This is a genomic window from Pseudomonas sp. RA_35y_Pfl2_P32, from assembly GCF_963970735.1.
In the GTDB taxonomy this organism is placed as follows: Bacteria; Pseudomonadota; Gammaproteobacteria; order Pseudomonadales; family Pseudomonadaceae; genus Aquipseudomonas.
The window spans coordinates 1-57,671 of the sequence record NZ_CAXAQF010000014.1; the positions used below are offsets into that span (position 1 = coordinate 1).

A 57,671-nucleotide genomic window follows, 5' to 3' on the forward strand; every position below is an offset into this window, starting at 1 on the left:
TCCCGAACTCAGCAGTGAAACGATGCATCGCCGATGGTAGTGTGGGGTTTCCCCATGTGAGAGTAGGTCATCGTCAAGATTAAATTCCGAAACCCCTATCTGCGTATGCAGGTAGGGGTTTTGTTTTTGCGCGCGAAAAAGTACGTACGTTACTGCGCTCGTTCCGGGCGGCACCAGGCTGCCACAATCACCTGACAATGCTAAGGTTCGGCCCTGGCTCAGGCACTTATCCAAGGAAGCACACATGGCGGACGGCTCGCTACTCAGTACTGGTTTCATGGTGGTTCACGGCAACCGCCTGGATGAACTGCGTAGCCTGGTGGTCAGTTGGATGCGGCGCTATCCGTTAGCGCCCCTGGAAAACGAAATCGCCCTGGTCCAGAGCAACGGCATTGCCCAATGGCTGAAGCTGGCATTGGCCGAAGACCCGGAGGAAGACGACATGGGCGGTTGCGGCATTGCCGCCGCCATTGATGTGCAATTGCCCGGCAGCTTCATGTGGCAGCTGTACCGCCTGGTCCTGGGACGCGCCGAGATTCCCGCCAAGTCTTTGCTGGACAAGGCCCCGCTGACCTGGCGACTGATGCGCCTGCTGCCCGAACTGATCGATCAGCCGCATTTCGAACCGCTGCAGCGCTTCCTGACCCACGACACCGACCTGCGTAAACGCTACCAACTGGCCGAGCGGCTCGCCGACCTGTTCGACCAGTACCAGGTGTACCGCGCCGACTGGCTGGAAGACTGGGCCGCCGCGCGCCATCAACTGCGCAACGGCAGAGGTGAGAGCAAGCCGCTGACCCCCGCCAACTGCTGGCAGGCGGAGTTATGGCGCGCGCTATTGCTCGACGTCGGAGAGCAAGGCATGGCGCAGAGCCGCGCCGGGGTTCACCAACGCTTCATTGAAACCATCACCCGGCTCGACACCGCGCCTGCCGGTTTGCCCGCCAGGGTGATCGTTTTTGGTATTTCCTCGCTGCCCGCTCAGGCCTTGGAAGCACTCGCCGGGCTGGCCCGTTTCAGCCAGGTCCTGCTCTGTGTGCACAACCCTTGTCGGCACCATTGGGCGGACATCGTCGCCGATAAAGACCTGTTACGGCACCAATACAAGCGCCAGGCGCGCAAGACCGGGATGCCGGTGGTGCTCGATCCGCAAACCCTGCACCAACACGCACACCCGCTGCTGGCGGCGTGGGGCAAGCAAGGCCGGGACTACATCAACCTGCTCGACAGCTATGACGATCCCAACAGCTATCGCTCGGCCTTTCGTGATGGGCGCATCGACCTGTTCAGCGAAAGCCAGCCAAAGACCCTGCTCAACCAACTGCAGGACGACATCCTCGAATTACGCCCCCTGAGTGAAACCCGCGAGCGGTGGCCAGCCGTGGACTTGGCGCAGGATGAGTCGATCCGTTTTCACATCGCCCACAGCGCGCAACGGGAAGTCGAGATCCTCCACGACCAGTTGCTCGCGCGCTTCAGTGCCGACCCCCAGTTGCGCCCGCGGGACGTGATCGTGATGGTGCCGGACGTCGACAGCTACGCGCCGCACATCAGCGCGGTGTTCGGGCAACTGGAGCGCAGTGATCCGCGCTTCATACCCTTTACCCTCACCGACCAGGGCCAGCGTGGCCGTGATCCGCTGCTGATTGCCGTGGAACACCTGCTTAAGTTGCCCGATAGCCGTTTCCCGGTCAGCGAAATCCTCGACCTGCTGGACGTGCCTGCCTTGCGCGCGCGATTCGGGGTGCAGGAGCGCGACCTGCCGACCTTGCATCGCTGGATCGAAGGCGCCGGGATTCGCTGGGGCATGAGCGCCGAGCAACGCGCCGGCCTGGGCCTGCCCGACGCACTGGAGCAGAACAGCTGGCGCTTCGGCTTGCGGCGCATGCTGCTCGGTTACGCGGTGGGCAGTGGCCTGGCCTGCGACGGCATCGAACCCTACGATGAAATCGGTGGCCTGGATGCGGCGTTGATCGGCCCCCTGGTGGCCTTGCTCGATGCCTTGCAGATCGCCCACGATGAACTCAGCCAGGCCGCGTCCCCCGAGCAATGGGGCAGCCGCTTGCAAGCCCTGATGCAGCTGTTTTTCCTGGCCAGCAACGAACACGATGACTACCTGCTGGCCCAGTTGGAGTTGCTGCGCGAAACCTGGCTGGAGACCTGTGAGTCGGTCGGCCTGCACGACCCGCTACCCCTCACGGTGGTGCGCGAAGCCTGGTTGGCCGGCCTCGACCAGGGCCGGCTGTCCCAGCGTTTCCTGGCCGGCGCGGTGAATTTCTGCACCCTGATGCCGATGCGCGCCATCCCCTTCAAGCTGGTGTGCCTGCTGGGCATGAACGACGGTGACTACCCGCGCGCCCAGCCACCCCTGGACTTCGACCTGATGGGCAGCGACTACCGCCCCGGCGATCGTTCACGGCGCGAAGATGACCGCTACCTGCTGCTCGAGGCCTTGCTCTCCGCGCGGGACCAGCTCTACATCAGTTGGGTCGGGCGCAGCATCCGCGACAACAGCGAGCGTCCTGCCTCGGTGCTGATCGGACAGTTGCGTGATCACCTGGCCAATGGCTGGTCGCTGGCCGGCGAACCCGACGCACTGCTCCACGCGCTGACCCAGGAGCACCCGCTGCAACCCTTCAGCGCCCGCTATTTCCATGAAGGCGATGGGCTGTTCAGCTACGCCCGGGAGTGGCAAATGCTGCACGAACAGCACGCGACCCAACCCACGTCGGCACGGCTGGACCCCTACGTGCAGGAAGAGCCGTTGTCCCTGGGCCAGCTCCAGGACTTCCTGCGCAACCCGGTCCGGCACTTTTTCAGCCAGCGCCTGAAGGTGTTTTTCGAAGCCGCCGAAGCGCCCCTGGCCGATGAAGAACCCTTCGTCCTCGATGCCCTGCAGCGCTACAGCCTGAGCGACAGTCTGCTGACCGCCGCCCTCGGCCATCTGGATCAACCCGAACCGGCGTTGCTGGCCCAGGCCAAGCGCTTGCAGGACAGCGGCTTGCTGCCCATGGCCGGTTTTGGCGAGTGCCTACAGCGTGAATTGATCGAGCCGCTGCCGGACCTGTTGCAGCGTTATCAACACCTGCTGCAGTTGTGGCCAACGCCCCTGACCAGCGCCTTGCCCGTGTCGCTCAACCTGCAGGGCGTGAGCCTGGAAGGCTGGCTGGGTGGCCTGCATCAGCGCAGCGATGGCGGATTGCTGACGGTCACCAGCATTCCCAACAGCATCGGCTCGCTCAAGACACGTAAATGGCATCGCCTGATCCGGCCCTGGGTCAATCACCTGGTGGCCTGTGCCAGCGGCCTGTCGATGACCACCGGGTTGGTGGCCAGTGATGACAGCCTACTGCTGGACCCACTGGATCAGCCCCACGCCGAGCAGCTCCTCGGTGAACTGATGCAAGCCTGGCAAGCGGGCATGCGCCAGCCCCTGCCCATCGCGGTCAAGACCGCTTTCGCCTGGCTCGGGCAGACCGACCCGCTCAAGGCGGATGCCGCTGCCCGCAAGGCCTACGAGGGCGATGGCCAGACCACAGAGGGCGAGCGCCGCGAGAGCCCGGCCCTGGCTCGCCAATTCCCTGACTACAACGCCCTGCTGGCCGACGAGACCTTTGATGGCTGGTGCCACGCGCTCTACCGGCCGCTGCTCGTGGCCCCCTGGCGCTCACTGACCGGCGAGGAATCCAATTGATGACCGCGACATTGCCCCTGGCCCTGGCGTTTCCCCTGCGCGGCAGCCAATTGATCGAAGCCAGCGCCGGCACCGGCAAGACCTTCACCATTTCCGCGCTGTACCTGCGCCTGGTGCTCGGCCACGGTGATGCGGCCAGCGGCTTTGGCCGCGAACTGTTGCCGCCGCAAATTCTCGTCGTGACCTTTACCGACGCGGCCACCAAGGAACTGCGCGAGCGTATCCGCACACGCCTGGCCGAAGCCGCACGGTTTTTCCGCGACGAGACCCCCGCCCCCGACAGCCTGATTGCCGACTTGCGCGACCAATACAGCGCCGAGCAATGGCCCGCGTGTGCCAACCGCCTCGACATCGCCGCGCAGTGGATGGACGAGGCGGCCGTATCGACCATCCACAGTTGGTGCCAGCGCATGCTGCGCGAACATGCCTTCGACAGCGGCAGCCTGTTTACCCAATCCCTGGAAACCGACCACAGCGACCTGCTCGGCGAAGTGGTACGCGACTACTGGCGCCTGTATTGCTATCCCATGCAAGGTGACGCGCTGAACTGGGTCCGTGCCAATTGGGGCGGACCGGCCGCGTTGCTCGCGCGGGTGCGCGGCCTGTTCGACAGTGAGCGCGACAGCGTCGAGGGCGAGTCGCCGGCGCAGTTGATCGCCGCCTGCCTTGAGCTGCGGCGTGAAGCCCTGGTCACGCTCAAGGCACCCTGGCGAGTCTGGGCCCAGGAACTGCGGGACATCTGCCTGCAAGGCGTCGCCAGCAAGGCCGTCGACGGACGCAAGATGCAAGCCCGCTACTTCGAGCCCTGGTTCGAAAAAATCAGCGCCTGGGCCGAGGATCAATCCCTCGAGCAACTGGACATCGGCACCGGCTTCACCCGCCTGACACCCGAGGGCATGGCCGAGGCCTGGAAAGGCCAGGCGCCGGACCATCCCGGGTTGGACGCCATGGCCGGCTTGAAAGCCCGGCTCGATGCGCTGCCGACCCCGGACGCCGCCGTGTTGAAACATGCAGCGCAGTGGGTGGGCGCGCGTTTTGAGGAAGAGAAACGCCGGCGCGCCGAAATGGGCTTCGACGACATGCTGCTGCGCCTGCGTGCGGCGTTGCAGGCCGAGGGCGGCGAGCGCCTGGCGACCCTGATCCGCGAGCAGTTCCCGGTCGCGTTGATCGATGAATTCCAGGACACCGACCCGGTGCAGTACCGCATCTTCGAGCGCATCTACCGCATCGAAGACAACGACCCGGAGAGCGGGCTGTTTCTGATCGGCGACCCGAAGCAGGCGATCTACGCCTTCCGTGGCGCCGACATCTACACCTACCTGCGAGCCCGCCAGGCCACCACGGGCCGCCTGCATACCCTGGGCACCAACTTCCGTTCCAGCCATGGCATGGTCGCGGCGGTGAACCACGTGTTCCAGACCGCCGAACGGCGAGAGCAGGGCCGGGGGGCATTTCTGTTCCGCGAGCCCAACGGTGACAACCCGGTGCCCTTCGCTCCGGTCGAGTCCCAGGGGCGCAAGGAGTCGTTGCAGATCGACGGCCAGGCCGTGCCGGCGCTGAACCTCTGGCATCTGCCCAGCGAACAGGCGCTTTCCGGGGTGGTCTATCGCCAGCAACTGGCCGCCGCCTGCGCCAGTCAAATCACCGCCTTGCTCAATGGCGGCCAACAGGGGCGGGCCGGTTTTGTCCGCGACAATCAGCCCCTCAAAGGCTTGTTACCGGCCGACATCGCGATCCTGGTGCGCGACGGCAAGGAAGCCCAGGCGGTACGCCATGAGTTATCGGCGCGCGGCGTACGCAGCGTCTACCTCTCGGACAAGGACTCGGTGTTCGCTGCCCAGGAGGCCCATGACCTGCTGAGCTGGCTCAAGGCGTGCGCCGAACCGGATGTCGAGCGCCCGCTGCGGGCGGCCCTGGCCAGCACCACCTTGAACCTGTCGCTGGGCGAGCTGGAGCGCCTGAACCAGGATGAGCTGGCCTGGGAGGCACGGGTCATGCAGTTTCGCCAATATCGCGAGGACTGGCGCAAGCAGGGCGTACTGCCGATGCTGCGGCGCCTGCTCCACGATTTCCACTTGCCGCAAGTGCTGATCGCGCGCAGCGATGGCGAGCGGGTGCTGACCAACCTGCTGCACCTTTCGGAACTGCTGCAACAGGCCGCCGCCGAACTCGACGGCGAGCAGGCGCTGATCCGCCACCTGTCCGAGCACCTGGCGTTGTCCGGGCAGGCGGGTGAAGAGCAGATTCTGCGCCTGGAAAGCGACGAGCAACTGGTCAAGGTGGTGACCATCCACAAGTCCAAGGGCCTGGAATACCCGCTGGTGTTCCTGCCCTTCATCTGCTCGGCCAAGCCGGTGGATGGCAGCCGTTTGCCCTTGCACTACCACGATGAGCGCGGCAAACCCCAGGTCACCCTGAACCCGACACCCGAGCTGATCGCCCTGGCCGACCATGAACGCCTCGCCGAAGACCTGCGCCTGCTCTACGTGGCCCTGACCCGCGCCCAGCATGCCTGCTGGCTGGGTGTCGCCGACCTCAAGCGGGGCAACAGCAACAGTTCGGTGTTGCACCTGTCGGCCCTGGGCTATGTGCTGGGTGGCGGTGCCGCGCTGGCGCAGTCCACTGGCCTGTCAGCTTGGCTGCAGGCGCTGGAGCAAGGGTGTGCGGCGTTACAGCATCAGCCGATGCCCGCCACCAGCGACGAACAGTACCAGCCGCCGCGCAACGCAGCACGGTTGCTGGCAGCGCTCAGCCCCAAGCGCAAGGCTGCGGAAAACTGGTGGATTGCCTCCTACAGTGGGCTGCGCATTGGCGACAGCCTTTCGGCCGCCAGCGAGGAGGCCCCGGAAAGTGCCCAGGCGCAAAAACTGTTCGATGACGAACGCCTCGACCCCGATGCCCCCCGTGAAGTCCAGGCCAGTGGTGGCGATATCCATCGCTTCCCGCGTGGACCCAACCCGGGCACCTTCCTCCACGGCCTGCTGGAGTGGGCCGGCGATGAGGGTTTCAGTGCCGACCCGCAGGCGATCGACGACGCCATTGCCCGGCGCTGCAACCGTCGTGGCTGGCAGGGCTGGATCGTCACGCTGAGCGATTGGCTGCAGCACCTGCTGCAGGTTCCGCTGCGCGTGGCGACCGAGCAACCACCGGTGATCCTCGCAGACTTGCGTGAGTACCGGGTCGAGATGGAATTCTGGTTCGCCAGTCACAAAGTCGATGTGCTCAAGCTCGACGAACTGGTGCGCCAATACACCCACGGCAGCGTCGCCCGGGTGGCGGCCGAGTCGATGCTGCTCAACGGTATGTTCAAGGGCTTTATCGACCTGACCTTCGAGCACGCCGGGCGCTATTACGTGGCCGACTACAAATCCAACTGGCTGGGCAGCGACGACTCGGCCTACACCGAGCAGGCAATGGAGGAGTCCATTCTCGACCATCGCTACGACCTGCAATACGTGCTGTACCTGCTGGCCCTGCATCGCCAACTCAAGGCCCGCCTCGCCGACTACGACTACGACCGGCACATGGGGGGAGCCCTGTACCTGTTTTTGCGCGGTACCCGGGCGGCGAGCCAGGGCGCGTATTTCGCTCGCCCGCCGCGCGAGCTGATCGAACGCCTGGACCGCTTGTTCCAGGGCAAACCAGAACCCAAGGCTGAACCGGCCTGGGAACAGGGTGTATTGCTATGAACCGTTGCTTTGCCGACCTGTTACCCACGCCCCTGACGGCCGAGAGCCTGGCGCAACTCAAGCCCCTGAGCAGTGCCGGCGACTTGTTGCTGCTGCTGGAACGCTGGGTCGAGCGCGGCTGGTTGCGCGCGCTGGACAAGGCCTTCGTCGCCTTCCTCCACGAGCGGGCACCGCAAGACGATCCGCTGGTGTTGCTGGCAGCGGCCTTGACCAGCCACCAACTGGGCCACGGTCACGTCTGCCTCGACCTGTTCGAAACCCTCAAGGCGCCGGACTTCGCCCTGTCCTTGCCGCCGGAAGGCGATGTGCAGACCGGCACCCAGCTGTTGCCCTCGCAATTGCTCGAAGCCCTGGACGGTGCGCACTGGTGCAAGGTGCTGGCCTCCAGCCCGTTGGTGGCGCTGGCCGCCGATGGACGTGAAGAAGCCCAGCAGCGCCCGCTGGTGCTGTCCGGCAAGCGCTTGTACTTGCGCCGCTACTGGGCCTACGAGCGGCGGATCGACCAGGCGCTGCGCCAGCGCCTGGTGGCCGCCGAACCGACCCCGGACGACCTGCCCGAGCGCCTGGGCGGGCTGTTCGGCCAGGCCCGCGCCGGTGCGCCGATTGACTGGCAGAAACTCGCCTGCGCCCTGGCCACCCGCAGCGCCTTCAGCATCATCACCGGCGGGCCGGGCACCGGCAAGACCACCACCGTGGTGCGCTTGCTGGCGTTGCTCCAGGCCCCTGCCGTGGAGGCGGGCAAGCCACTGCGCATTCGCCTTGCAGCCCCGACGGGCAAGGCGGCCGCGCGCCTGACCGAGTCCATCAGCCAGCAGGTCCGCAGCCTGCAAGTCGCCGACGCCGTGCGGGACAAGATCCCCGCTGACGTGACCACCGTCCACCGCCTGCTGGGCAGCCGTCCGGGCACCCGGCACTTCCGCCATCACGCCGGCAATCGCCTGCCGCTGGACGTGCTGGTGGTGGATGAGGCGTCAATGATCGACCTGGAAATGATGGCCAATCTGCTCGACGCCCTGCCGCTCCACGCCCGCCTGGTGCTGCTGGGCGACAAGGACCAACTGGCATCGGTGGAAGCCGGTGCCGTGCTGGGCGACCTGTGCCGGGATGCCGAAGCCGGTTTTTACAGCCCGCAGACCCGGGCCTGGCTGGAAGCGGTCAGCGCGCAAGACCTGGGCAACAGTGGCCTGCAGGAAGACCTCGACGCCCGCCACCCGCTGGCGCAACAAGTGGTCATGCTGCGCCACTCCCGGCGCTTCGGCGAAGGCAGTGGCATCGGCCAGTTGGCGCGCTGGGTCAACCAGCAGCAGGCCGAGGAGGCGCGCAAGTTGCTGGCGGCCCGCAGTCACGCCGACCTGTTTGTCCTGGCGCTCAAGGGCGAGCAGGACCGGGCCCTGGAACGCCTGTTGCTGGAAGGTCACGGCGATGGGCCGCAGGGTTACCGGCATTACCTGAGCCTGCTGCGCAACCAGCGCCCGAGCCCGGATACCGCGCCTGAGGATCAGGCGTGGACGGATTGGGCCCGGCAGGTGTTGCAGGCCTTCGACACGTTCCAGCTGCTGTGCGCAGTGCGCAAGGGCCCCTGGGGCGTCGAGGGGCTCAATCAGCGGATCACCGCGGCGCTGCTCAAGGCCCGCCTGATCGACAGCGATCAGCAGTGGTACGAGGGTCGCCCGGTGCTGATGACGCGTAACGATTACGGTCTGGGCCTGATGAATGGCGACATTGGCATCGCCCTCAAATTGCCTGAGCGCGATGCCCTGCCTGGCGGCAAACAGGTGCTGCGCGTAGCCTTTGCCCGCAACGACGGGCAGGGCGGGGTGCGGTTTGTGCTGCCCAGTCGGCTCAACGATGTGGAGACCGTCTACGCCATGACGGTGCACAAGTCCCAGGGTTCCGAATTCGCCCACACCGCGCTGATCCTGCCTGACGCCCTCAACCCGGTGTTGACCAAGGAACTGATCTACACCGGCATCACCCGGGCCAAGGATTGGTTCAGCCTGATCGAGTCGCGCGGCGGAGTGTTCGAGGAAGCGGTCAAGCGCAAGGTCAAGCGTTTGAGCGGTCTGATGCTGGAGTGGGCGGACGACCGCGATAGGTGACCGATTGGTCAGCTTCCTGAGCGTCCCGCCAGTGCTGCACCATTCGGCAAAGCCCCGCGGGCTGGCAGGCGGAGTGGCCTCGCCGGGGTATCGGCGCTGTGCTATCGTTGCGGCATCATTTTGTCGCAATCACCGAGAATCCCCGCATGAAGCTGGCTGTCTGGACGACAGAATTCATGATGAGCTGCAAGCGCTTAGTGCTGGCCGGGATTCTCTGTTTGTTCAGCATGCAACTGTTCGCCGAGACGCCCTTGCCCGCCAGCATGGCCGACCAGCGCGCCCGCTCAGTGACCCAGGTGGTCCTGGGGATTCTCAGCTACGCCCGCTGGCCGGTCGAGCCCGAGCAATTGCACCTGTGCCTCCTCGGCCCCACCCAATACACCGACGACCTGGTCAAAGGCACCACCCAGGCCACCGGGCGTCCGGTGGTCGTGCGGCGGCTGCTGGCCAGCTACCCGGCTATCGCCAGTGAATGTCATGCCGTCTACATCGGCGAACTGAGCGCCGATGAGCGCAGTCAGTTGTTCACCTCGTTAAACGGGCGCCCGGTACTGAGCATCAGCGAGGCCGACCAACACTGCGCGGTAGGCAGCCTGTTCTGCCTGCGGGTCAGCGACCAGCAGGTGTCGTTCGAGGTCAACCTCGATTCGGTGGCGCGCAGCGGCGTGCGCATTCACCCCAGCGTGTTGCAACTCTCGCGTCGCAAGACGGTAACGCCATGAACCTGTTCAACCGAGGCCCTCGTCCGACCCTGCGTTCAGTCATAGGCCGTGGCAACCTGATCGTTGCGCTCGTTGGCGTGGCCATGACCAGCTTGTCCCTGACCGTACTCGGGCTGCTGGCGTTGCGGGTGTATGCCGATCACAACCTGCACCTGATCGCCCGCTCCATCAACTACACCGTGGAGGCGGCGGTGGTGTTCAACGACAAGGCCGCCGCCAACGAAGCGCTGGCCTTGATCGCCTCCACCGAAGAGGTCGCCGATGCGCAGGTGTTCGATGCCAAGGGCCAGTTGCTGGCCCGCTGGCAGCGTGCGGAAAACGGCCTGGTTTCGGCACTGGAACTGCAGATCGCCCGCAGCGTGCTGGAAGAGCCGATTCGCCTGCCCATCGTCCACCAGGACCGGGAAGTCGGCAGTATCCTGATCATTGGCCATGGCGGCAGCCTGATGCGCTTCCTGCTCAGCGGCCTGGCGGGGATTATCCTGTGTACCGCCCTCAGCGCCTGGGTGGCGTTGTTCCTGGCGCGGCGCCAACTCAAGGGCATTACCGGGCCGTTGCGCAGCCTGGCGCAGGTGGCGCACGCGGCCCGCAGCGAACGGGCCTTTGACCAGCGCGTACCGCCGGCGCGTATCGCCGAACTGGACAGCCTGGGCAACGACTTCAATGCCTTGCTCGACGAACTGGAGTCCTGGCAGACCCACCTGCAGAGCGAAAACGAAAGCCTGGCGCACCAGGCCAACCACGACAGCCTCACCGGTCTGCCCAACCGGGCCTTCTTCGAAGGACGGCTGGCGCGGGCCGTGCGCAGTGCCAGCAAGTACAACGAGCGAGTGGCCGTGCTGTTTCTCGACAGCGACCGGTTCAAGGGCATCAACGACAACTACGGCCACGCAGCCGGCGATGCGGTGCTGGTGGCGGTGGCCACCCGGGTGCGCGCGCAATTGCGCGAAGAAGACCTGGTGGCGCGCCTGGGAGGCGATGAGTTTGCCGTGCTGCTGACCCCCCTGCACAAGGTCGAAGATGCCGAGCGCATTGCCAGCAAGATCATCGCCAGCATGGCACTGCCGGTGCAGTTGCCTGATGGCTCCTCGGTCCAGACCTCGCTGAGTGTCGGGATCGCGCTGTACCCGGATCATGGTGCCACCCCCGGCACCTTGTTGCATGCCGCCGACGCGGCCATGTACCAGGCCAAACGCCTCTCCCGAGGCGGGCAATACACGGCACGGTCGGAGCACCTTGCCGCCCATCTTAAAACCAGGAGCTAACCCCGTGTTCTCAGTGACCCAGCGTTCCCTTCGATTCTTCACCCTGACCCTGTTCATGGCCATGTTGGCCTTGACCGGGTGCCAGACGGCGCCGCAAAAGGGCCTGAGCCCCGCGCAGATCGCCGTGCTCAAACAGCAGGGGTTCGAACTGACTGACGAAGGCTGGGCGTTTGGCCTGTCGGGCAAGGTGCTGTTCGGCAGCGACGTGGAAAGCCTCAACGCCCAGAGCACGGAAATCGTCGAACGCATCGGCAAGGCGCTGCTGGGGGTTGGCATCGACCGCGTGCGAGTCGACGGCCACACCGACGCCTCTGGCAAAGAAGCCTACAACCAGCAACTGTCCATGCGCCGCGCCAAGAGCGTGCGCAACGTGCTGACCCGCGTTGGCATGCGTGAAGAAAACATCCAACTGCGCGGCCTGGGCAGCAGCGCCCCGGTGGCGTCGAACAAAACCGCCAGCGGTCGCACCGAAAACCGCCGCGTGGCCATCGTGGTCAGCGCCGACTAATCGGCAAAGTGCACCTGGCGGGTCTCACCCATCAACAACCCCTGATTCTGCTCGTCACGTTACGGATGTAATCCCAGAGCAGGGTGATCCGCTTGAGCGTGCGCAGGTTCTTGAAGCACTCATGAGTGCCGTGGCTAATCGAATCAGACGCCCTGGCGGGCAGTCAGGCCAATAGCACCCTTGAGCTGTTGTACGGGTTCAATCACGAGTTTCAGCACAGCTTGACTGACGATGAATATCAGTATCCCGCCGAAGATGGTGAGAAGGAATTGTAGCCATTGAAACGCAACGCTTGAGGGCATAGGGCTCGGCCATGACTTTGATGAACTGGAAGACTACCCGGTAGCTTCGCACCGTGCCATCGTCACACGTTGGGCCAAGTACTGGAAATCAATTGTCCTTGAATCCCGGCAAGCCCTCAGCAGCACGCCATTCCTTCACCGTCTTGGTGACACCTTCGGCAGAGTTGTCCGCACCGGGTTCTGGGTGGAAAATCAAATCGTAGCCGTCGGGATGGCCTGCAAGCTGACTGAATTTCTCAAGCAACTCGCCAAGCTCTTCATCCGTGCCGCCTTTGTTGACGACACGTATGTTTTTGATGAAAGCGATGAATTCGGCTTCGGTGAAATCAGAAATGTTTTCCATGCTGTGCCTACTTTTTCTTGTGAAGGTCAATGTGGTTTCGAGGGGTATTCACCCTTAGGTTGTCCGCGTCGTACACCGCCCCCCCATCTTTAATTAGCTCGACGTGGTGTATTTCATAGGTGACCCGTTTGCCTACCGAGTCTCTGAATCGAACAGTAGGGGCGTTCCCAGTTAGCACACGCGCCTGATCGTCCTCACTCAGTTGGCTAAATAGCTCAGGATCGTTGCTTACTGCCTTCCAGAATGCCGCCCTGAAAGTATCGAAGCTCTTAAACTCTCGCCCCCGTAATACGTCCGCTATCCGGGTAGGGATTGGCGCACCTAACCCTGTGCCAGCTCCGGCAAGCCAGATGCCGAACACATCTTCACCCCGTCCTGTTGCGATTCCCGGTGAATACCGGGCGCTGATAACGATGTACAACGGCTGCACACCAGAATCAGCCGGGAACACCAAAATGAAATCTTTGTAAGCGTCCGGGTAGATCGGGCTGACGATGATGTTATCAGCCTGTTCGGTGGGCGGATAAATCCAAACCTGTGGCGCCTGTGGTGCGCCTTCTAACGCTGGAATTCCTAACGTGCTGGACGGGTCAGCGGCTGGTGTCCATATCAGGGTTACGCCATCACCAACGTCAGCCACTTGCTGGGAGCCTTGAGCAACGAACTGCACTACGGGAATCATTTCCCAGTCACGGCGCTTTTGGGTGTTGTACCCGTACCCCTTCAAGGTGCCATCGGCCTGCTGCTCAACGGTTAATCGGACACGTGTACGTCCTTCTTTAAGCGACTGGAGCTGCTCTTCTGTATAAAGGCTACTGTCGCCCAAGCTGGATGGCCACAGCAACGCAACCACTCCCGTCAACGCACCAGCAACAACACCAGACGTAACCCCAGAAGCCACAGCGCCAGCCGTACACAAACCACCACAAGACACACCGCCAGCGGTGGCAGTAGCAGCGCCGCCCAATAGAAGTGTTCCCAGTGACGAGGGTACGGAGCCGCTGATTTTCTTAAGGGGAATGTTTCCTTGTGCATCCGTTTCACGACCACCCAGCAAGGCAAACTCGCCATATTGGCTAATCAGGTCAGTAGGAATGTATCCACCAGAGTTGTGGTGGATCACACCGTCAGGAAGGTTGCAGCTCTTGGCGAAGACGCATCCACGTGGGGCCTCTTCATCCTGCTTCTTAATCGCATTTCTGCGTGCGTCGAGTTCCCGCTCGTTCCTTGCATTCGCCGCCAGTGTTCTGTCCCAAGCCGCCTGTGCTTCCTCTACCGCCTCGGCGTGCAGTCTGCTGCCGTCAATTCCGTTACATCCCAGAGTACTTGGGAAGAGATTTTGAACCGCCATAACACCCCCTGTGCAAATTGGCGATCCATGTTCGTCATTCAATGCGACAGGACGCTACATCACAGGTGTTTGGTATGTCTGTAGGACGATTCTCAAAAGTTATGAAACGTCGTCAGTGGATGCTTGAATGGGGAGGCTCCATTGAGTGGGGCGGAATGCAAACGTCGGCGTGTGACAAGTTACGTACCAATTCCTGTTACAAATCGTTGGAAAAGGCTTGCTAACACCGTTCCGATTCCGCCACCTGATTCCTTGAAGAACAGTTAGTCGGCGAACAACATTTCCCTGCTTTCCCCCATCAACAGTCGCTGATTCTGTTCAGTGACCGAGCGAATGTAATCCCACAACAACGTGATCCGCTTGAGCTTCCTCAAATCCTCCCGGCAGTACATCCAGAACTGTCGGGTGATGTTGATTTCTGCCGGTAGCACCGGCAGCAGCCGGGCATCCTGGGCCGCCAGGAAGCACGGCAGGATTGCCAGCGAGCGCCCTTGCTGCGCGGCGACGAATTGGGCGATCACGCTGGTGCTGCGCAGGTTGGCGCTGGCGCCGGGCAGGACGTTGGCCAGGTACAGCAGCTCCGAGCTGAAGGCCAGGTCGTCGACATAACTGATGAATTGATGCTGGGCCAGGTCCGCCGGGCGGCGGATGGGCGGGTGTTGGTCGAGGTAATCCTGGGTCGCGTACAGCTGCAGGCGGTAGTCGCAGAGTTTGCAGCAGACATAGGGCCCGTGTTCCGGGCGCTCAAGGGCGATGACGATGTCCGCTTCGCGCTTGGACAGGCTGATGAAGTGCGGCAGCGGCAGGATGTCCACCGAGATTGCCGGGTAGGCGTCGACGAAGTGGCTCAACTGCGGCGTGATGAAAAAGCTGCCGAAGCCTTCGGTGCAGCCCATGCGCACATGGCCGGACAACGCCACCCCGGAGCCTGAGACCTGCTCGCACGCCATGTGCAGGGTGCTTTCTATCGACTCGGCATAGCCCAGCAGGCGTTGGCCCTCGGCGGTGAGGACAAAGCCGTTGGTCCGCGACTTCTCGAACAGCAGGGTGCCCAGGGCCCCTTCCAGCGAACTGATGCGCCGCGACACCGTGGTGTAATCCACGGCCAGGCGTTTGGCGGCCGTGCTGGCCTTGCGGGTGCGGGCGACCTCAAGGAAAAACTTCAAGTCATCCCAGTTCAGGGAGCCCAGTGATGTGATGTTTTTTTGCATGATGGACCGGCTTTTATGTGCGTTCTTATTAGAAGTTTGCACATCTATACTCCAAAAACAGTCCGCCCACCACGTCGCGGTCCACGCCTCATCTCAAGGCGGCTTGTTCGCCTTGGCTCCCAGCATAACTATAAGTTCCGGAGACCAGCATGAACGCATCCCTCACGCCCAACGAAACCACCGTGCAAACGGCCAAGCTGTTGATCGATGGTCAATGGGTCGAGTCCAAGACCACCGAATGGCACGACATCGTCAACCCGGCGACCCAGCAAGTGCTGGCCAAGGTGCCGTTTGCCACCGCTGAAGAAGTCAACGCTGCCATCGACGCCGCCCATCGTGCGTTCCAGACCTGGAAGCTGACCCCGATCGGCGCGCGGATGCGCATCATGCTCAAGCTCCAGGCCTTGATCCGCGAACACTCCAAGCGCATCGCCGTGGTCCTCAGTGCCGAGCAGGGCAAAACCATCGCCGACGCTGAAGGCGACATTTTCCGTGGCCTGGAAGTGGTCGAGCACGCCTGCTCCATCGGCACCCTGCAAATGGGCGAGTTTGCCGAAAACGTCGCCGGTGGCGTCGACACCTACACCCTGCGCCAGCCCATCGGCGTGTGCGCAGGCATCACCCCGTTCAACTTCCCGGCGATGATTCCACTGTGGATGTTCCCGATGGCCATCGCCTGCGGCAACACCTTCGTGCTCAAGCCGTCCGAACAGGACCCGTTGTCGACCTTGCTGCTGGTGGAACTGGCGATCGAAGCCGGCGTACCGGCCGGCGTGCTCAACGTGGTGCACGGCGGCAAGGATGTGGTGGATGCACTGTGCACCCACAAGGACATCAAGGCGGTTTCCTTCGTCGGTTCGACTGCGGTCGGCACCCACGTCTACGACCTGGCCGGCAAACACGGCAAGCGCGTGCAATCGATGATGGGCGCCAAGAACCACGCGGTGGTGCTGCCGGATGCCAACCGTGAGCAAGCTCTCAACGCCTTGGTCGGTGCCGGTTTCGGTGCGGCCGGGCAACGCTGCATGGCCACCTCGGTGGTGGTGCTGGTGGGGGCGGCCAAGCAATGGCTGCCGGACCTCAAGGCGCTGGCGCAAAAACTCAAGGTCAATGCCGGCAGTGAGCCAGGCACCGACGTCGGCCCGGTGATCTCCAAGCGCGCCAAGGCGCGGATTCTCGACCTGATCGAAAGCGGTATCAAAGAAGGCGCCAAGCTGGAACTCGATGGTCGCGACATCAGCGTCCCGGGCTTCGAGCAAGGCAACTTTGTCGGCCCGACCCTGTTCTCCGGGGTAACCACCGACATGCAGATCTACACCCAGGAAATCTTCGGCCCGGTGCTGGTGGTGCTCGAAGTCGACACCCTCGACCAGGCGATTGCCCTGGTCAACGCCAACCCGTTCGGCAACGGCACCGGCCTGTTCACCCAGAGCGGGGCGGCGGCGCGCAAGTTCCAGAGCGAAATCGACGTCGGCCAGGTGGGCATCAACATCCCGATCCCGGTGCCCGTGCCGTTCTTCAGCTTCACCGGTTCCCGTGGCTCCAAGCTCGGTGACCTGGGCCCGTATGGCAAGCAAGTGGTGCAGTTCTACACTCAGACCAAGACCGTCACCAGCCGCTGGTTTGACGACAACAGCGTCAACGACGGTGTGAACACCACCATCAACCTGCGCTAAGGAGCCCCACATCATGAAGATTGCGTTTATTGGTCTGGGCAACATGGGCGCGCCAATGGCGCGCAACCTGATCAAGGCCGGTCACTCGTTGAACCTGGTCGACCTGAACAAGGCCGTGCTGGCGGAGCTGGAGCAACTGGGCGGGCACATCAGCGCCACGGCCCGTGAAGCCGCGCAGAACGCCGAACTGGTGATCACCATGCTGCCGGCCGCGGTGCATGTGCGCAGCGTCTGGCTGGGCGAAGACGGTGTACTGGCGGGGATCGGCAAAGGGGTCCCGGCAGTGGACTGCAGCACCATCGACCCGCAGACCGCCCGCGATGTCGCCGCGGCGGCAGCCAGGCAGGGCGTGACCATGGCCGATGCACCGGTGTCCGGCGGCACCGGCGGCGCGGCAGCCGGCACCCTGACCTTCATGGTCGGCGCGACGGCAGAGCTGTTCGCCACCCTGCAACCGGTGCTGGCGCAGATGGGCCGCAACATCGTGCATTGCGGTGAAGTCGGCACCGGGCAAATCGCCAAGATCTGCAACAACCTGCTACTGGGCATTTCCATGGTCGGCGTCAGTGAAGCCATGGCCCTGGGCGACGCGCTGGGGATCGACACCGGCGTGCTGGCGGGGATCATCAACAGCTCGACCGGCCGTTGCTGGAGTTCGGAGATGTACAACCCCTGGCCTGGGGTGGTGGAAACCGCACCGGCCTCGCGCGGCTACACCGGCGGGTTTGGTGCCGAGCTGATGCTCAAGGACCTGGGCCTGGCCACCGAGGCGGCCCGCCAGGCGCACCAACCCGTGGTATTGGGCGCGGTGGCCCAGCAGTTGTACCAGGCCATGAGCCTGCGCGGTGAAGGGGGCCAGGACTTCTCGGCCATCATCAACAGCTACCGCAAGCCGCAGTAAAACAGGCACTGCCACACACAAGAACCTGTGGGAGCCTGCTCGCGTTTCGCGAGCAGGCTCCCACACCAGGCTCAATAAAACCAACCCTCCTCGTATTCCGATCAGCACGCGTTAGATTTTTTTTCTCTTGCCCGCCTTTTTTAATAACGAATCAAGCTTGGCCACTGTCATTTCTGACAGTAGTCACTCCCGCTTTACCCTTCCAGACTGGTCCCTCCTATCCACGTAAAGGAGTACACCATGAGCCTCAAAAAACTCGCGATGAGTGCTGTCATGCTCTTGGTCCTGGCGGGCAACGCCTTCGCCGATATCGCGACCTGTCCGTACACGGCCAACATCAAGCAAAAGAAAGAAGACCAAGGGTTCAGCTACAGCGCCCCCGGGCCCCATGGCTATCTCTGGGTAGGGGAAAACCCTTACGCCGAAGAAGAAGACATCAAGACCTTCAAGTTCACTGGCGCGCTGTATAGAGACGTCAGCTCAGAAGGAAACACCGAGGTGGTCTCCTGTGACTATGAAGGTGATGCCTTGGATGCGTTTGCCAGGCTGACGTTGTACTCCTTCAAAGGTTGGGCGCCCGTCCCGGGTAAAAAATGGACACCTCAACCCGACAAGGAAAAAGGGGGGGCATACAAAAAAGCCAAGAACCTTTTAACCTGCGACGCACTGGCCCCGGAAGACTGTGCATTCAACTACCGCCTCTTGTTCAAACCACCCAGCAAGACCGCTCAAGCGGACTAACGGACCAGCCACAAAAAAGGGCGACCTCACGTCGCCCTTCTCTTTCAGCTACCTGGCTTACGCCCCACTGAACAGTTTGTGCGGGTGGATCACAAACTTCTTCGGCACGCCCGCATCGAGCTCGCCATAGCCCCGTGGTGCGTCATCCAGGCTGATGACCTCGACCCCGACGATGTCGGCGATGTGGATACGGTCCCACATGATCGCCTGCATCAGTTGGCGGTTGTACTTCATCACCGGGGTTTGTCCGGTGTGGACGCTGTGGGACTTGGCCCAGCCCAGGCCGAAGCGAAGATCACCATAGAGGCCTTGAGCGATTTGGTGCTTGAGGGCCTCCCCTAAACCATGGAATCTCCGACAGTAGTTTTTGCACCCTTTACCGGATGCAATCCTCAGGCAAACACGAAGTACTTGCGCACCGTCTCCACCACTTCCCAGGTGCCTTTCATCCCCGGTTCGACCACAAAGATGTCACCCGCGCGCAGATGGATCGGCGCCATGCCGTCCGGCGTGATCACGCAGTAGCCTTCCTGGAAATGGCAGTACTCCCACTTCACGTACTCGACCCGCCATTTGCCTGGCGTGCAGATCCAGGTGCCCATGATCTTGCTGCCATCTTCGCTGGTATAGGCGTTGAGGTTGACGGTGTGCGGGTCGCCTTCGAGCTTTTCCCATTTGCAGGCATCGAGCACTGGCAGCGGGTGGGTATCGCGAAGGACGGTAATGGGTTGGGACATGCTGACTCCGAGCGTTGGGCAGGAATGAACTCGCACCCTATAGCGCCCGGCGAAGGCTCAGTTGTCTGTAGTCGACACTCAACTGCCCAGAAACGCGCCGGGCGTCAGACCCGCTCCAGCGTGCACTGGTCCTGCACCTGGGCCAGGCTGGCCTGCAACGCGCTCAACTGCTGGTGTTGGCGGGTCAGTTGCTTGATGGTGTCGGTCAGTTGCCGCTTCTTGTCCGTGATCGCCTGGTGTGCCAGGTTCCAGGGCGGCGTCTGGCCACGGTACGGCTCGAACATCGCCTGCATTTCCTTGAGCTTGAACCCCAGTTGCTGGGCGCACTTGATGAAGCTCAACAACTCGACGCTCTGCTGGTCGTAGATGCGGTACTTGCCCTGGCGCTGGGCGGGAGGCAGCAGGCCGATGTCTTCGTAGTGGCGAATGCTCTTGATGGTGGTGCCGGACAGTTTCGCCGCTTTACCGATGTACATGAAAAGTCCCTTTTTCGTGGATGTCCCGGATAACGCGGCGGATTATCCCTGAGACTTACCCCTGAGCGATAGCCTTGGCGCGTGCCAGCCAGGTCTGCCGCTGACGTGCGGTCGAGTCCAGCAGCGGGCCGAAGGTCAGGGTGGTGCGCGGGCGGATGCCGCAGAACGCCAGGGTGGTCTTGCGCACCTGGTGCAGCCCGGGCATGCGATACACCCAGCGGTAGTACCAGGGCGGGGTGTCCATGGTCACCAACAGATCGGCGGTGCGCCCCTGCAGCAGTTTTTCCGGAAAGGCTTTGCCCGGGCGGTACTTGAAGGCAAAGCCTGGGAGCAGCACCCGGTCGAAAAAGCCCTTGAGCAACGCAGGAATGGCCCCCCACCAGATCGGGTAGACCAGCGTCAGGTGCTCGGCCCAGGTGATGTCCGCCTGGGCCTTGAGCAGGTCGGCTTCCAGTGGCTGGACCTGCTGGTAGCCTTCGCGCAGGATCGGGTCGAAACTCAAGGTGCCCAGGCGCAGCTCGCGCACTTCATGCCCGGCTTCCCGGGCCGCCTGCACGTAGTGATCGGCGAGGGCGCCGCAGAAACTCTGGCTCGAAGGATGGCCGAGAATCACCAGTATCCGTTTGCTCATGTGCTTACCCCGCGGTGGTCGAGGCGCGAGGATAAAGTCGGCCCCATGGGGGAGAGTCAAGGGGCGCGGCGAATGCCGCTGGCGCGGTGTGAAATTTCTATCGGCTAAACGGCGGTTTTTTAGCAGTAAGTGCGAAACATTTGCCGATTGCCGAAGTTTTTCGCAAGAAAGTTCAGGGGTTTCGCTCGTATCATTCACGCGTGAGCAAGCCGAGATTTGAACAATGAAAAAAACACCATCCTGGTGGGACATCAGCCCACCCTTGAGCACCGCGACACCCACCTGGCCGGGTGATACACCCTTTCAGGAAGAGCGGGTCTGGACGTTCGGGCCCGAGTGCCCGGTCAACGTCGGGCGCATTACCCTGTCGCCGCACACCGGCGCCCACGTCGACGCGCCCCTGCATTACAGCCCGGACGGCGCGCCCATCGGCGAGGTGTCGCTGGAGGTCTACATGGGCCCGTGCCGCGTCCTGCATTGCCTGGACAGCGGCGCCCTGGTGCAGCCCGAGCAGCTAACCGGGCGCCTGGAACAGTTGCCTGAGCGGGTGCTGTTGCGCACCTACCGCCAAGTGCCACTGGCCGCCTGGGACCCGGACTTCTGCGCCGTGGCCAAGGACACCGTGGACTTGCTGGCCGGCCTCGGCGTGCGCCTGATCGGTATCGATACGCCGTCCCTCGACCCGCAACAATCCAAGACCATGGACGCGCACAACGCGGTCGCGCGCCATGGCATGGCGATCCTCGAAGGGATCGTCCTCGATGACGTGCCGGAGGGTGACTACGAGCTGATCGCCTTGCCGCTGCGCTTTGCCAATCTTGACGCCAGCCCGGTCCGGGCGATTTTGCGTCCCCTGAATACATCGCCACTTGAGGAGCCTGCGCAATGAGCCAATGTCCCTATTCCCCGGGCAACCAGACAGACGAATGGCATAACGCCGAGCTGAATTTTTCCGACTCCATGAGCTACGGCGACTACCTGGACCTGGGGCGGATTCTCAGCGCCCAGCACCCGTTGTCGCCGGACCATAACGAAATGCTGTTCATCATCCAGCACCAGACATCCGAGCTGTGGATGAAACTGATGCTGCACGAACTCAAGGCCGCCCGTGAACACGTGCGCCTGGGCGAGCTGCCGCCAGCGTTCAAGATGCTGGCGCGGGTGTCGCGGATCTTCGACCAACTGGTGCATGCCTGGACCGTGCTGGCGACCATGACCCCCACCGAATACCACGCGATCCGGCCATTTCTCGGGCAGTCGTCGGGCTTCCAGTCGTTCCAGTACCGCGAGATCGAATTCATCCTCGGCAACAAGAGCGCCACCCTGTTGCGCCCCCATGCCCACCGTCCGGAACTGCTGGCCGAACTGCAGCAGTCGCTGGCCACGCCATCGCTGTACGACGAGGCGATTCGCCTGATGGTCAGCGCCGGCCTGGCGATCGACCCGCAGCGCCTGACCTGCGACCCGACCCAGCCCACCGCCCATGACGCCTCGGTCGAAGCCGCCTGGCGAGTGGTCTACAAGAACCCGACGCAGTACTGGGACCTGTACCAGTTGGCCGAGAAGTTCATCGACCTCGAAGACTCGTTCCGTCAGTGGCGCTTCCGCCATGTGACCACGGTCGAGCGGATCATCGGCTTCCAGCCGGGCACCGGCGGCACCGAGGGCGTGGGTTACCTGCGCAAGATGCTCGACACCGTGCTGTTTCCCGAGCTGTGGCGCGTGCGCTCCACCCTCTAAACACAGGGATTGTGGTGTACGCAGACAGCAAAAAGCCCCGGCATTCGATGAACGCCGGGGCTTTTTTAGTGGCTGGCGGTTATCGCGCGACCGACAGCGCTCGCGTGCGGGCAACCCGCAGACGGTAGGCCACGTACAGGATCGCGACCCAGACCGGAATCGCGAACACCGACGCCCGTATGCCCGGGATCGCCAGCATCACGCAGATGATCACGAACATGAAGGCCAGGCACAGGTAGTTGGTGTAGGGCGACCAGAAGGCCTTGAAGCCCGGGACGATGCCTTTGAGGTGCATGGCCTTGCGGAACTTCAGGTGCGTCAGGCTGATCAGCGCCCAGTTGATCATCAACGAAGCAACCACCAGGGCCATCAACAGCTCCAGCGCACCGTGGGGGGCGACGTAGTTGACCACCACGCAGAGCAGGGTGATCAGCGCCGAAACGCTCAACGCCAGCAGGGGCACGCCTTGCTTGGTCAGCTTCATCAACTGCTTGGGTGCATCGCCCTGTTCGGCCAGGCCGTAGAGCATGCGGCTGTTGCAGTAGACGCCGCTGTTATAGACCGAGAGCGCCGCGGTCAGGACCACGAAGTTGAGGATCTGCGCCGCCGTGTCGCTGCCGATCAAGGCAAAGATCTGCACGAACGGGCTGCCGCTGTAGGCATCGCCGGAAGCGCCGAGGGTCTGCAGCAGTTGGTCCCAGGGGTACAGCGAGAGCAGTACGGTGAGTGCGCCGACGTAGAAGATCAGCACCCGGTAAACCACCTGGTTGATCGCCTTGGGAATCACTTTGCGCGGCTCGCTGGCCTCGGCGGCGGTGATGCCCACCAGTTCCAGGCCACCGAAGGAGAACATGATGAACGCCATCGCCATCAGCAGGCCGGTAGTGCCATTGGGGAAGAATCCGCCGTGCTCCCACAGGTTGCTCACCGAGGCTTGCGGGCCGCCGGTACCACTGAACAGCATGTAGCAGCCCAGGGCGATCATGCCGATGATGGCCACGACCTTGATGATCGCGAACCAGAACTCCATCTCGCCGAACACCTTGACGTTCATGGTGTTGATCAGGTTGACCAGCACAAAGAACACCGCCGCGCTGACCCAGGTCGGCACCTGCGGCCACCAGAACTGGATGTACTTGCCGACGGCGGTCAGCTCCGCCATGCCCACCAGCACGTACAGCACCCAGTAGTTCCAGCCGGACAGGAAACCGGCAAATCCACCCCAGTAATTGTGGGCGAAGTGGCTGAAAGAACCGGCGACCGGTTCCTCGACAATCATCTCGCCCAACTGGCGCATGATCAGGAAGGCGATGAACCCGGCAATCGCATAGCCGAGAATCATCGAGGGGCCCGCTGACTTGAGTACGCCTGCGGAGCCGAGGAACAACCCTGTGCCAATGGCACCACCCAAGGCGATCAGCTGGATATGTCTGTTCTTCAGCCCTCGCTTGAGTGTGCCCTGTTGCTGTATTTCATCCGCCATCTGGTTACCTTCTAGTTGTTTTGGTCCGGCTGTGTTGCACCCCGACAGCTTATTCAATTACCGCCCGTTTGTGAGCGTCAGACGTTGCTTTCGGTGAACTTTTCGTAATAAAGCTGCACCTTTTCCAGGCTTTGCGCCGCCAGCCAGGTCTTGATCGACTCGACCATCGGCGGTGGTCCGCAGACGTACATGTCGGCGGCGCTGTCGCGCCATTGGCTGGCATCGAAGTGCTCGGCGATGTAGCCGCGCTTGCCGGTCCAGGCCGGCGAGGGTTCGCTGACCACCTCGGTGTAGCGAAACCCCGGCAGGCGCTGGGCGTAGGCCTGGATGCGCGCGGCCTCGCACAGGTCGGCCGCATCGCGCACGCCGTAATACAGGTGCACAGGCTGATCACAACCGCGTTCGGCCATTTCGTCGAGCATCCCCAGCAACGCCGACAAGCCAGTACCGCCGGCCACCAGCACCAGCGGCCGGGTGATGTGGCGCAGGTAAAACGCCCCCAGTGGCGCTTCCAGCTCGATCCGGTCGCCGACCTGGCAACGCTGGCGAATGTAGTTGCTCATGGCGCCGTCGGGCAGCAGGCGAATCAGGAACTGCAACTGATTGCTGGCGCTGGGGCGGTTGGCGAACGAATAGGAGCGCTTGCTGCGGGTGCCGGGAATCAGCAGCCGCGCGTATTGCCCCGGGAGGAAATCCAGCAGCGGTGCGCCGGGCTCCAGCGTCAGGTGCAGGATCGCGGTGCTGGCCGAGACCTGGGTCACCTGGCTGACGGTGCCGCTGAGCTGGCCCGGCCCGGGCGCGTTGCACAGGCTGGACGCGAAGTCGAAGTAGAAGGCGGCATCGGACTTCACCCGGGTCTGGCAGGTGAGCATCTTGCGCTGTTGCAGGTCCAGGCTGGAGAGCGCTTCCTCGTCCACATAGTCCTGGCTGTAATCGCCGGATTCACAGCGGCCCTGGCACGTGCCACAGACCCCTTCGCGGCAATCCAGGGGAATCTTGATGCCATTGCGCAGCGCGGCATCGAGCAGTATCTCGTTGGCCTGCACGGGAAAGAACAGGGTCTTGCCGTCGGCAAAGCTGAACGCGACCTTATGGTTCATTCACAACTCCTAAAAATACCGTAGCAGCTGTCGAGCCCCAGCGAGGCTGCGTTGCGTGTCCGCAGGACCGCCCTCGGGGATTGACGTGCCTCGGGGGCTCGGCAGCGGCTACAGGTCACAAGTGGTAGAAGTCGAGCACCGAGTTGATGGTGTCGTTGAGCAGCAGCACGTGCTTGCGGGTGATCAGCCAGCTGTCGTTGTGCGGCGTCAGGCGATAGGTGGCATTGCCGTAGAACTGCTCGGAAGTGGCCAGGCGGTAGAACAGGGTGTGCCAGTTCAGGCGCACTTCCAGTTCGCCCTGAGGCAGCTCGCTGATCCGCACGTTGTTGATCAGGTGCAGGGTGCGGGGCATGGGCGTGGCCGAGGCGGCCTTGCCGGTGCGCAGACGAAACACCCGGTCTTCCAGGCCCGAACGGTTGGCGTAGTAGATCAGCGACATCTCGCGCTTGGGGTCCTGGGTGTAGACGTGCTCGGAGTCCCATTGCGGCAGGTGGAACTCGCTCTGCTCAGCGAACAGCTGGAGGTAGGCGTCCCAGTCCTTGGCATCGCACAACTCGGACTTGCGGTAGAAAAACTGCTCGATCTGATACTGCAATTGCGCATTCATGGTCACACCTCACGCAGCTTCAGGGATTGTTTGTCCAGGCCGTCGAGCAGGAACTTCTGCCAGTTGGCGTGCTGGTTGACGTACAGCCCTTCGTGGGTGAACTCGGTGCCGGTCATGGCCGGGGCGATACCGATGGCTTCGCTGTTGGGCGTGGCGCCGGTGGCCCAGCGATGACTGCCACGGGAGATATCGCTCCAGCGTTCCAGGCGGGCCTGGAAGCCGCGCTGGGCTTCGCGGAACTCCACCAGGTCGTCCGGGGTGCCAAGGCCGGAGACGTTGAAGAAGTCCTCGAACTGGCGAATGCGGTTTTCCCGGTCGGCGTCCGACTCGTTTTTCACCCCCAGGCACTGGCTGATGATCTCGGTCTTGTTCCACGCCACCGGGCGAATGATGCGCAGCTGCGAGCTGATCTGATCGAGGAAAAACAGGCTCGGGTAGACGTTCAGGTTGCGCAGGCGATGCATCATCCATTCGGCCTTTTGCTGACCGTGCTCTTCGATCAGGCGCGGCATGATGGTCGCGTAGCCGGAACGTACCGTCGGGTTGGGCATGTCACTGAACAGCACGCTGTGCCCGTTGTTGAAGGCGAACCAGCCGTCATCGGTGTTGGCATCGCCGGCACCGAGCTTGCTGTAGTCCAGGGTGCTGCCGCCGGCGCTGCCGTTTTCGCTGTTGACCTGCTGGCGATGCTGCACCGTGGCCACGTAGTTATAGTGGACCGTGCTGACGTGGTAGCCATCCAGGCCGTTTTCGTTCTGCAGCTTCCAGTTGCCGTCGTAGGTGTAGGCCGACTTGCCGGGCAGCACTTCCAGTTCGCCGGTGGGCGACTGCGCGACCATCATGTCGAAGAACACCCGGGCGTCACCCAGGAAGTCTTCCAGGCTGTCGCTGCCCTGCACGTCGAGGCTGATGAACACAAACCCCTTGTAGCTCTGGATGCGCGCCTTCTTCAGGCCGCGAGTGGCCTTGTCGAAGCCTTCCGGGTATTCGCCGGGGGCCTTGACCTTGACCAGGCGGCCGTCGCTTTTGTAGCACCAGGCGTGGAACGGGCAGGTGAAGGTGGACTGGTTGCCCTTGCCGACTCGGGTCAGGGTCGTGCCGCGATGCTGGCACGCGTTGATCAGCGCATTGAGTTGGCCGTCGCCGTCGCGGGTGATGATCATCGGTTGGCGCCCGGCACGCATCGTGACGAAGTCGTGGTTATTGGCCAGCTCGCTTTCGTGACAGGCGTAGATCCAGTTCTTCTCGAAGATCAGCTCCATTTCCAGGTCGAACAGCTGCGGCTCGGTGAACATGTCCCGGGCAATGCGAAATACGCCCTCCACCGGACGGAAGTCCAGGCAACCTTGGATAAACGTTTTCCACTGCTCGACGTTTTTCTCGCCACTCATGGGTCTGCCCCTTTTTTTATTCAGGCTAATCGGTGCGCACATTAGAGAGAGCGGGGCGGGGGAGGGTCTATCCGGTTAGTCGACGAAGGCAGTCCACAAAATCCGCGGGCTCGAACATCTGGCGGTGACAGGTAACAGGTGGGCAGCGAATACCCATCGGCCCGCCCCAAACGATGAACGGCTGCCCCAATCGGCAGCATTGAGGTACTGTTTTGCTCAGCGTCGAGGGCTGAACCAGGGCAACTGGCCGGCTCTGCTGCGCCGGGTTATCCGTTTATTCGACGATTGATATCCATCGACTCAGGGAGCGGGTCGAGTGGTCTGGAACTTGCTCCGTCCAAACCAGAGGTGCGCCGTCAGAGCGCACTGAAAAAATATTGCCGTGGGTGCGCCGTGATGAGTAGCAAAGCCGATCCGCAGAGTCGCGATATTCGTATCGATCACTATGACCTTGAAGGGGCCAGGACCTGGATGTCCGGTATCTGTGGCCCCCACCGCCTGGAAACCGCGACCCCGGAGCGGATCCGTTTTCATCACAGTGCCAATGTCTTCAAGTCCATGGCCACCACCCTGGGCACCATCGAGTACGGCACCGACGTGACGGTGGATATCGAAGACGCCGAGCACTTCAGCAGCTACAGCCTCAGCCTGCCGCTGGTGGGTGAGCAGGAACTGCGCAAGAACGGCAGCCTGCTGCGCTCCGATCGCGACCAGGGGGTGATCATTTCACCGAACGAAAACCAGGTGCTGGCGATTTCCGGCGACTGTCGCAAAGTCCAGGTGGTGATCACCCGGGCGGCCATGAGCGAATCCCTGGAAGGCATCCTGCAACGCCCGCTCGACGCCCCGCTGCGCTTCGAGCCGTTGATGGATGCGGTGGACGGCGCGTCGGCGGCGTGGTGGCGCATGGCGCGCTATTTCATTGCCGAGCTTGAGCGCAACAGCTCGCTGTTTGACCAGGTGACCTTCACCCGCGACATCGAAAGCTCGTTGATCAAGGGCCTGATCCTCGCCCAGCCCAACAACTACTCCGAGGAGCTGCGCGGCGTGCTGGGGGTGAAGGTGCCGCACTACCTGGTGCGGGCCAAGCAGTACATCCACGACAACGCCCGCGAAGCCTTGCACCTGGAAGACATCGAGGCCGCGGCGGGGGTGTCGCGGTTCAAGCTGTTCGAGGCGTTTCGCAAGTACTTCGCCCTGTCGCCCATGGCCTACCTGAAAAAACACCGCTTGAACGCGGTGCGCCAGGACCTGCTCGAACAGGGTCAGGCGCGCAACATCTCCGAGGTGGCCATGGCCTGGGGCTTTACCCACATGGGGCGTTTTTCCGCCGAGTACCGCAAGCTGTTCGACGAGTCCCCCAGCGCTACCATGCAGCGTAACGAAGCCCGGCGCATGCGCGGGCTGTGAGCCGTTGCCCGGCTACTTGCGCGCGACCAGGTCCAGCAGGTCGTCGCGCTCCTTGATCTTCTGCAGGACGATTTCCGAACGGATATCGGTGACCCCGGCCGTGCGGTTGAGCTTGTTGACGATGAAATCCGAGAAGTGCTTGAGGTTGCGTGCCTGCACCCGCAGCACGTAGTTGCTGGCGCCAGTGATCACGTAGGCGGTGGCCACTTCCGGCCACGACTGGACCTTCTTGATAAAGGTCTCGTGCCAGTCCTCCGTGTCCTGGCGCAGGGACACATGGACGATGGCCTCGAGCTCCACCCCGAGGCGCTCGGCGCTCAGTTCGGCGCGATACCCGGTGATGATTCCCTCACTCTCCAGCAGGCGCAAACGACGCAGGCAGGCCGAGGGTGACAGGGAGACCTTTTCCGCCAGTTCCTGGTTGCTGATGCGCCCATCCTGCTGCAGGTGATGGAGGATCCGCAGGTCTGTGGAGTCGAGATTCATGGTTTGAATAAATCCGCGTTTTTATCGGTTGGATTCGAATAATCTTCGAGATAACTACTATATGACCTCGCACTTTGCACGAAAATTCTGCAAGGCTTCGTTCATTATTTGCTCATCGTGCAGGTGCGAACCCCCCCGGAAATCGGGGTCCGCCGGCCGCATGCCACTTAAAGAACAGGACCGACAATGACCACAAGAAACGCTTGCCTGGCGCTCGATGCCGAGGACTCCCTGGCCCCTTTGCGTGAACAGTTCGCCCTGCCGGCCGGGGTGATTTACCTCGACGGCAACTCCTTGGGCGCCCGCCCGGTCGCCGCCCTCGAGCGTGCCCAGGCAGTGATTGCCCAGGAGTGGGGCGACGGCCTGATCCGCAGCTGGAACAGCGCCGGCTGGCGTGACCTGCCACAACGCCTGGGCAATCGCCTGGCCAGCCTGATCGGTGCGGGCGACGATGAAGTGGTGGTCACCGACACCACCTCGATCAACCTGTTCAAAGTGCTGGGCGCCGCGCTGAAAGTGCAGGCCGGTCGCGCACCCGAGCGCAAGGTGATCGTCAGCGAGTCGAGCAACTTCCCCACCGACCTGTACATCGCCCAGGGCCTGATGGACCTGCTGCAACAAGGCTACAGCCTGCGCCTGGTGGACAGCCCCGAGGCGCTGGCCCAGGCCATCGACCAGGACGTCGCGGTGGTGCTGCTGACCCACGTCAACTACAAGACCGGCTACATGCACGACATGGCGGCCATGACCGCGCTGATCCACGAATGTGGCGCGCTGGCGATCTGGGACCTGGCTCACTCCGCAGGGGCGGTGCCGGTGGATCTGCGCCAGGCCGATGCCGACTACGCCATCGGCTGCACCTACAAATACCTCAACGGCGGCCCGGGTTCCCAGGCGTTTGCCTGGGTCTCGCCGAAGCTCTGCGACCTGGTCGCGCAGCCGTTGTCGGGCTGGTTCGGCCACGTCCGCCAGTTCGACATGGAGTCCGGCTACGAGCCGAGCAAAGGCATCGCCCGCTACCTGTGCGGCACCCAACCGATCACCTCGCTGGCCATGGTCGAGTGCGGCCTGGACATCTTTGCCCAGACCGACATGCACAGCGTGCGCCGCAAATCCCTGGCCCTGACCGACCTGTTCATCGAGTTGGTCGAGGAACGCTGCGCGGCCCACGACCTGACGCTGATCACCCCGCGTGAGCACGCCAAGCGGGGCAGCCACGTCAGCTTCGAACACCCGCAAGGCTACGCGGTGATTCAGGCACTGATCGCCCGGGGCGTGATCGGCGACTACCGTGAGCCGCGGATCATGCGCTTCGGCTTCACCCCGCTGTACACCCGATTCACCGAGGTGTTCGATGCGGTGCAGATCCTCGGCGAGATCCTCGACCAGAAAACCTGGGCCCAGGCGCAATTCCAGGTGCGCCATAGCGTGACCTGACTCATAGACCACCGAATCCCTGTAGGAGCGAGCTTGCTCGCGATGAACGTAAGCACGACACGTTGAATCAGCTTCACGCGTCATCGTTGACGTCCATCGCGAGCAAGCTCGCTCCTACAGGGCCCCGGTGTCTGATCGACGATGTGCTCTAAAAAAATAATATCCAGAGGACAGACACATGAGCGAAGCCGGCGGCTTTGACACGATTTCCAAGCGCGAACAGGGCCTGCGCCGACAACTGACGTCGGGGCAGATGAGCATGATCGCCATTGGCGGGGCCATCGGTACCGGGTTGTTCATGGGCAGCGCCTACGCCATCGGCTATGCCGGGCCGAGCGTGCTGCTGAGCTACGCGATCGGCGCGATCATCACCTTGCTGCTGATGGGCTGCCTGGCGGAAATGACCGTGGCCCATTCCACGTCCGGTTCGTTCGGCGCCTATGCCGAGTTCTACGTCAGCCCGCTGGCCGGGTTCCTGGTGCGGTACGCCTATTGGGCGGCGATTGTGCTGGCGGTCGGCACGGAAGTGACGGCGGTGGCGATGTACATGAAATACTGGTTCGCCCACGTGCCCGAGTGGATCTGGATCGTGTCCTTTTCCAGCGTGCTGATCGTGCTCAATGCCATCAGCGTGAAAACCTTCGGCACCTTCGAATACTGGTTCTCGACCATCAAGATCGGCGCAATCGTCGGCTTCATCATCCTTGCGGTGTACGTGGTGTTCGGCTCCGGCAACCCGGAGTACGGGGTGCAGCATTACACCGCCCATGGCGGCTTTTTCCCCAATGGCCTGCAGGGCATGTGGGTGGCGGTGATCGTGTCGATCTTCAGCTACCTGAGCGTGGAAATGATCGCGGTAGCCGCCGGCGAGGCCGAGGACCCGGAGCGGGCGGTGAAAAAAGCCTTTCGCGCGACCATCGTGCGCCTGGTGGTGTTCTACCTGCTGACCCTGGCCCTGATGCTGGCGATCGTGCCGTGGGTCCAGGCCGGGCAGGCGCAGAGCCCGTTCGTCACCGTGATGCAGACCATCGGCATTCCCGGGGCGACCGGGGTGATGAACTTCGTGATCCTGATTGCCGCGTTGTCGGCGATGAACAGTCAGTTGTACATCACCACGCGGATGATGTTCAGCCTGTCCCGTGGCGGTTACGCGCCCAAGGCAATGGGCGCGCTGAGCAAGAGCGGGATCCCGCTCAACGCCCTGCTGCTGTCCAGTTCGGGCATTGCCCTGGCGACGCTGCTGAACCTGATGTACCCGGAAAGTTCGTTCACCCTGATGATGGCGATCTCGATGTTCGGGGCGATTTTCACCTGGTTCATGATCTTCCTCACCCACTACTGCTTCCGTCGTTATCACCAGCGCCACGGTGAGAAAAAACGGTCCTTTCGCATGCGCTTTTTTCCCTACAGCACCCTGTTGGGATTGGTGCTGATGGGCGCGGTGATGATCACCACCTACTTCACCGACGCGTTCAAGATGACCCTGGTGTTCGGCGTGCCGTTCCTGCTGATCCTATCGGCGGTGTATGGGCTGTTCTTCAGAAAGCCCAAGCCGTCCACCGCCACGCTCGAAAGCGCCTAAGCCCCCATCAATCGGCGGATAGCGCGTCGAGCAAGGCACCCGCATACCGCGGCAAGGCCTCGAACGAGCGGGCGCACAGCAGCAGTGTGCGCTGCGCCCAGTGCTCATCCAGGGCGCAGCATTTCAAACCCTGCCCGGCGGCAAATCGCTGCACCGCCGCCTGCGGCACAATCGCCAGTCCTGCGCCGTGGGCGACCATGCGCAGCACCCCGTCAAACCCCTCGGCACGGATGCGCATCGCCATGCGTTGCCCGCTGTGCAACGCCTGTTCCTCCAGATAGATCGCCAGCGCATTGTGGGCATTGAGCCCAACGTACTCATGGGCCAGGGTCTGGCCGAAGCTCGGTGCCCGAGTGCCGGCGAGAGGGTGGTCGTGGGGCATGATCAGCACCAGCGGATCGTCACGAAACGGTCGGGTGTCCAGGCCCGATGTGTCCACCGCATCGGACACAATGCCCAACTCGGCCGTGCCTTGATGCAGGGCGTGGGTGATGCGCAGGCTTGGCAGCTCTTGCAGGTCGATGTCGAGGTTGGGGTGGGCGCGCAGAAAGTCCGCCAGCAACTCGGGCAGGTACTCGGTGATCGCCGTGGTGTTGCACAGCAAACGCACCTGGCCTTTGACGCCCTTGGCATATTCACCCAGGTCCTGTTGCAGGTGTTCGGCCTGTTGCAGCATCAGCCGCGCATGTTGCGCCAGGGCCTTGCCGGCCGGCGTCGGGCTGACACCCCGGCGCCCGCGCTGGAAAAACGCGATGCCCGCCGAAGCTTCCATCGCCCGGATACGTGCACTCGCCGCCGCCAGTGACAAATGACTGCAAGCGGCACCAGCGGTGATATTGCCGGCATCGAGGATGTTCAAGTACAGCCGCAGATCAACCAGATCGAAATGCATGGGTGGGACACCCTGTAGGAGCGAGCTTGCTCGCGATGGACGTCAACGATAACGCGTGTTTCCTGAATAAACGCGGCGCTCTCAGGTTTTTCGCGAGCAGGCCGCAAGCGGGCGCCGCAAGCGGGCGCCGCAAGCGGGCGCCCGCTCCTACAAAATGACAATGGGCACACCCACGATACTGTAGGAGCGAGCTTGCTCGCGATGACGGCATCAGCCGCGATGAAATCTCTGACTCTGTTAAAACAAGAGGCAGCCTCAGTATATGGCAGATTTTCACAAGCCCGCGAACACGCCACGATAAGCCCATGAACACACTTCTGGCGTTTTACCAAAACCTCGGTCTGGTCCTTTCATTGCTGGTGATCGTGACCTTCCTGATGGCCGGTATGATCAAGGGCGTGATCGGCCTTGGCCTGCCGACCATCGCCATGGGCTTGTTGGGCCTGGCTATGGCGCCGGCGCAGGCTGCAGCATTGCTGATCATCCCCGCGACCCTGACCAACCTCTGGCAACTGGCGTTCGGCGGGCACCTGCGCGCGCTGGTGCGGCGGTTGTGGCCGATGCTGTTGGCGATTTTTCTTGGCACCGGCGCAGGCACCCTGTGGCTGGGGATCGACGGCGGGCCGTGGGTAGTGCGGGCGTTGGGTGGCGCGTTGTTGCTCTACGCCCTGAGCGGATTGCGGCTACCGGCCTTGCGGGTCGGCAGGGACCACGAGCGTTGGCTCGGCCCGCTGTGTGGCGTGTTGACCGGGGGCATCACGGCGGCCACCGGGGTCTTTGTGATTCCGGCGGTGCCGTACCTGCAAGCGCTGGGGTTGGGTAAGGATCAACTGGTGCAGGCGCTGGGTCTGTCATTCAGTGTCTCGACCCTGGCCCTGGCCGCCGCCCTGCTGTGGCGCGGCGCACTCGGCGGCGGTGAGCTGAGTGCGTCGCTGCTGGCACTGATTCCCGCGGTGCTCGGCATGTGGCTGGGGCAATGGCTGCGCCAGCGGATCAGCGCCGTGCTGTTCAAGCGGGCATTTTTCATCGGCCTGGGCTTGCTCGGCACTCACCTGCTGGTCAGCGGCTAGCGGATGACGGGCTGAGCATGTCGATCGGGCGGATCTCGAAATCGCGCTCCAGGTAATCCATGCGCCTGGCGAAAAATGCCTGCATGTGCGGCAGGTTCGAGTGCCGGTCCAGATCAGCCTGGGACGCCCAGATCTCGTAGAAGATGAACAACGTCGGGTCCTGCTGGTCGCGCAGCATGTGGTACTCGATGCAGCCCGGCTCCGCGCGGCTGGGTTCGACGTAGGCGCGGAACAGCGCTGCAAAGGCCTCGGCCTGCTCCGGGCGGGTTTTGGCGTGCAGGATAAAACCCTGTTGCGGGTTCATGGTGAACTCCTCTTGGATAAAGGAGGAGAATTTTACGGCAACAATCAGCTGGTCATTCGTGCGTATGAGTCAAATGTATTTTGCCGCAACAGGGCTTATTCAGCAGAGGGGTGCTCTATAACCTGCCGTCATCGAATCAAACCTTACTGATCCCGCCACCTGTTCCAGGCAGCGGTGGATCAACCCCAGATGACGAGGCTTGCATGAAAAAAGTTCTGTTGCTCAACGGTGGTAAACAATTCGCCCACTCCGACGGTCGCTACAACACCACCCTGCATGAAGCGGCGATGAGCGTGCTGGATCGGGGCGGCATCGACATCAAGGTGACCCACATCGACGAGGGTTACGACATCGCTGAAGAAGTCGCGAAGTTCCTCTGGGCCGATGTGATCATCTACCAGATGCCCGGCTGGTGGATGGGCGCGCCCTGGACCGTGAAAAAGTACATCGACGAAGTCTTCACCCAAGGCCATGGCAGCCTCTACGCCAGTGACGGTCGTACCCGTTCCGACGCCTCGCAGAAGTACGGCAGTGGCGGCCTGATCCACGGCAAGCAGTACATGCTGTCGCTGACCTGGAACGCCCCGCAACAGGCGTTCGACGACCCCACTGACTTCTTCGAAGCCAAGGGCGTGGACGCGGTGTACTTCCCGTTCCACAAGGCCAATCAGTTCCTGGGCATGAGCGGCTTGCCGACCTTCCTTTGCGTCGACGTGATGAAGCGTCCGAACATCGAAGCCGACGTGGTCCGTTACACCCAGCACCTGCAGTCCGTGTTCAACTTGCCGGCCGCTGCATGAGCTAGTATCGGCAGCCAGAAGCGCTGCCGAGAACGAGGACACACGTGAAAGCCAGATCCGATGAGTTGCAGATTTTTGTCTGCGTGATCGAGTGCGGTTCGATTTCCGCGGCGGCCGAGCAGGTCGGGCAAACGCCGTCGGCGGTCAGCCGCACGCTGTCGCGCCTGGAGGCCAAGCTCGACACCACGCTGATCAATCGCACCACGCGGCGCATGGACCTGACCGAAGAGGGCAAGTACTTCTTCGAGCAGGCCAAGCGCATCCTCTATCAGATGGAGGAGCTGGAAGAACGCTTGTCGTCACGCCACCGCACGCCGTCCGGGCGCCTGCGGATCAACGCGGCGTCACCTTTCATGCTGCACGCCATCGTGCCCTACATCGATGAGTTCCGCCGGCTGTACCCGGACATCCAGCTGGAGCTCAATAGCAACGACCTGATCATCGACCTGCTGGAACAGAGCACCGACATTGCCATCCGCATCGGTGCCCTGGCCGACTCGACCCTGCACGCGCGTTCGCTGGGCTGCAGTCCGCTGCACATCCTCGCCAGCCCCGCCTACCTGGAACGCCACGGTACCCCGACCACCGTGGCCGAACTGGCCGGGCACACGCTGCTGGGGTTCACCCAGACCGAAACCCTCAACCACTGGCCACTGCGCCATGTGCACGGCGACCGTTGGCAGATCGAACCGGGCATCAGCGCGTCCAGCGGCGAAACCCTGCGGCACCTGGCGCTGGAAGGGCAGGGCATTGCCTGCCTGTCGCACTTCATGACCATCGCCGACCTCAAGGCCGGCCGCCTCAAGCTGCTGCTGGCCGAAGCCAACAGCGGCTACCGCCAGCCGATCAACGCGGTGTACTACCGCAACTCGCAACTGGCCCTGCGCATCCAGTGTTTCCTGGACTTCATCCAGGGCAAGCTGGCGGGCTACGCCAACGAGGTGTTCGACGGCTGATTCGCCCCTCCAGAGTCTGCCCGTGCAACCCATCACAAAACGGCTACCTGCAGGTGGCCGTTGGCGTTTTGGGATTGCTCAACACCCGCGCCAGGGCCTATGGTTCCTCCTGTCTCAATAACAAGAAAAGGATGGATCTCATGCGTTATGTTTTGTTCAAGTCCCTGACGCTCGCCGTGGCGATTGCGGCCAGTTCGTCATCATTCGCGGCGCTGCTGGAAGGGGGCGCCGTGGCGGCGCCGAACCAGTATGGCGCCGACGTCGCCGCACAGATTCTGAAGAAGGGCGGCAACGCGGTCGACGCCGCGGTCGCCACCGCCTTTACCCTGGCCGTGACTTACCCGGAGGCCGGCAATATCGGCGGTGGCGGGTTCATGACCCTGTTCATCGACGGTAAGCCGTACTTCCTCGACTACCGCGAAACCGCCCCCAAGGCGGCGACCCGCGACATGTACCTGGACGACAAGGGCGAGGTCATCGAGAACCTCAGCCTGGTAGGCTCCCGCGCCGCCGGCGTGCCGGGCACGGTGATGGGTCTGTGGGAGGCGCACCAGAAGTTCGGCAAGCTGCCCTGGGGCGAACTGATCACCCCGGCCATCGGTTACGCCAAGACCGGCTTCAAGGTCGCCGACAAGCAGTACCAGTACCGCGAAGATGCGCTGAAGCTGTTCAACGGCACCACCAACTTCGCCGACTACTTCGGCAGCATGAAACCCGGCGAGACCTTCCGCCAGCCGGAGCTGGCCGCGACCCTGGAACGCATCGCCGACAAGGGCGCCAACGAGTTCTATCAAGGCCAGACCGCCGACCTGCTGGTCGCCCAGATGAAGGCCGACAAGGGCCTGATCACCAAGGAAGATTTGCACGACTACAAGGTCAACTGGCGCGAACCGCTGACCGTCAACTGGCGGGGCAACACCCTGTACACCGCGCCGCCACCGAGCTCTGGCGGCATTGCCCTGGCGCAACTGATCGCCATCAAGGAAGACCGCGCCGCGGACTTCAAGGACGTCGAGCTGAACTCGGCGAAGTACATTCACCTGCTCGCCGAGATCGAAAAACGGGTGTTCGCCGATCGCGCCGACTACCTGGGTGACCCGGCGTTTTCCGATGTGCCAGTCAAGCAACTGACCGACCCGGCCTACCTGAAAAAACGCGCGGCGGAGGTCAACCCTACGGCCATCTCGCCGACCGAAAAAGTCCGTCCGGGCCTGGAACCCCACCAGACCACGCACTTCTCCATCGTCGATGCCGACGGCAACGCGGTGAGCAACACCTACACCCTCAACTGGGACTACGGCAGCGGCGTAGTGGTCAAGGGCGCGGGGTTCCTGCTCAACGATGAAATGGACGACTTCAGCTCCAAGCCCGGCGTGGCCAACGCCTTTGGTGTGGTCGGCGGCGACGCCAATGCCATCGCCCCGGGCAAGCGCATGCTGTCGTCGATGAGCCCCAGCCTGGTGACCCGCGATGGCAAGGTCACCCTGGTCCTGGGCACCCCGGGCGGTTCGCGGATTTTCACCTCGATCTTCCAGGTGCTGAACAACCTCTATGACTACAACCTGCCGCTGGAAAAAGCCGTGGCCGCGCAACGCGTCCATCACCAGTTGCTGCCCAAGGACACTATCTACTACGACGCCTACGCGCCGCTGACCGGCAAGGTCGCCGACGAGTTGAAAGCCATGGGCTACACCCTGGAAGACCAGGGCTGGGAGATGGGCGACATCCAGGCCATTCGTATCAACGGCAACCAACTGGAAACCGCCTCCGACCCACGGGGGCGTGGGGTGGGCAGTGTTGTGAAATAACCTGGCGTACCCCGGCGGCTATACAGCCGCCGGGGTACTGTGTGAATTTCCCCTGTAGCAGCTGCCGAGCCCGCGAGGCTGCGTCGCCGCTTTCGACTCAGACCCCATCCGCCTCACGGTGCATCTGCCTAAACTCGCCGGGGGGCATGCCGCGTCGGCTTTTGAAGGTGCGGTGGAAGGAGCGTGGTTCGGTGAAGCCCAGGTACTGGGCGATGTCCTGGATCGGCAGGGTGCTGTGCAGCAGGTAGTGCTCGGCCAGTTCCTGGCGCAGGTCATCGAGGATCTGTTGGTACGAGGTGCCGGCCTGGTGCAACTGGCGTTGCAGGGTCCGTACCGAGATGGCGAACTGTTCGGCCACCTGTTCCTTGCGCGGCAGGCCTTCCTTGAGCAGTTGGCGCAGGATGTTTTTCACCCGTTGTTCCAGCGAGGCGTCTTCCAGCGTGGCCATCAGGCCCAGGGCGTGTTCTTCCAGGGTGCGCAGCAATTGTGCGTCGGCCTGGCGCAACGGCAGTTGCAGGTAGGGCAGGGGCACGATCAGCGCTGAATAGGGCTGGCCGAACAGTACCGGGCAGTCGAAGAACTGCTGGTAGGCCGCCGGGTCGGTGTCGCTTGGCAGGGCATGTTCGAACCACACTGCGGCAGGCGGCAGGTGGGTGTCGGCGATCCAGCGCGCATATTGCAGCCACGAGCCCAGCACGTTTTCCACCAGGTGGCGGCGGATGCGGGGGCGCTGGTGGCGGCAGTTCCAGATCAGGTGCACGTGCTCGCCCTGCAGTTCGGCGCGGCTGACGCCCATGTCGCCCACCAGCTTTTCGAACGGCATGATGCGATTCATGGCGTCGCCCAGGGTCGCGCAGTTCATGGTGATGTAGCCCAGCACGCTCCAGGAATTGGGCAACACGAAGCGCGCTGAATTAAGGCCGAACAACGGGTCGCCGGAGTGTTCGCAGAAGTAATCCAGCAGCCGTTCATGGGCCTCGCCCGGCAACCGCAGGCTGTTGTCGCTCAACTGCTCGGCCTGCAACCCGGCCGCCGCCAGCGCCGGTTCGATGGCCAGACCCAGCTGTTCGGCATGGCGCACGTACTTGAGCAGCGGGGGCAGCGAGGTGTAGCCGAGGGATTGCATGATCGGGGTCCTTTGATCGAGGCAGACTGGCGCGGGTCAAGACCCTGAAAGGTAATTTGAAAGCACAGCTAAAGTAAATGCCTGGAGCCGGGTTCGCGGCTTGGCTCAATTGGCTACTCGCGCTGGCCGGATGCGACCGTGACAGGCGCGGGGGGGTGGCTAGTATAGGCGCCTGAACTGTCACTTATAAGAACCGCAAAAGGACACACGCATGCGACGCTGGAACGGCTGGGGGGATGCAACCACGGTGGTCGAATTGCCGGCCCAGGGCGCGGGGTTTCTCGCCGCACGGGTGGGCACCGGACGGGCATTGCCCGACGCGACACTGGAAACAGCCCTGGCCCGGGTCCCGGCTTCGCGCCTGGCGGAGCACCCGCTGTACAGCGTGCAGGCCCATGACCGGTTGATGCATGCCCGTGGCCAGAGCTTGCCGGACTGGCTGGCGCTGCGTGAGGGGGCATTGGGCCTCTACCCCGACGGGGTGGCCTTCCCGCAGAGCGCCGAACAGATCCGCGAGTTGCTGGCGCTGGCCCAGGAGCGTGACCTGTGCCTGATCCCCTACGGTGGCGGGACCTCGGTGGCCGGGCACATCAACCCCCCGGTCTCCAGCCGCCCGGTGCTGACCGTGTCCCTGGCCCACATGAACCGCTTGCTCGACCTCGACGAGCAGAGCCTGCTGGCCACCTTTGGCCCAGGCGCCAGCGGGCCGCAAGTGGAAAGTCAGTTGCGTGCCCGGGGCTACACCCTTGGGCATTTTCCGCAGTCGTGGGAGCTGTCGACCCTCGGCGGCTGGGTGGCGAGTCGATCCAGCGGCCAGCAGTCGCTGCGTTATGGGCGGATCGAGCAACTGTTTGCCGGTGGCACCCTGGAAACCTTCGCCGGCCCGCTGCAGATCGCCACCTTTCCGGCCTCGGCCGCCGGCCCCGACCTGCGTGAGGTGGTGCTGGGGTGTGAGGGGCGGTTCGGGATCATTTCCGAGGTCAAAGTGCGGATCAGCCCGCTGCCGGCCGACGAGCGTTTTTATGGTGTGTTCCTGCCCAATTGGAGCCAGGCCCTGCAAGCCATCCGCCAGTTGGCCCAGGCCCGCGTGCCCCTGTCGATGCTGCGCCTGTCCAATGCCGTGGAGACCGAAACCCAACTGGCCCTGGCTGGCCACCCGCAACAGATCGCCTGGCTGGAAAAGTACCTGGCCCTGCGCGGTGCCGCTGCCGGCAAATGCCTGCTGACCTTCGGCGTGACCGGCAACCGGCGGCAGAACGCGCTGTCCCTGAGCCAGGCGCGACAGCACCTGAAAGCCTTTGGCGGGGTGTTCACCGGGACCTTGCTGGGCAAGAAGTGGGCCCAGAACCGTTTCCGTTTTCCTTATCTGCGCGAGAACCTGTGGAACGCCGGCTACGTGGTGGACACCCTGGAAACCGCCACCGATTGGAGCAATGTCGACAACCTGCTCAATCGCATCGAAAACAGCCTGCGCGATGGTCTGGCGGCCGAAGGCGAGCAGGTGCATGTGTTTACCCACCTGTCCCATGTCTATGGCGAAGGGTCGAGCATCTACACCACCTACGTGTTCCGCCCGGCGGTCAATTACCCGGCCACCCTGGCGCGCTGGCAGGCGCTCAAGCACGCGGCCAGCCAGACCATCGTCGAGCACCACGGCACCATCAGCCACCAGCACGGCGTGGGCAAGGATCATGCCCCGTACCTGTTGCGCGAGAAGGGCGCGCTGGCCATGGACACCCTGCAGGCGCTGAGCCAACACTTCGATCCGGCCGGGCGTCTGAACCCCGGCACCCTGCTGCAGGAGTGACGGCATGAGCCAGGACTGGAATGCCGCGTGGCGCCAGCAGGTACTGCCGACCCTGGCGCAACAAAGCTGGGACCTGATCGTCATCGGCGGCGGCATCAGCGGGGCCGGGATCCTGCGCGAAGCGGCCCGCCGCGGTTGGCGTTGCCTGCTGCTGGAGCAGCGCGACTTTGCCTGGGGCACTTCCAGCCGCTCCTCGAAGATGGTCCATGGCGGCTTGCGCTACATCGCCAAGGGCCAGTGGCGCCTGACCCGCGACTCGGTCCACGAGCGCCAGCGCCTGCTCGACGAAGCGCCGGGGCTGGTGGAGCCCATGAGCTTCATGATGCCGCACTACCGTGGCGGGTTTCCCGGACCACGGCTGTTCGGCGGGCTGTTGACGGTGTACGACGCCCTGGCCGGGCGGCGCAATCATCGCTTTCATGACGCCCAGCAACTGCGCTACCTGGCTCCCGGACTCAAGGAAGACCAGTTGCTGGGGGGCACCTGTTTTGTCGATGCGCTGACCGACGATGCGCGCCTGGTGATGCGGGTGCTGGCGGAAGCGCGGGCCGATGGCGCGCTGGCGTTCAATGGCGTGCGAGTCGAGCAACTGCTGCGCGAAGACGGTCGGGTCTGCGGGGTGCAGGTCGTGGACAGCGAGGGCGGCGAGCCGTTGCAGTTGCGCTGTCGCACGCTGGCGGTGGCCACCGGGGCCTGGGCCGAGCGCCTGCGGCCCCGTGATGCCCCGGCGCAGTTGCGTCCGTTGCGCGGCAGTCATCTGTTGCTGCCGGGCTGGCGTCTGCCAGTGGCCCAGGCCTTGACCTTCCTGCATGCGCGGGATCGTCGGCCGGTGTTTGTGTTCCCCTGGGAGGGCGCCACGGTGGTGGGCACCACGGACCTCGATCATCAGGACGATCTGGACCAGAGCGCGAGCATCAGCAGCGAAGAACTCGAGTACCTGCTGGCCGCCTGTGCCCAGCAGTTTCCCCAGGCCGAGGTGGTGGCGGACGATGTGCTGTCGACCTGGTCGGGGGTGCGTCCGGTGGTGGGTGGCGCCCGTGGTGAGCAAGCGGGCAAGCCGTCCAATGAAACCCGCGAGCACGTGCTGTGGCTCGAACCGGGCTGCGTGACCCTGGCCGGCGGCAAACTGACCACATTCCGCCCCCAGGCTCTGGAGGTGCTCAAGGCCTGCGGGCAGATGCTCGGGCGTGAGGTCAGCGATGACGGCGCGCCGGTGTTTGCCAGCGTGCCGCAGTTGCCGATCCCGGGACTCAGCGCCAGCCAGTGGCGGCGCCTGGCCGGACGCCATGGCCGCGACTTGCCACGCCTGGCGCGGTTGCTGGAGCAACTGGGCTGCGCCAGTGTCGGCGCCAGCGACACCCTGTGGGCGGAACTGGCATTCGCCTGCGACGCGGAACTGATCCTGCACCTGGATGACCTGTTGCTGCGCCGCACCCGCATTGGCCTGTTGCTGGCCCGGGGGGCGGCGGACTATCTGCCGGCCATTCGCCGGCTGTGCCAGCCCCGCCTGGGCTGGGACGATGCCCGTTGGCAGGCGGAAGAACAGCGTTATCGGGCCTTGTGGCAACGCCATCACGGTCTGCCATGAAGCCTGCGTCACGGTTGTTGCGGGGCATCAGTTGCCAACGATGTGTAGATATCAGTGCCCATTCAAGAGAGCTCCATGGATAACCACAAGAATAAGCGCTACCTGCTGGCAATCGACAATGGCACCCAGAGCGTGCGCGCGTTGCTGTTCGACCTGCAGGGCAATCTGTTGGGCAAGGGCAAGGTCGAGCTGCAGGCCTACTACTCCAGCCAGCCCGGCTGGGCCGAGCAGGACCCGGACTACTACTGGGCCAAACTGGGCGAGGCCTGCCAGTTGTTGTGGCAGCAGACCGGCGTCGACCGCACACAGATCGCCGGGGTGTCACTGACCACCCAGCGCGGCACCCTGATCAACGTCGATGCCCAGGGCCGGGCCCTGCGCCCGGCGATCCTCTGGCTCGACCAGCGCCAGACTGAAGTCGAAGGCGGGATCAAGGGGCCCTGGGGCTGGCTGTTCAAACTGGTCGGCGCCCAGGCCACCGTGGACTACTTTCGGGCCCAGGCCGAAGCCAACTGGATCGCCCGGCATCAACCCCAGGTGTGGGCGGCGACTGACAAGTTCCTGCTGCTCTCGGGCTTTCTCACCCATCGCCTGTGCGGACGATTCGTCGACTCAGTAGGCTGCTGCGTCGGCTACCTGCCGTTCGACTTCAAGCGCCTGCGCTGGGCTGCACCTTCGGACTGGAAATGGCAGGCGCTGGCGGTCCGTCCCGAACAGTTGCCGAGCCTGCTCAAGCCCGGGGAAACCCTGGGCCACATCAGTGCCGAGGCCAGCCGGCACACCGGAATTCCCGAAGGCGTGCCGCTGATCGCCGCCGGTGCCGACAAAGCCTGCGAAGTGCTGGGCGCCGGTGTGGTCGACCCGGCCACGGTGTGCCTGTCCTACGGCACCACGGCCACCATCACCACCACCCGTTCGCGCTACCTGGAAATCGTCCCGTTGATTCCGCCGTACCCCGCGGCGGTGCCGGACCAGTACAACTGCGAAGTGATGATCTACCGCGGCTACTGGATGGTCAGTTGGTTCAAGAATGAGTTCGGCCTGCGGGAAATGCAGCAGGCCAAGGAGCAGGGGCTGGAGCCGGAGCAATTGTTCGACGCCCTGGTCAATGCGGTGCCGCCCGGCTCCATGGGCCTGATGCTGCAACCCTACTGGTCGCCGGGCATCCGCGAGCCGGGGGTGGAGGCCAAGGGCGCGATGATCGGCTTTGGCGACGTGCACACCCGGGCGCACATTTATCGGGCGATCCTCGAAGGCCTGGCCTATGCCTTGCGCCAGGGCAAGGAGAACCTCGAGCGGCGTTCCAAACAGCCGATCCAGCGTTTGCGGGTGGCCGGTGGCGGGTCGCAGAGCGATGCGGCGATGCAACTCACGGCGGACATTTTTGGCCTGCCGGCCGAGCGCCCGCATGTCTATGAAGCCTCCGGGCTGGGGGCGGCGATTTGCTGCGCAGTGGGCCTTGGTCTGCATGCCGACTTCCCCGCGGCGATCGCGTCCATGACCCGGGTCGGCACGGTGTTTTATCCACAGCCCGAGGCGCAGCAGATCTATGAGCGGTTGTACAAGGAGGTCTACCTGCGCATGTACCGCCAGCTCAAACCGCTGTACCAGAGCATCCGCCAGATCACCGGCTATCCCGCCTGATTTTTCGTAAGCTGCGGATTTTGCATAGCGCCGCCATGGTTGGTTTTTTTGATCTTGGTTTTGGGGGTTTATCCATTGCTGCGGTGATGGCGGCTATTGGTTCCGCCCTTACGGCGGGTCACTTTTTCAAACGCCAAAAAGTAACCAAAAGGCTTTGCCCCAGGCGTACGGCCCCTCGCTTAGGCTCGGGGTTCCTTCGCTACGGTATCCATCCGGGGGCATCGCCTCCGGTTTGCTTCGCTGCACCTCCTCTCGATGTATGCGGCTTCGCCGCACGGCGCTACGCGCCTCCCCCGGATGCATACCTTCGCTCAGCCTGCCGATGGGGCGGGTGGATCAAGATCAAGAGCTGCAGGCGAGCTAACGCTCGGCCTGTTGAGTGGTAAGGTCTGGCGAGGCGGCCTAACGGCCGGCCTGTTTTTACGACTGTACGGATTTCCCCTGTGGGAGCGGGCTTGCCCGCGATGGGGCCAGCACAGCCAACATTTATCGACCTGACACACCGCCATCCCGGGTAAACCCGGTCCCACAGGCTCGCTCCTACAGTAGTTTTTGGGTGCCCATGGATTTTGTAGACACCTACCCAACCTGCTCGCGATGGCGCTATCGGAGAACTTTTCTGGCCAGATCGGACAGTGTCAGGCGCGGGGTCGGTTGTTAGGCTCAGTCCTCGAATTCAGCCAATAAGAACCAAAAGCAATGAAGCTGACAATGCTCCTGCTGCTGCTCTGTGGCACCGCTCCGGCGGCGTGGGGTTGGTCCAACCATACGGTGGGCAGCTACCTGGCGTTGCAGGCGCTGCCGGCCCTGCGCGAGGCGCCCCAGGTGACGGTCGAGCCGCTGGAGCAGTTCCTCACTGAGCAATATGGCGCCATCGCCGAGTTGCTCGAACAGCAGGAGCATTTCGCCCGTCAGCACTTTGCCCAATACCCGCCACGCCCCGACAACCTGCGGTTGCCCGCGACGCCGGGGGACAATCTGCGCCAGGCGTTCCTCAACGCCTTGCGGGTCAATCCGCAGATCCACCTGGCCATGGTGATCCAGCCCATGCCCGGACAGGACCCGCCCGCGCGTGCGCACCTCACGGCCGAACAGGTGATGGTCGAGCAGACCCTGTCACCGTGGCATCGCCAGCGCTTCATCCTGCTTGCGGACGGCGAACCGGTCGCGCCCCTGGCGGTGCTGGCCAGCGCCGCCGACGAGCCGGATTACGGGCACGACATCAACCTGTTCAGCGACAACCCTGGCGAGGTGGCCGCGGTTTATGGTTTCGGCCCGCAGCCGTTCGGCGACGAGCGATTCCAGTACAGCTCCCAGGCGCCGTTCCACATGGGTTTCTTCCACGAGAACCCAGTGGTCTACGCCGCCGCCGGTTTTCTGCAGCGCAGCTGGCCGGATTGGCGCGCCTATCAGTACCTGGGCCTGGCGCGGCTGGCGTTCGCCACGGGCCATTCCTACTGGGGCTACCGCTTTCTTGGCTGGGGCCTGCACCACATTCAGGACCTGACCCAGCCCTATCACGCCAAGCCGCTCCCGGGCGTCGAGCTGGCCAGCATGCTGCTGATGGAAGGCAAGGCCCTGGCCGGTTATGGCGGCGAGAAGCACGCGGCCATCGAGCGGGTCGCCACTCGCCACATGGAAGTGGAGAAGTATCAGGCCGCCTGGCTCGACAGCCTGCTGCGCAGCGGGCAGCCCGTGCATCCGATGCTCCAGGCCTACGCCGATACCGCGCAGGACGCCAGCTACCCGCCGTATTCGGTGGACTACCTGCGCGAGGTGGTCAGCGCCCAGTCCGCCGAGGCCGGTGCACCGTTTGACGAGGCCATCGGCCAGTGGCTGGCAACGGCACCGGCCACCAGCAGTTTCAGCGCCGGCAATCAGCTGCAGCGCGAAGACTACGACCACCCATTACTCAATCAGCAGCTGTTTCAGTTGTTGGGGCATTTCGGTGCGCACAGCCGGATTTACGTCGGTGCCGGACTCGTGCCAGCGGTCGCAGGCAACGCAGCGCCTTAACCGCTGCCCGAACACAAAAACAACAAGATCAGGGAAGGGAGGAACACCGCATGAGGATTCGATTACGCCATTCGGGCGCGGCGATATCCGGGGTAGGCCTGGCAGGGCTGTTGCAACTGTGCGCGGTCGAGGGCGCGTTGGCCGCCGAGTTCAAGGTGCTGGACAACCAGGTCACGGGCTCGTTCGACAGCACCTTGTCCTACGGCCGTTTGTGGCGGGTCCAGGGGCGCGACAAGAGCAACGATGACGTCAACACCAACGACGGCAATCGCAACTTCGACACCGGCCTGGTTTCCGAGGTGTTCAAGATCACCTCGGAGCTGGAAGCCAACTACCAGAACTACGGGGTGTTCATGCGCGGCACCGCGTTCTACGACACCCAGTTGATGGACAATCGCAACGATTACTACCGCAACAACAGCCCCTCGCAACCGAGCCAGCGTTCCCCCGACGACGACCACTTCACCGACCAGACCCGTGACATCGCTGGCAGTCGGATCGAGATGCTCGACGCCTACGTCTATGGCAACTGGGACGTGGCGCAGGTGCCGGTGACTGCACGCCTGGGTCGCCAGGTGTTCAACTGGGGCGAAGGCATTTTCTATCGCGGCGGGATCAACACCACCAACCCGGTGGACGCGGCCAAATACCGCCTGCCGGGTGCCGAGGTCAAGGAAGTGCTGATGCCGGTGGAGGCGGTCAGCTTCAACATCGGCCTGAGCGACAACCTGACCCTGGAAAGTTTCTACCAGACCAACTGGAAAGAAACTCGCATCGATCCGGTCGGCACCTTCTACTCCCAGGGCGATCTGTTCGCCGACGGCGGCAACACCGGCTACAACAACTTCAGCGGCACCGCCCTGGATACCCCGGTGCCGGGCTTTGGCAACGTGATCGGCCTGTACGAGGCACTGGGCAACAACCCGGCGCTCAACCAGATCCTGGGCAGCACAGGCCTGTATGCCAACGGCGTGACCCCGGCCTACGGCAACACCCTCAAGGTGGCGTCCATCGGCAAGGACATCAACGCGCGTAACGACGGCCAGTTCGGCTTCGCCTTCCGCTACATCGCCGAAGAGCTCAACAGCACCGAGTTCGGCTTGTACATGGTCAACTACCACGCCAAGGAGCCGACCATCGCCGCCAATCTGGGTGGCTACCAGGGCATCGACATGGACGCCCTGACCAATCTGTTGAGCGGCCTGGCCGGTAGCCAGGCCGCTGCATTGGCCAATGGCCTGGCCACCGCCGACGTGATGGGCAACATCCAGGCCAATCGCCGCTACGCCGAAGACATCCGCATGTATGGCTTCAGCTTCAACACCACCTTGGGTCAGGCTTCGGTCTTCGGTGAGTTGGCCTACCGGCCGAACCTGCCGATTGGCATTGCGGCGACCAACGACCTGATCGGTGACCTGGCCAACGGCGCAGCCGCTGCGGTCACCGGCCAGTCGATCAACGTCGGCGGGCAGATGGTCACCCTCGACAGCCAGATCAACAACGCCGAGCGCGTGGAGGCGTTCAACACCTCCCTGGGCAGCATCTACAACTTCGGCCCGAACCTGTCGTTCGATTCGATGTTTGGCGTATTCGAGCTGGCCTCCGAGCACTTGCGCGGCAGCAGCCTGCAGTACACCGCCTTCGACGGCAGCAACCGCTACTACGCCGGCACCGGCAACACCTCCTATGTCTCGGGCGGTGATCGGGACGATCAGGTCAATCGCGACTCCTACAGCTACACCCTGATGGTCAACGGCACCTGGAACGACGTGTACGCCGGGGTCAACGTTTCGCCGTACGCGGTCTACAAAGACGACTTCAAGGGCAACAGCTACCAGGCCGGCAACACCATCGAAGGTCGCAAGGCCTACACCCTGGGGATCAAGGCCAACTACCAGAACAAGCTGGAGGCCGAGCTGCAATACACCGAGTTCTACGGCGGTGGCCAGAACAACAGCATTCGTGACCGCGACAACGTCGGTTTTAACCTCAAGTATTTCCTGTGACGGTTCAGGCCCCCTGGCATGCGGGCGCAGTGGCCCTGCCTTTGATTCGGAGAATCTCCATGCTTCACACACCACGATTGCTCAAGACCAGCCTGGCGCTGGTCCTCAGCCTGGTCGCCGGCAGTGCGCTGGCCGCGCTGTCTCCCCAGGATGCACAGCAACTGAAAACCAGCCTGACGCCCCTGGGCGCCGAGCGCGCCGGTAACGCTGCCGGCACCATCCCGGCCTGGGACGGCGGCATCACCCAGGCGCCCAAGGGCTATGTGCCGGGCAAGCATCACCTGGACCCATTCCCCGGCGACAAGCCGTTGTTCACCATCACCAAGGCCAACCTGGAGCAGTACAAGGGGCAACTGACGGTAGGGCAGATCGCGCTGTTCAACAGCTACCCCGACACTTTCCAGATGCCGGTCTACCCCAGCCGTCGCTCCGGCTCGGCGCCCCAGTGGCTGTACGACAACACCTTCAAGAACGCCACCTCGGCCAAGTTGCTGGACGGTGGCAACGGCTTCAGCGATGCCTATGGCGGCGTCCCGTTCCCCGTGCCCAAGGACGGCGTCGAGGCGCTGTGGAACCACATCACCCGCTATCGCGGAATCTATGTGGTGCGCCGCGCTTCCGAAGCACCGGTGCAGCGCAACGGCAGCTTCGCCCTGGTGACCTCGCAACAGGAAGGGCTGTTCACCTACTACCGCCCGGGTGGGCAGTTCGCCGACCTGAAGAACATCCTGTTCTACTACCTGGCCTTCGTGAAGAGCCCGGCACGCCTGGCCGGTGGTGCGGCGCTGGTGCACGAGACCCTGGACCAGATCAAGGACCCGCGCCAGGCCTGGGTCTACGACGCTGGGCAACGCCGCGTGCGTCGGGCGCCGAACCTGGCGTACGACACCCCGATCGCCTCGTCCGACGGCTTGCGCACGGCGGACGACACCGACCTGTTCAACGGCTCGCCGGACCGCTACGACTGGAAGCTGGTGGGCAAGAAAGAGGTGTACATCCCCTACAACAACTACAAGGTCACCAGCCCTGAAGTGAAGTACGCGGACCTGCTCACGCCGGGGCACCTCAACCCGAAATTCACCCGCTATGAGCTGCACCGGGTGTGGGTGGTGGAGGGCACGCTGAAGCCGGGCTCGCGGCACATCTACTCCAAGCGCGTGCTGTTCCTCGACGAGGACAGTTGGGGTGCGGCCGTGGTGGACCAGTACGACGGGCGAGGGGAGTTGTGGCGGGTGTCGATGGGCTACCTGAAGAACTTCTACGACCTGCCCACCACCTGGAGTGCGCTGGACGTGTTCCACGACTTGCAGGCGCGCCGTTACTACGTGCAGAACCTGGATAACGAAGAGTCGGAGACCGTGGACTTTTCCCAACCGGTGCCGGAGGACGCCTACTTCATGCCGTCGGCGTTGCGCCAACGCGGTACGCGGTAAGGGCAAAATCGAGCAAGGCGACCTAATACCGATCAGTAAAGCGATGCCGACCATTGTAGGAGCGAGCTTGCTCGCGAAGAACGTCAACGATAACGCGTGCATTCAATATAAACGCGGTGCCTTTGAGTTCTTCGCGAGCAAGCTCGCTCCTACAAAAAAGCTTAACTGATCGGCAGTAGCGAGGTGGCCTTGGCATTTTCGCGAGTTTGCTCGCGATGCGCGTCAACGATGACGCGCAGCTGTGATTTAACGCGCAGGCCTAAACCCGGAAGTGGCTGACCATCATCTGCAACTGGTTGCCCAGGCGTGCCAGTTCAATGCTCGAAGCGGCAGTTTCGTCGCTGGCGGCGGCGGTCTGTTCCGAGACGTCGCGCACGTTGACGATGCTGCGGCTGATTTCCTCGGCGACTGCGCTTTGCTGTTCGGCCGCGGCGGCGATCTGCTGGTTCATCGACTGGATGTTCGACACCGTGCGGGTGATGTTTTCCAGCGACAGCCCGGCCTTGCGGGTCAGCTCGACACTGCTGTCGGTCAGGCTGCGGCTGTTGCTCATCACCGTGGCAACTTGCTGGGTGCCGTTCTGCAACGCGGCCACCAGGCCTTCGATCTCTTCGGTGGACTTCTGCGTGCGTTGCGCCAGGCCGCGCACTTCGTCGGCAACCACGGCGAACCCACGTCCGGCTTCACCGGCCCGCGCCGCTTCAATGGCGGCGTTGAGCGCCAGCAGGTTGGTCTGTTCGGCCACGGCCTTGATCACGTCCATGACGCTGCCGATCTTGTCGCTTTCTTTCTGCAAGACGCTCATGGCCTCGGTGGAGCGCACCACTTCACTGGCCAGGCGCTCGATCTGGGTGATCGCTTCGTTGACCACCCGATCGCCTTCGCGGGCTTCGCCATCGGCGGCGGCGGCGGCTTGCGAGGCTTGTTCGGCGTTACGCGCGACTTCCTGCACGGTGGCAGTCATCTCGTGCATGGCTGTGGCGACCTGGTCGGTCTCGACCTTCTGGCTGTTGACCCCGGCGCTGGTTTCTTCGGTCACCGCCGAGAGCTCTTCGGCGGCGCTGGCGATCTGGGTCACGCCATCACGAATGCCGCTGATCAGGTCGCGCAGGGTCACCCCCATGCGGGCAATGCCTTGCTGCAAGACACCGAGTTCGTCACGACGGGTGACGCGGATGTCCTGGGTCAGGTCGCCGCCGGCGATCCGCTCGATCACGGCCAGGGTGTCGCGCAGCGGACGGGTGATCTGGCGGGTGATGAGCACTGCGGCGAGCACGCCGACCAGCAAGGCCAGCAAGGTGCTGATCAGTTGCAGGGTACGGGCCTGGGCGCTTTCGATGTCGCGACGATCGAGCTGGATCTGATACAGCGCGTCGCTGCGGGTCACGATGTCGCTGCCCTGCACGGTCATTTCCTGGCGTGCGGTGATGGCTTGGCTATTGGCCGCCTTGTAGGTCTGCAAGGCACTGCGGTAGCTGCTCAGCACCCGTTCCAGCTGGCGCAGGGCGTCGCCCTGGGTGTCGGCAAAATGCTGGTTGAGGGTTTTCAGGCTGGCAATCGCGGCGTCCAGTTGCACGGCGGCCTTCTGCTCGGTGGCCGGGTTGCTGTCGGCGGTATAGCCGCGTACTTCGTAACGGGCCAGCAGGAACTGCTCCTTGGCCTCGGTGATGGCCTGGGACTGCTCGAAGCGCTGATCGCTGAGGGGCATCTGGCGCACACGGCTATTGATGTCGTTGATCAGGTTGTTGGCGATTTCCGCGTTGTCGCCCATGACCTGGCGCGCGTTGTTGGCACTGAGGTAGGCACTGCGCATTTTGTTCAGCGACTGCTGGTAGGCGTCGATGACCGCGCTTTGCTCGCGGAGCAGCTTGAGGTTGTCCGGACTCTTGAACTGCGCCAGCAAGGCCTGTTGCTGGGCCTTGAAGTCATCGAGGGCGCTTTGCACGGTCTGGGCCACGCCCTCATCACCGTTGGCCAGCATGTACTGCAGGCGGGTAATGCGCAGCTTGGTCAGGCCCGCGTTGAGGCGGGTGATGTCGCTCATCCAGTTACTGCGGTCGATCAGCCCGCCCAGGCTGGTCCAGCCCGTCAGGGCGAGTACGCACGTAAGGGCCAGCACCAGGCCGAAACCCAGGCCCAGCTTGAGGTTGACGCTGATGTTGGCGAACCAGCTATTCATAAACAATTCCTCCAGGAACGTTGCACTGCTTATCGTCATTGGGCTGGAAGATTGTTTTTGTTGGGAGCCAGCAAGGGGTGTAGATGGCCTGTATCGGCCGCAGTCGCGATAGCTGAACCGATTTTTGTCACCCGTGGATCACCGCTTGCCAGCGCGCGGTGGGAGGACCTGCCGAGGATGGTTGTGTTACATGCATTTCATCGCCCCCCACCGGCCTGTCTTCAGGGGCTGGCGGTCGATTCCGAGTGGGGGTCCACGCTGTAACGCTTCGCGGGTCAGCGATTTTATTGGGTGAACGTGGGACCGCCGCGCCTACTCCCTCACAAAGTAATACGCCTGCCGGCTCACCGACATGGTCTGCAGCACCTGCAACGGCGGTGCAGGCTTCTGGTTGCTGGCAATCAGTGCTACGTGGGAGGGGGACGCACGCAAGTACGCTGTCAGCTCGGCCTCTGTGTGTAGGTTCTTGAGCAGGCTCCGGGTGTAGAACACGGACGCCCCGGCCGTTCGTTCGTTGGCCTGGTACAGCGCCACGTGCCGACCCTCGGCCTGTAGCGCCTGGATCTGTTGCATCAGCGGCAGGAATGACAAGGTTCGGTCTGCGCGCGGTGCGGCCCATTGGGCGGCGCCCAGGTACGTGGCAATGATCAGGCTGAGCAGGCCAATGGCAATCCCCCGGCGGTAACGCGCGACCTTGCCCAGCAGGTTGTTCGCCGCGGTGTACCGGCGCAAACGCTCGAACAACAGCGCCGCATACTCTGCCGCGATCACCGCGGCGGCGGGTGTCATCGACATCAGGTACACCGTGCGTTTGCTGGACGCCAGCGTCAGCATCAGGAACTGCGCCAGCAGCCATAGGGTGAAGAACAGCAGGTAGCGATTGCTCGCCAGGTTTTTGCGAAAGTGCCACAGCCCCAGGTAGACCAGGATGTTCCACGGCAGGAAGGCTTGCGGCAGTTTGCCCAGGTAGTAGTAGAACGGTTCGTAGTGCCCGGCGTCGACAAACGAGCCATTAAAACGCCCGACACTGTTGGTCAGCAGCACCTCGGCCAGGGCCGATGCGCCGCCGCGCTGGTAGAGCAGGTACAGCCAGATCAGCAGCGGGATCAAGCCCAGCAGTGTGACCAGCGCCGGGCGAACCCAGCGTGCCGCTGTGAAGCGCTGGTCGATCAGGCTCTCGGCCACCAGGAACGCGAAGATCACCACCCCCGGCATCGCCAGGCCGAGCACGCCCTTGCTCAACGTGGCGATGGTGATGCCGAGCGCGAACACGCCCCAACTGACCCTGGCACTCTGCTGCACGGCCTGTTGTCGATGGGCCTGATAGAAGGCCAGCAGCGCCAGGCTGACCCCCAGGCTCAGCAGTGCATCTTCACCGACTCCGCGCACATTGCCCCAGTAGCTGCCCATGGTGGCCAGCATGATCCCGGCGCTGAAGGCGATCACCCCGGGCCGGCCGAAGCGGCGCAGCGCCCCGTACAGCAGCATCACGCTGAACAACCCGGCAAAGGCCGACGCCAGGCGCACCGCCCAGGGCGTCCCCCCGAATGCCCGAATCGCCGCGGCATCCAGCCACAGGCTCAGGGGTGGTTTTTCCAGAAAGGGCTGGTCGAGCAGGCGTGGGGTCACCCAGTCATTGTCCAGGTGCATCTGCATGGCAATGCCCGCCACCCGGGCTTCGGTGGAGCCTTGCAGTTGGTGATTGCCCAGGGCGAAGAAAAACAGCAGGGCGGCGAGCAGGAATAACCACGGAGCAGGGCGCGTCATGGGCTGTGGGCCACCGAAGGACAGTACGGGGAGGAGGGCGACAAAGTATAGGGCGGTGGATCTGAACAATCAGTGAACGGCGTGTGACAGGTGGCGCCTCGCGCCGAGGTCGAAGGCCTTGAACCGGCCGGCGCTGACAGACTGCTGCGACGCCTCGTAGAGCATCAGTGCCACGGTCTACTGGTCTTGCATCAGGGTGATATTGGTGAGGTTCTGCAGCGACTAGACCACGTTGCCCGGGGTGCTCAGGTTGGCGTCGGCGAACAGCTTGTCGGTGGCGCTGACCCCACGACTGCCCCGAATCAGCAACGGCGCATCGAAGTACGATTCCAGCTCATGAATGATCTTGGTCACCGCCGGCTGAGTCAGGTTCAGCGCCTGTGCAGCCCGGACCAGGGAGCCGCTTTGCAGCACCTGGTCGAACACCACCCGTTGGTAGAACTTGAGCTTGCGCGCAACGGAAATGGTGGTGAACTTCATGCAGAGCCTCGGGAGTCGCGTGGGCTCGACGGGGCGCTATAGGCATCACACTTCCGGCATTTTCAGCACCGGGGGGCTGCAGCCGTTAGCAGGAATCCAAGGCTTGGCCAGCGCCAGGGTGGCTGCGCGGCGACAGATTTTTTTACCCAGAGCCGTCGATTGACGCAGTGGCCGTTCGACTATCAGTCAGGTCACCCCACTCAACGGAGAAACCGCCATGCGATTCATGATCATCATCAAAGCCAGCCAGGATTCCGAAGCCGGCAAAATGCCCAGCCAAGCGCTGCTGACCGCGATGGGCAATTACAACGAGGAACTGCTCAAGGCCGGCATCCTCCTCGCCGGCGAAGGCCTGCACCCCAGCCGCAAAGGCGCACGGGTGCGCTTCAGTGGTGAGGCGCGCACGGTCATCGATGGGCCGTTTGCCGAGACCAAGGAGCTGATAGCGGGTTATTGGCTGTGGCAGGTGAAGTCGAAAGAGGAGGCTGTCGAGTGGGTTAAGCGCTGCCCGAATCCGATGCCGGGCACTGAGGCTGAGATTGAGATTCGGCAGGTGTTTGAGTTGGAGGATTTTGGGGCGGAGTTGACGCCGGAGTTGCGGGCGCAGGAGGAGCGGGTGTTTGGGGATGGACGGGAGGGGGGGAGGAAGTGTTGAGGTAAGGGGAGGCGTTTTCCAGGACCCAGATGCACCAAAACCCGCGCGAGGCGGGTTTTGGTGTGCTTCGTATTTGGTGGGCCGGGGTAATTTGAAACGGTAATTTATCCTATTGATTATTATCGTTAATATTAGTTTTGTATTTTGATTGGAATACCAATTGGAATACCTCACGAAATAGCATTCCATTGACCCTCGCTTGTATTCGATCTGAAAACCTTGCTTCGCATCCATGATAAGCAGTGATCTTCTTACAGCGGTCGGGACAACAGGTAGCAATCGATCCGAGTCGGAAGGTGGCGACAGGCAGAAACCGGCCGATTCTGTTGAAAAAGTCGGCCATGGTTTGCGCATCAGAAAAGTACGCGTCCGAGATTGAAATCTTTACTTTTGGCAGGGGCTTCCGGATTCGGACTTCACGTAGCCGCGTGCAAAAAAGGCGTTTTCACCAGTCAATGATCAGGCAGTTTGGGCAGACCGACTTTTCCAACAGAATCGGCCAAAAGCTGTCAGTCAGAGGTGCAAGATTTGGGTTCTAGCCCACCTATTTTTTGACAGGCAAGCCACCGTTAGCTGCGCGGGTTTGTGTCAGCCAAAAAACTTGGACGGAGCGACATCATATTGCTATCTTTCGTCAAGATTTAAGTTCAGAGTAAAAACGTAATGTTGGAATTGGTCTCATCGGCAGAACACGTCAGCATGCAATCAGCTCTTTGGAATGGAGCCAATGTATAAAGCAAATCAATGGAATGTTGCCCGTGACGAATATCAATCTCATCTATCCTGAGTCATCTCCGGCCAAGCTTTGGGTAGATATCAACCGCCCTTTATCGCTTGCTCTTCAAGCTGAATTGATTCATAGAGGGTACGAGTTGCGGCAGGTGGACGCGGGCCTTCAGGCGCTTTGTTCAGAAAAATCGAACATTCCTACGTTCAATGAGCTTTTGACGCAACTGTTGGATGACGAAGTTACTCGTAGGAAAATTCCACTAAATACATTAGTGCGGCTGGATATGTTTATGGAGGCCTCTGAATGAACGCTAACTTCGTTGTGGGAAGCCTGCTGCCATTCGGTTTTCATCGGCTCGACGATCAGTCCGTTGTAGCCGTTAGTGCTGCAGGTGACCATGCCTTTTTGACGCAACAGGAATTGTCGGCTCTAGTCCAAGCACCTGAAAAATTAGAGTTCAAAAAGCGCGCGGAACTACAATCTAAGTATTTTTTGACCGGAAAAAGTTCTTTCGGAACTCTAGAGCTATTACGATCACGAATAGCGGCCCGGAAAGAAACTGTATTGGCAGGTCAGTCTTTGCACATAATTGTGCCTACCCTTCAATGCGAACATTCTTGTCAATACTGCCAAGTCAGCAGACGTCTTGAAGATGTGGGTCATTCAATGACCCCAATTCAGATTGATGCTGCTTGCGCGACTATTTTTCAAAGTCAGGCCAATGCTCTGACAATTGAGTTTCAAGGTGGCGACCCGCTGCTCCGTTTCGATCTTATTCAACGAGCAATTGATCTTATTCAAAAGATGAATCTGGAACACAAGCGCCGTATTCGTTTCGTGGTTGCATCAACGTTGCACCAATTAACCTCTGGAATGTGTGAGTACTTTAGAAATAATCAGGTCTACCTCTCAACGAGCCTTGACGGCCCGGCGACGTTGCACAATAAAAACCGCCCATTACCATCGCGTGATTCGCATGCCCGGACTTTGGCAGGAATCGAACTGGCACGGCGTATCATGGGGCCACACGCGGTTGCAGCATTGATGACCACAACTAAAGCCTCTCTTGCGTACCCTGAGGCCATTGTGGATGAGTATGTAAAAAATGGATTCACCGAAATTTTCATACGACCGTTAAGCTTGTATGGATTTGCCAAACGCAACATCAAGCATTTGGGATACACCCTTCCAGAGTTCACAAACTTCTATCAGAAAGCTTTGCATCGTGTCTTAGAATGGAACGCCAGAGGTACTGAGTTGCGTGAAGGTACCGCCGCACTAATTTTTAACAAACTTTTATCACCCTTCGATGCGGGTTACGTCGATTTGCAAAGCCCGACAGGGTCTGGCCTTGCTGTTCTGGTCTACAACTACGATGGTTATGTCTATCCAAGCGACGAGGCACGGATGCTCGCCGAGACGGGAGATTGTTCTTTGCGTTTAGGTTCTATTGGTGAGTCCCTTGCACAGTTAATGACTTCTCCTGTCATGAGGCAGCTGATAGAAACAAGTATTTCTACTCAAGCAGTGGGCTGTGAAATTTGCGCGTTCAATAGTTTTTGCGGGCCTGATCCAGTGGGGGCGCAAGCTGAGTTTGGTGACATGAGGACTGTTGCTTTGCTTACTGAACACTGCAAACGATATAAATGGCTCTTCGAATACTTTTTTCGTAAGTTACGAACTGCCGACGACGATTTTCTCGATATTGCCTATCGCTGGGCTCACCCCGCTGGATATTCTGATGCGTAAGGTCCGTGTACGAACGCATGGCGTTGGATATCGAACAGTAGCTAGAGTCATTTCGCTCGAGAATTTGAGCGCGCAGTGGCGACCCGAATTGAGATTTTTAGTGAGGGCCGCAGATGCGGAGGGGATCACCAAAGTTGCGCAACTGCGTAGTGCTGGGCTAACCAACCTAATTTTACTGACACCTAATCTCCATGCCGCAGGCCAATGGCAGGCAGAGACTGTGGTTGAAACCGGCGGCATTCTGATGGACGAAGACGTAGTAGCCGTCGCCGACCACATGAATCACGCGCATGTTCTATTTCGGTATACAGACCAGCACCACACTGTTTTCCTCACCAATCGGTGCAATAGCTATTGCCTAATGTGCTCGCAGCCCCCGACAAAACATGACGATAGCTGGTTGGTGAACGAGGCGGTAGAAGTCGCCAATCATATAGCTAGCTCTCCGCATACATTGGGATTTTCCGGAGGAGAGCCTTTGTTGCTGGGTGAGCATCTGCGTCTAGTGCTTGATACCTTTGCTCATCAACATCCTAGCACTCGGTACGACGTGTTGAGCAACGGCAGGCTGTTAGCTGATCCGATCTATGCTGAGCACATGTTAAAGGGGTTGAGTGAGCGCGTGACATGGATGGTGCCGCTCTATGGGCATGCTGACTTTCTACATGACTTTGTCGTGCAGAGTCCGGGGGCATTTGAGGAGACACTGGCTGGTCTATTGAATCTTCGTCGATTTGGGCAAGCCGTTCAGTTGAGAATCGTGCTGATTCGCCCTGTTTTGGAAAACCTTGCAGCGCTTTGCGAATTCATTGGTCGTAATTTGCCTTTCGTCCGTGAGGTCGCATTAATGGCATGTGAACCCATTGGCTTTGCTTTGGCAAACCCTGAACTGACCGACATTGACCTTCGAGACTGGAGCACGGAGCTCAGTCACGGCTTCAGGACACTGAAGCGAGCGAAGGTACCTGCCATTTTGATGAATGCCCCACTCTGCGCTCTGCCACAAACTCTGTGGCCGTATGCACACAAAAGCATCTCCGATTGGAAACGTACGTTTGCTGAGGACTGTGCTACGTGCA

The 57,671-nt window shown here is 62.3% G+C and carries 45 protein-coding genes, 1 rRNA gene and 3 pseudogenes (1 of these 49 running past the window's edge); 29 read left to right on the forward strand and 20 right to left on the reverse strand.

The window, feature by feature from the left end:
- The 7 genes from rrf to AACY45_RS15340 form a co-directional block, all read left to right on the forward strand.
- Positions 1–79 (forward strand): 5S ribosomal RNA (gene rrf, locus AACY45_RS29275); the annotation flags it as partial.
- A gap of 165 nt (positions 80–244) precedes the next feature.
- Positions 245–3,694, forward strand: a complete 3,450-nt coding sequence (recC, locus tag AACY45_RS15315; RefSeq protein ID WP_339546242.1) for an exodeoxyribonuclease V subunit gamma — start codon at positions 245–247, stop codon at positions 3,692–3,694.
- On the forward strand, positions 3,694–7,383 hold the full coding sequence (recB, locus tag AACY45_RS15320; RefSeq protein ID WP_339546243.1) for an exodeoxyribonuclease V subunit beta: 3,690 nt from the start codon (positions 3,694–3,696) through the stop codon (positions 7,381–7,383). The genes recC and recB overlap by 1 nt, the downstream gene beginning before the upstream one ends.
- Positions 7,380–9,482, forward strand: coding sequence for an exodeoxyribonuclease V subunit alpha (gene recD / locus AACY45_RS15325; protein WP_339546244.1), 2,103 nt, complete (start codon positions 7,380–7,382; stop codon positions 9,480–9,482). Before recB ends, recD begins: the two co-directional genes overlap by 4 nt.
- A 146-nt stretch (positions 9,483–9,628) precedes the next feature.
- Positions 9,629–10,204: a YfiR family protein gene (locus tag AACY45_RS15330; RefSeq protein ID WP_339546245.1), complete on the forward strand. Its 576-nt coding sequence runs from the start codon at positions 9,629–9,631 to the stop codon at positions 10,202–10,204.
- A complete protein-coding gene (locus tag AACY45_RS15335) occupies positions 10,201–11,469 on the forward strand; it encodes a diguanylate cyclase domain-containing protein (RefSeq protein ID WP_339546246.1) in 1,269 nt (422 codons plus the stop codon). Before AACY45_RS15330 ends, AACY45_RS15335 begins: the two co-directional genes overlap by 4 nt.
- A 4-nt stretch (positions 11,470–11,473) precedes the next feature.
- The gene (locus AACY45_RS15340; RefSeq protein ID WP_339546247.1) at positions 11,474–11,977 is read left to right on the forward strand and encodes an OmpA family protein; all 504 of its coding nucleotides are present in this window, start codon (positions 11,474–11,476) and stop codon (positions 11,975–11,977) included.
- Here AACY45_RS15340 and AACY45_RS15345 read toward each other — a convergent pair.
- From AACY45_RS15345 to AACY45_RS15360, 4 genes and pseudogenes are all read right to left on the reverse strand, one after another.
- Positions 11,974–12,095 (reverse strand): annotated as a pseudogene (locus tag AACY45_RS15345) (LysR family transcriptional regulator); the annotation flags it as partial. The gene AACY45_RS15340 and the pseudogene AACY45_RS15345 sit on opposite strands and share 4 nt — an antisense overlap.
- A 272-nt stretch (positions 12,096–12,367) precedes the next feature.
- Positions 12,368–12,622 (reverse strand): bacteriocin immunity protein, encoded by a 255-nt coding sequence (locus tag AACY45_RS15350; RefSeq protein WP_339546248.1) that lies wholly within the window; start codon positions 12,620–12,622, stop codon positions 12,368–12,370.
- Positions 12,623–12,629: 7 nt separating this feature from the next.
- A complete protein-coding gene (locus tag AACY45_RS15355) occupies positions 12,630–13,973 on the reverse strand; it encodes an S-type pyocin domain-containing protein (protein WP_339546249.1) in 1,344 nt (447 codons plus the stop codon).
- A gap of 263 nt (positions 13,974–14,236) precedes the next feature.
- Positions 14,237–15,184: a LysR family transcriptional regulator gene (locus AACY45_RS15360; protein WP_339546250.1), complete on the reverse strand. Its 948-nt coding sequence runs from the start codon at positions 15,182–15,184 to the stop codon at positions 14,237–14,239.
- Positions 15,185–15,333: 149 nt separating this feature from the next.
- Between AACY45_RS15360 and AACY45_RS15365 the strand changes: the two genes are divergently transcribed.
- The 3 genes from AACY45_RS15365 (at position 15,334) to AACY45_RS15375 (ending at position 18,502) form a co-directional block, all read left to right on the forward strand.
- Positions 15,334–16,860 (forward strand): CoA-acylating methylmalonate-semialdehyde dehydrogenase, encoded by a 1,527-nt coding sequence (locus tag AACY45_RS15365; RefSeq protein WP_339546251.1) that lies wholly within the window; start codon positions 15,334–15,336, stop codon positions 16,858–16,860.
- 13 nt (positions 16,861–16,873) lie between these two features.
- Positions 16,874–17,761 (forward strand): 3-hydroxyisobutyrate dehydrogenase, encoded by an 888-nt coding sequence (gene mmsB / locus AACY45_RS15370; RefSeq protein WP_339546252.1) that lies wholly within the window; start codon positions 16,874–16,876, stop codon positions 17,759–17,761.
- Positions 17,762–18,001: 240 nt separating this feature from the next.
- Positions 18,002–18,502 carry a DUF3757 domain-containing protein gene (locus AACY45_RS15375; RefSeq protein WP_339546253.1) on the forward strand — a complete coding sequence of 167 codons (501 nt, stop codon included), beginning with the start codon at positions 18,002–18,004 and terminating at the stop codon, positions 18,500–18,502.
- Positions 18,503–18,559: 57 nt separating this feature from the next.
- Here AACY45_RS15375 and AACY45_RS15380 read toward each other — a convergent pair.
- The 4 genes and pseudogenes from AACY45_RS15380 to AACY45_RS15395 form a co-directional block, all read right to left on the reverse strand.
- Positions 18,560–18,796: pseudogene (locus tag AACY45_RS15380) on the reverse strand (formaldehyde dehydrogenase, glutathione-independent); the annotation flags it as partial.
- Between the two features lie 98 nt (positions 18,797–18,894).
- Positions 18,895–19,239: a cupin domain-containing protein gene (locus AACY45_RS15385; protein ID WP_339546254.1), complete on the reverse strand. Its 345-nt coding sequence runs from the start codon at positions 19,237–19,239 to the stop codon at positions 18,895–18,897.
- Positions 19,240–19,343: 104 nt separating this feature from the next.
- A complete protein-coding gene (locus AACY45_RS15390) occupies positions 19,344–19,715 on the reverse strand; it encodes a MerR family transcriptional regulator (RefSeq protein ID WP_339546255.1) in 372 nt (123 codons plus the stop codon).
- Positions 19,716–19,770: 55 nt separating this feature from the next.
- Positions 19,771–20,346, reverse strand: coding sequence for an NAD(P)H-dependent oxidoreductase (locus AACY45_RS15395; protein ID WP_339546256.1), 576 nt, complete (start codon positions 20,344–20,346; stop codon positions 19,771–19,773).
- Positions 20,347–20,569: 223 nt separating this feature from the next.
- Between AACY45_RS15395 and kynB the strand changes: the two genes are divergently transcribed.
- On the forward strand, positions 20,570–21,235 hold the full coding sequence (gene kynB / locus AACY45_RS15400) for an arylformamidase (RefSeq protein ID WP_339546257.1): 666 nt from the start codon (positions 20,570–20,572) through the stop codon (positions 21,233–21,235).
- On the forward strand, positions 21,232–22,086 hold the full coding sequence (kynA, locus tag AACY45_RS15405) for a tryptophan 2,3-dioxygenase (RefSeq protein WP_095171285.1): 855 nt from the start codon (positions 21,232–21,234) through the stop codon (positions 22,084–22,086). The genes kynB and kynA overlap by 4 nt, the downstream gene beginning before the upstream one ends.
- A 79-nt stretch (positions 22,087–22,165) precedes the next feature.
- Here kynA and AACY45_RS15410 read toward each other — a convergent pair whose 3' ends face one another.
- The 4 genes from AACY45_RS15410 to antA form a co-directional block, all read right to left on the reverse strand.
- Positions 22,166–23,569, reverse strand: a complete 1,404-nt coding sequence (locus AACY45_RS15410; protein WP_339546258.1) for an amino acid permease — start codon at positions 23,567–23,569, stop codon at positions 22,166–22,168.
- A gap of 77 nt (positions 23,570–23,646) precedes the next feature.
- On the reverse strand, positions 23,647–24,669 hold the full coding sequence (gene antC / locus AACY45_RS15415) for an anthranilate 1,2-dioxygenase electron transfer component AntC (RefSeq protein ID WP_339546259.1): 1,023 nt from the start codon (positions 24,667–24,669) through the stop codon (positions 23,647–23,649).
- Positions 24,670–24,784: 115 nt separating this feature from the next.
- On the reverse strand, positions 24,785–25,276 hold the full coding sequence (gene antB, locus AACY45_RS15420; protein WP_159993637.1) for an anthranilate 1,2-dioxygenase small subunit: 492 nt from the start codon (positions 25,274–25,276) through the stop codon (positions 24,785–24,787).
- 2 nt (positions 25,277–25,278) lie between these two features.
- A complete protein-coding gene (antA, locus tag AACY45_RS15425; RefSeq protein WP_339546260.1) occupies positions 25,279–26,667 on the reverse strand; it encodes an anthranilate 1,2-dioxygenase large subunit in 1,389 nt (462 codons plus the stop codon).
- A 396-nt stretch (positions 26,668–27,063) separates the two neighbouring features.
- Here antA and AACY45_RS15430 point away from each other — a divergent pair, with 396 nt between their 5' ends.
- The gene (locus tag AACY45_RS15430; protein WP_339546261.1) at positions 27,064–28,077 is read left to right on the forward strand and encodes an AraC family transcriptional regulator; all 1,014 of its coding nucleotides are present in this window, start codon (positions 27,064–27,066) and stop codon (positions 28,075–28,077) included.
- Between the two features lie 12 nt (positions 28,078–28,089).
- Here the strand turns inward: AACY45_RS15430 and AACY45_RS15435 are convergent, their stop codons facing one another.
- Positions 28,090–28,563: an Lrp/AsnC family transcriptional regulator gene (locus AACY45_RS15435; RefSeq protein ID WP_095171274.1), complete on the reverse strand. Its 474-nt coding sequence runs from the start codon at positions 28,561–28,563 to the stop codon at positions 28,090–28,092.
- A gap of 186 nt (positions 28,564–28,749) precedes the next feature.
- On the opposite strand from AACY45_RS15435, the gene kynU reads away from it, so the two are divergent.
- Positions 28,750–30,000 carry a kynureninase gene (gene kynU, locus AACY45_RS15440; RefSeq protein ID WP_339546262.1) on the forward strand — a complete coding sequence of 417 codons (1,251 nt, stop codon included), beginning with the start codon at positions 28,750–28,752 and terminating at the stop codon, positions 29,998–30,000.
- Positions 30,001–30,178: 178 nt separating this feature from the next.
- On the forward strand, positions 30,179–31,582 hold the full coding sequence (locus tag AACY45_RS15445; protein WP_339546263.1) for an amino acid permease: 1,404 nt from the start codon (positions 30,179–30,181) through the stop codon (positions 31,580–31,582).
- A gap of 7 nt (positions 31,583–31,589) precedes the next feature.
- Here the strand turns inward: AACY45_RS15445 and AACY45_RS15450 are convergent, their stop codons facing one another.
- Positions 31,590–32,474, reverse strand: a complete 885-nt coding sequence (locus AACY45_RS15450) for a LysR substrate-binding domain-containing protein (protein ID WP_339546264.1) — start codon at positions 32,472–32,474, stop codon at positions 31,590–31,592.
- Between the two features lie 305 nt (positions 32,475–32,779).
- On the opposite strand from AACY45_RS15450, the gene AACY45_RS15455 reads away from it, so the two are divergent.
- Positions 32,780–33,544 (forward strand): sulfite exporter TauE/SafE family protein, encoded by a 765-nt coding sequence (locus AACY45_RS15455; RefSeq protein ID WP_339546265.1) that lies wholly within the window; start codon positions 32,780–32,782, stop codon positions 33,542–33,544.
- Here AACY45_RS15455 and AACY45_RS15460 read toward each other — a convergent pair.
- Positions 33,534–33,848: a putative quinol monooxygenase gene (locus AACY45_RS15460; RefSeq protein ID WP_339546266.1), complete on the reverse strand. Its 315-nt coding sequence runs from the start codon at positions 33,846–33,848 to the stop codon at positions 33,534–33,536. The two genes, AACY45_RS15455 and AACY45_RS15460, sit on opposite strands and share 11 nt — an antisense overlap.
- A 203-nt stretch (positions 33,849–34,051) precedes the next feature.
- Here AACY45_RS15460 and AACY45_RS15465 point away from each other — a divergent pair, with 203 nt between their 5' ends.
- The 3 genes from AACY45_RS15465 to ggt all read left to right on the forward strand — a co-directional run bounded on the left by AACY45_RS15465 (position 34,052) and on the right by ggt (position 37,412).
- Entirely contained in the window at positions 34,052–34,648 is a 597-nt protein-coding gene (locus tag AACY45_RS15465; protein ID WP_339546267.1) for an NAD(P)H-dependent oxidoreductase, read from the forward strand.
- Between the two features lie 44 nt (positions 34,649–34,692).
- Entirely contained in the window at positions 34,693–35,604 is a 912-nt protein-coding gene (locus tag AACY45_RS15470; RefSeq protein ID WP_339546268.1) for a LysR family transcriptional regulator, read from the forward strand.
- A 140-nt stretch (positions 35,605–35,744) separates the two neighbouring features.
- The gene (ggt, locus tag AACY45_RS15475) at positions 35,745–37,412 is read left to right on the forward strand and encodes a gamma-glutamyltransferase (RefSeq protein WP_339546269.1); all 1,668 of its coding nucleotides are present in this window, start codon (positions 35,745–35,747) and stop codon (positions 37,410–37,412) included.
- A 97-nt stretch (positions 37,413–37,509) separates the two neighbouring features.
- On the opposite strand, the gene gliR is transcribed toward ggt, so the two are convergent.
- Positions 37,510–38,538 (reverse strand): AraC family transcriptional regulator GliR, encoded by a 1,029-nt coding sequence (gene gliR, locus AACY45_RS15480; RefSeq protein WP_339546270.1) that lies wholly within the window; start codon positions 38,536–38,538, stop codon positions 37,510–37,512.
- Between the two features lie 211 nt (positions 38,539–38,749).
- Here gliR and AACY45_RS15485 point away from each other — a divergent pair, with 211 nt between their 5' ends.
- The 6 genes from AACY45_RS15485 to AACY45_RS15510 all read left to right on the forward strand — a co-directional run bounded on the left by AACY45_RS15485 (position 38,750) and on the right by AACY45_RS15510 (position 49,032).
- Positions 38,750–40,345 (forward strand): FAD-binding oxidoreductase, encoded by a 1,596-nt coding sequence (locus AACY45_RS15485; protein WP_339546271.1) that lies wholly within the window; start codon positions 38,750–38,752, stop codon positions 40,343–40,345.
- Between the two features lie 4 nt (positions 40,346–40,349).
- A complete protein-coding gene (locus AACY45_RS15490) occupies positions 40,350–41,933 on the forward strand; it encodes a glycerol-3-phosphate dehydrogenase/oxidase (protein ID WP_339546272.1) in 1,584 nt (527 codons plus the stop codon).
- 75 nt (positions 41,934–42,008) lie between these two features.
- On the forward strand, positions 42,009–43,577 hold the full coding sequence (locus tag AACY45_RS15495) for an FGGY-family carbohydrate kinase (protein ID WP_339546273.1): 1,569 nt from the start codon (positions 42,009–42,011) through the stop codon (positions 43,575–43,577).
- 699 nt (positions 43,578–44,276) lie between these two features.
- Positions 44,277–45,593, forward strand: a complete 1,317-nt coding sequence (locus AACY45_RS15500) for a phospholipase (RefSeq protein ID WP_339546274.1) — start codon at positions 44,277–44,279, stop codon at positions 45,591–45,593.
- A gap of 50 nt (positions 45,594–45,643) precedes the next feature.
- Entirely contained in the window at positions 45,644–47,599 is a 1,956-nt protein-coding gene (locus AACY45_RS15505) for a DUF1302 domain-containing protein (protein ID WP_339546275.1), read from the forward strand.
- A gap of 59 nt (positions 47,600–47,658) precedes the next feature.
- Positions 47,659–49,032, forward strand: a complete 1,374-nt coding sequence (locus AACY45_RS15510; RefSeq protein WP_339546276.1) for a DUF1329 domain-containing protein — start codon at positions 47,659–47,661, stop codon at positions 49,030–49,032.
- 259 nt (positions 49,033–49,291) lie between these two features.
- On the opposite strand, the gene AACY45_RS29280 is transcribed toward AACY45_RS15510, so the two are convergent.
- From AACY45_RS29280 to AACY45_RS15525, 4 genes and pseudogenes are all read right to left on the reverse strand, one after another.
- Positions 49,292–50,155, reverse strand: a complete 864-nt coding sequence (locus AACY45_RS29280; protein ID WP_371927841.1) for a methyl-accepting chemotaxis protein — start codon at positions 50,153–50,155, stop codon at positions 49,292–49,294.
- 42 nt (positions 50,156–50,197) lie between these two features.
- A pseudogene (locus AACY45_RS29285) lies at positions 50,198–51,250 on the reverse strand (methyl-accepting chemotaxis protein); the annotation flags it as partial.
- Positions 51,251–51,523: 273 nt separating this feature from the next.
- The gene (locus tag AACY45_RS15520) at positions 51,524–52,978 is read right to left on the reverse strand and encodes an ArnT family glycosyltransferase (RefSeq protein ID WP_339546278.1); all 1,455 of its coding nucleotides are present in this window, start codon (positions 52,976–52,978) and stop codon (positions 51,524–51,526) included.
- Between the two features lie 222 nt (positions 52,979–53,200).
- On the reverse strand, positions 53,201–53,458 hold the full coding sequence (locus AACY45_RS15525; protein WP_339546279.1) for a helix-turn-helix domain-containing protein: 258 nt from the start codon (positions 53,456–53,458) through the stop codon (positions 53,201–53,203).
- Positions 53,459–53,675: 217 nt separating this feature from the next.
- Between AACY45_RS15525 and AACY45_RS15530 the strand changes: the two genes are divergently transcribed.
- The 4 genes from AACY45_RS15530 to hxsC all read left to right on the forward strand — a co-directional run.
- Positions 53,676–54,113, forward strand: a complete 438-nt coding sequence (locus AACY45_RS15530) for a YciI family protein (RefSeq protein WP_339546280.1) — start codon at positions 53,676–53,678, stop codon at positions 54,111–54,113.
- Between the two features lie 758 nt (positions 54,114–54,871).
- Positions 54,872–55,150, forward strand: coding sequence for a hypothetical protein (locus AACY45_RS15535; RefSeq protein ID WP_141234448.1), 279 nt, complete (start codon positions 54,872–54,874; stop codon positions 55,148–55,150).
- Positions 55,147–56,592 carry a His-Xaa-Ser system radical SAM maturase HxsB gene (gene hxsB, locus AACY45_RS15540; protein ID WP_095145087.1) on the forward strand — a complete coding sequence of 482 codons (1,446 nt, stop codon included), beginning with the start codon at positions 55,147–55,149 and terminating at the stop codon, positions 56,590–56,592. Before AACY45_RS15535 ends, hxsB begins: the two co-directional genes overlap by 4 nt.
- Positions 56,585–57,671, forward strand: partial view of a His-Xaa-Ser system radical SAM maturase HxsC gene (hxsC, locus tag AACY45_RS15545; RefSeq protein ID WP_095145086.1) — the 5' portion only. The gene runs 95 nt beyond the window's last position; the window shows 1,087 of its 1,182 coding nt (coding positions 1–1,087); it begins with the start codon at positions 56,585–56,587; its stop codon lies beyond the right edge, outside the window. Before hxsB ends, hxsC begins: the two co-directional genes overlap by 8 nt.

Excerpts from the sequence above, each read along its gene's own strand:
- recC (WP_339546242.1), top strand. The coding sequence starts at position 245 with ATGGCGGACGGCTCGCTACTCAGTACTGGTTTCATGGTGGTTCACGGC.
- recB (WP_339546243.1), top strand. The coding sequence starts at position 3,694 with ATGACCGCGACATTGCCCCTGGCCCTGGCGTTTCCCCTGCGCGGCAGC.
- recD (WP_339546244.1), top strand. The coding sequence starts at position 7,380 with ATGAACCGTTGCTTTGCCGACCTGTTACCCACGCCCCTGACGGCCGAG.
- AACY45_RS15330 (WP_339546245.1), top strand. The coding sequence starts at position 9,629 with ATGAAGCTGGCTGTCTGGACGACAGAATTCATGATGAGCTGCAAGCGC.
- AACY45_RS15335 (WP_339546246.1), top strand. The coding sequence starts at position 10,201 with ATGAACCTGTTCAACCGAGGCCCTCGTCCGACCCTGCGTTCAGTCATA.
- AACY45_RS15350 (WP_339546248.1), bottom strand. The coding sequence starts at position 12,622 with ATGGAAAACATTTCTGATTTCACCGAAGCCGAATTCATCGCTTTCATC.
- AACY45_RS15355 (WP_339546249.1), bottom strand. The coding sequence starts at position 13,973 with ATGGCGGTTCAAAATCTCTTCCCAAGTACTCTGGGATGTAACGGAATT.
- AACY45_RS15360 (WP_339546250.1), bottom strand. The coding sequence starts at position 15,184 with ATGCAAAAAAACATCACATCACTGGGCTCCCTGAACTGGGATGACTTG.
- AACY45_RS15365 (WP_339546251.1), top strand. The coding sequence starts at position 15,334 with ATGAACGCATCCCTCACGCCCAACGAAACCACCGTGCAAACGGCCAAG.
- mmsB (WP_339546252.1), top strand. The coding sequence starts at position 16,874 with ATGAAGATTGCGTTTATTGGTCTGGGCAACATGGGCGCGCCAATGGCG.
- AACY45_RS15375 (WP_339546253.1), top strand. The coding sequence starts at position 18,002 with ATGAGCCTCAAAAAACTCGCGATGAGTGCTGTCATGCTCTTGGTCCTG.
- AACY45_RS15385 (WP_339546254.1), bottom strand. The coding sequence starts at position 19,239 with ATGTCCCAACCCATTACCGTCCTTCGCGATACCCACCCGCTGCCAGTG.
- AACY45_RS15390 (WP_339546255.1), bottom strand. The coding sequence starts at position 19,715 with ATGTACATCGGTAAAGCGGCGAAACTGTCCGGCACCACCATCAAGAGC.
- AACY45_RS15395 (WP_339546256.1), bottom strand. The coding sequence starts at position 20,346 with ATGAGCAAACGGATACTGGTGATTCTCGGCCATCCTTCGAGCCAGAGT.
- kynB (WP_339546257.1), top strand. The coding sequence starts at position 20,570 with ATGAAAAAAACACCATCCTGGTGGGACATCAGCCCACCCTTGAGCACC.
- kynA (WP_095171285.1), top strand. The coding sequence starts at position 21,232 with ATGAGCCAATGTCCCTATTCCCCGGGCAACCAGACAGACGAATGGCAT.
- AACY45_RS15410 (WP_339546258.1), bottom strand. The coding sequence starts at position 23,569 with ATGGCGGATGAAATACAGCAACAGGGCACACTCAAGCGAGGGCTGAAG.
- antC (WP_339546259.1), bottom strand. The coding sequence starts at position 24,669 with ATGAACCATAAGGTCGCGTTCAGCTTTGCCGACGGCAAGACCCTGTTC.
- antB (WP_159993637.1), bottom strand. The coding sequence starts at position 25,276 with ATGAATGCGCAATTGCAGTATCAGATCGAGCAGTTTTTCTACCGCAAG.
- antA (WP_339546260.1), bottom strand. The coding sequence starts at position 26,667 with ATGAGTGGCGAGAAAAACGTCGAGCAGTGGAAAACGTTTATCCAAGGT.
- AACY45_RS15430 (WP_339546261.1), top strand. The coding sequence starts at position 27,064 with ATGAGTAGCAAAGCCGATCCGCAGAGTCGCGATATTCGTATCGATCAC.
- AACY45_RS15435 (WP_095171274.1), bottom strand. The coding sequence starts at position 28,563 with ATGAATCTCGACTCCACAGACCTGCGGATCCTCCATCACCTGCAGCAG.
- kynU (WP_339546262.1), top strand. The coding sequence starts at position 28,750 with ATGACCACAAGAAACGCTTGCCTGGCGCTCGATGCCGAGGACTCCCTG.
- AACY45_RS15445 (WP_339546263.1), top strand. The coding sequence starts at position 30,179 with ATGAGCGAAGCCGGCGGCTTTGACACGATTTCCAAGCGCGAACAGGGC.
- AACY45_RS15450 (WP_339546264.1), bottom strand. The coding sequence starts at position 32,474 with ATGCATTTCGATCTGGTTGATCTGCGGCTGTACTTGAACATCCTCGAT.
- AACY45_RS15455 (WP_339546265.1), top strand. The coding sequence starts at position 32,780 with ATGAACACACTTCTGGCGTTTTACCAAAACCTCGGTCTGGTCCTTTCA.
- AACY45_RS15460 (WP_339546266.1), bottom strand. The coding sequence starts at position 33,848 with ATGAACCCGCAACAGGGTTTTATCCTGCACGCCAAAACCCGCCCGGAG.
- AACY45_RS15465 (WP_339546267.1), top strand. The coding sequence starts at position 34,052 with ATGAAAAAAGTTCTGTTGCTCAACGGTGGTAAACAATTCGCCCACTCC.
- ggt (WP_339546269.1), top strand. The coding sequence starts at position 35,745 with ATGCGTTATGTTTTGTTCAAGTCCCTGACGCTCGCCGTGGCGATTGCG.
- gliR (WP_339546270.1), bottom strand. The coding sequence starts at position 38,538 with ATGCAATCCCTCGGCTACACCTCGCTGCCCCCGCTGCTCAAGTACGTG.
- AACY45_RS15485 (WP_339546271.1), top strand. The coding sequence starts at position 38,750 with ATGCGACGCTGGAACGGCTGGGGGGATGCAACCACGGTGGTCGAATTG.
- AACY45_RS15490 (WP_339546272.1), top strand. The coding sequence starts at position 40,350 with ATGAGCCAGGACTGGAATGCCGCGTGGCGCCAGCAGGTACTGCCGACC.
- AACY45_RS15495 (WP_339546273.1), top strand. The coding sequence starts at position 42,009 with ATGGATAACCACAAGAATAAGCGCTACCTGCTGGCAATCGACAATGGC.
- AACY45_RS15500 (WP_339546274.1), top strand. The coding sequence starts at position 44,277 with ATGAAGCTGACAATGCTCCTGCTGCTGCTCTGTGGCACCGCTCCGGCG.
- AACY45_RS15505 (WP_339546275.1), top strand. The coding sequence starts at position 45,644 with ATGAGGATTCGATTACGCCATTCGGGCGCGGCGATATCCGGGGTAGGC.
- AACY45_RS15510 (WP_339546276.1), top strand. The coding sequence starts at position 47,659 with ATGCTTCACACACCACGATTGCTCAAGACCAGCCTGGCGCTGGTCCTC.
- AACY45_RS29280 (WP_371927841.1), bottom strand. The coding sequence starts at position 50,155 with ATGGGGGTGACCCTGCGCGACCTGATCAGCGGCATTCGTGATGGCGTG.
- AACY45_RS15520 (WP_339546278.1), bottom strand. The coding sequence starts at position 52,978 with ATGACGCGCCCTGCTCCGTGGTTATTCCTGCTCGCCGCCCTGCTGTTT.
- AACY45_RS15525 (WP_339546279.1), bottom strand. The coding sequence starts at position 53,458 with ATGAAGTTCACCACCATTTCCGTTGCGCGCAAGCTCAAGTTCTACCAA.
- AACY45_RS15530 (WP_339546280.1), top strand. The coding sequence starts at position 53,676 with ATGCGATTCATGATCATCATCAAAGCCAGCCAGGATTCCGAAGCCGGC.
- hxsB (WP_095145087.1), top strand. The coding sequence starts at position 55,147 with ATGAACGCTAACTTCGTTGTGGGAAGCCTGCTGCCATTCGGTTTTCAT.